The organism is Saccharothrix sp. NPDC042600 (assembly GCF_040647305.1).
GTDB classification, from domain to species: Bacteria; Actinomycetota; Actinomycetes; order Mycobacteriales; family Pseudonocardiaceae; genus Actinosynnema; species Actinosynnema mutabilis.
Map to the genome: position 1 here is coordinate 1 of NZ_JBEZBW010000020.1, position 57,407 is coordinate 57,407.

At 72.5% G+C, this 57,407-nt stretch carries 50 protein-coding genes and 1 riboswitch; of the genes, 24 read left to right on the forward strand and 26 right to left on the reverse strand.

Translation table 11 applies throughout. From position 1 onward, the window contains the following. The first annotated feature begins 451 nt into the window (after positions 1-451). The 4 genes from AB0A74_RS15575 (at position 452) to AB0A74_RS15590 (ending at position 5,435) form a co-directional block, all read left to right on the forward strand. Positions 452-1,729, forward strand: a complete 1,278-nt coding sequence (locus AB0A74_RS15575) for a haloacid dehalogenase-like hydrolase (protein WP_358249842.1) — start codon at positions 452-454, stop codon at positions 1,727-1,729. Positions 1,730-1,770: 41 nt separating this feature from the next. After that, the gene (locus tag AB0A74_RS15580) at positions 1,771-3,825 is read left to right on the forward strand and encodes a phosphocholine-specific phospholipase C (RefSeq protein WP_358249844.1); all 2,055 of its coding nucleotides are present in this window, start codon (positions 1,771-1,773) and stop codon (positions 3,823-3,825) included. Between the two features lie 94 nt (positions 3,826-3,919). Further along, positions 3,920-4,132 (forward strand): hypothetical protein, encoded by a 213-nt coding sequence (locus AB0A74_RS15585; protein WP_358249845.1) that lies wholly within the window; start codon positions 3,920-3,922, stop codon positions 4,130-4,132. 124 nt (positions 4,133-4,256) lie between these two features. Then, entirely contained in the window at positions 4,257-5,435 is a 1,179-nt protein-coding gene (locus AB0A74_RS15590) for a PHB depolymerase family esterase (protein ID WP_358249847.1), read from the forward strand. 38 nt (positions 5,436-5,473) lie between these two features. Here the strand turns inward: AB0A74_RS15590 and AB0A74_RS15595 are convergent, their stop codons facing one another. The 4 genes from AB0A74_RS15595 to AB0A74_RS15610 form a co-directional block, all read right to left on the reverse strand. After that, positions 5,474-7,360: a hypothetical protein gene (locus AB0A74_RS15595; protein WP_358249849.1), complete on the reverse strand. Its 1,887-nt coding sequence runs from the start codon at positions 7,358-7,360 to the stop codon at positions 5,474-5,476. Continuing rightward, positions 7,357-8,643 (reverse strand): hypothetical protein, encoded by a 1,287-nt coding sequence (locus tag AB0A74_RS15600; protein WP_358249851.1) that lies wholly within the window; start codon positions 8,641-8,643, stop codon positions 7,357-7,359. Before AB0A74_RS15600 ends, AB0A74_RS15595 begins: the two co-directional genes overlap by 4 nt. 982 nt (positions 8,644-9,625) lie before the next feature. After that, entirely contained in the window at positions 9,626-11,140 is a 1,515-nt protein-coding gene (locus AB0A74_RS15605; protein WP_358249853.1) for a hypothetical protein, read from the reverse strand. Continuing rightward, entirely contained in the window at positions 11,137-12,093 is a 957-nt protein-coding gene (locus tag AB0A74_RS15610) for an alpha/beta hydrolase-fold protein (RefSeq protein WP_358249855.1), read from the reverse strand. Before AB0A74_RS15610 ends, AB0A74_RS15605 begins: the two co-directional genes overlap by 4 nt. Positions 12,094-12,186: 93 nt before the next feature. On the opposite strand from AB0A74_RS15610, the gene AB0A74_RS15615 reads away from it, so the two are divergent. The 3 genes from AB0A74_RS15615 to AB0A74_RS15625 are packed head-to-tail and all read left to right on the forward strand — an operon-like array spanning position 12,187 to position 16,221. Then, positions 12,187-14,487 (forward strand): tetratricopeptide repeat protein, encoded by a 2,301-nt coding sequence (locus tag AB0A74_RS15615; RefSeq protein ID WP_358249857.1) that lies wholly within the window; start codon positions 12,187-12,189, stop codon positions 14,485-14,487. Positions 14,488-14,497: 10 nt separating this feature from the next. Then, on the forward strand, positions 14,498-15,250 hold the full coding sequence (locus AB0A74_RS15620) for a class I SAM-dependent methyltransferase (protein ID WP_358249859.1): 753 nt from the start codon (positions 14,498-14,500) through the stop codon (positions 15,248-15,250). Then, positions 15,247-16,221 (forward strand): SMP-30/gluconolactonase/LRE family protein, encoded by a 975-nt coding sequence (locus AB0A74_RS15625; protein WP_358249861.1) that lies wholly within the window; start codon positions 15,247-15,249, stop codon positions 16,219-16,221. Before AB0A74_RS15620 ends, AB0A74_RS15625 begins: the two co-directional genes overlap by 4 nt. An 18-nt stretch (positions 16,222-16,239) precedes the next feature. Here AB0A74_RS15625 and AB0A74_RS15630 read toward each other — a convergent pair whose 3' ends face one another. From AB0A74_RS15630 to AB0A74_RS15660, 7 genes are all read right to left on the reverse strand, one after another. Then, entirely contained in the window at positions 16,240-18,522 is a 2,283-nt protein-coding gene (locus AB0A74_RS15630) for a SpoIIE family protein phosphatase (protein WP_358249863.1), read from the reverse strand. After that, positions 18,519-23,090: a HAMP domain-containing protein gene (locus AB0A74_RS15635; RefSeq protein ID WP_358249865.1), complete on the reverse strand. Its 4,572-nt coding sequence runs from the start codon at positions 23,088-23,090 to the stop codon at positions 18,519-18,521. Before AB0A74_RS15635 ends, AB0A74_RS15630 begins: the two co-directional genes overlap by 4 nt. 384 nt (positions 23,091-23,474) lie before the next feature. After that, positions 23,475-23,849 (reverse strand): hypothetical protein, encoded by a 375-nt coding sequence (locus AB0A74_RS15640; RefSeq protein WP_358249866.1) that lies wholly within the window; start codon positions 23,847-23,849, stop codon positions 23,475-23,477. 216 nt (positions 23,850-24,065) lie between these two features. Then, on the reverse strand, positions 24,066-24,476 hold the full coding sequence (locus AB0A74_RS15645) for a hypothetical protein (RefSeq protein WP_358249868.1): 411 nt from the start codon (positions 24,474-24,476) through the stop codon (positions 24,066-24,068). A gap of 20 nt (positions 24,477-24,496) precedes the next feature. Beyond that, positions 24,497-25,021, reverse strand: coding sequence for a phosphatase PAP2 family protein (locus tag AB0A74_RS15650; RefSeq protein WP_358249870.1), 525 nt, complete (start codon positions 25,019-25,021; stop codon positions 24,497-24,499). Between the two features lie 17 nt (positions 25,022-25,038). Then, positions 25,039-25,950, reverse strand: coding sequence for a serine hydrolase (locus AB0A74_RS15655; RefSeq protein WP_358249872.1), 912 nt, complete (start codon positions 25,948-25,950; stop codon positions 25,039-25,041). Beyond that, positions 25,947-26,813: a LysR family transcriptional regulator gene (locus AB0A74_RS15660; RefSeq protein WP_358249873.1), complete on the reverse strand. Its 867-nt coding sequence runs from the start codon at positions 26,811-26,813 to the stop codon at positions 25,947-25,949. The genes AB0A74_RS15655 and AB0A74_RS15660 overlap by 4 nt, the downstream gene beginning before the upstream one ends. 82 nt (positions 26,814-26,895) lie before the next feature. Between AB0A74_RS15660 and bla the strand changes: the two genes are divergently transcribed. Then, a complete protein-coding gene (bla, locus tag AB0A74_RS15665; RefSeq protein WP_358249875.1) occupies positions 26,896-27,837 on the forward strand; it encodes a class A beta-lactamase in 942 nt (313 codons plus the stop codon). After that, positions 27,834-28,406 carry a D-alanyl-D-alanine carboxypeptidase family protein gene (locus tag AB0A74_RS15670; protein WP_358249877.1) on the forward strand — a complete coding sequence of 191 codons (573 nt, stop codon included), beginning with the start codon at positions 27,834-27,836 and terminating at the stop codon, positions 28,404-28,406. Before bla ends, AB0A74_RS15670 begins: the two co-directional genes overlap by 4 nt. A gap of 969 nt (positions 28,407-29,375) precedes the next feature. Here AB0A74_RS15670 and AB0A74_RS15675 read toward each other — a convergent pair. Then, the gene (locus AB0A74_RS15675; RefSeq protein ID WP_358249878.1) at positions 29,376-29,678 is read right to left on the reverse strand and encodes a DUF1905 domain-containing protein; all 303 of its coding nucleotides are present in this window, start codon (positions 29,676-29,678) and stop codon (positions 29,376-29,378) included. Between the two features lie 109 nt (positions 29,679-29,787). Here AB0A74_RS15675 and AB0A74_RS15680 point away from each other — a divergent pair, with 109 nt between their 5' ends. Then, positions 29,788-30,534 (forward strand): hypothetical protein, encoded by a 747-nt coding sequence (locus AB0A74_RS15680; protein WP_358249880.1) that lies wholly within the window; start codon positions 29,788-29,790, stop codon positions 30,532-30,534. Here the strand turns inward: AB0A74_RS15680 and AB0A74_RS15685 are convergent. Then, the gene (locus tag AB0A74_RS15685) at positions 30,531-31,088 is read right to left on the reverse strand and encodes a TetR/AcrR family transcriptional regulator (RefSeq protein WP_358249882.1); all 558 of its coding nucleotides are present in this window, start codon (positions 31,086-31,088) and stop codon (positions 30,531-30,533) included. The genes AB0A74_RS15680 and AB0A74_RS15685 overlap by 4 nt on opposite strands. A 120-nt stretch (positions 31,089-31,208) precedes the next feature. Between AB0A74_RS15685 and AB0A74_RS15690 the strand changes: the two genes are divergently transcribed. After that, positions 31,209-32,051 carry an alpha/beta hydrolase gene (locus AB0A74_RS15690; protein ID WP_358249883.1) on the forward strand — a complete coding sequence of 281 codons (843 nt, stop codon included), beginning with the start codon at positions 31,209-31,211 and terminating at the stop codon, positions 32,049-32,051. A gap of 54 nt (positions 32,052-32,105) precedes the next feature. Here the strand turns inward: AB0A74_RS15690 and AB0A74_RS15695 are convergent, their stop codons facing one another. Further along, the gene (locus tag AB0A74_RS15695) at positions 32,106-33,263 is read right to left on the reverse strand and encodes an aminotransferase class I/II-fold pyridoxal phosphate-dependent enzyme (RefSeq protein WP_358249885.1); all 1,158 of its coding nucleotides are present in this window, start codon (positions 33,261-33,263) and stop codon (positions 32,106-32,108) included. 73 nt (positions 33,264-33,336) lie between these two features. Between AB0A74_RS15695 and AB0A74_RS15700 the strand changes: the two genes are divergently transcribed. The 3 genes from AB0A74_RS15700 to AB0A74_RS15710 all read left to right on the forward strand — a co-directional run bounded on the left by AB0A74_RS15700 (position 33,337) and on the right by AB0A74_RS15710 (position 35,868). Further along, complete coding sequence (locus AB0A74_RS15700) at positions 33,337-34,725, forward strand: PLP-dependent aminotransferase family protein (RefSeq protein ID WP_358249887.1); 1,389 nt, start codon at positions 33,337-33,339, stop codon at positions 34,723-34,725. 115 nt (positions 34,726-34,840) lie between these two features. After that, the gene (msrA, locus tag AB0A74_RS15705; protein WP_358249889.1) at positions 34,841-35,344 is read left to right on the forward strand and encodes a peptide-methionine (S)-S-oxide reductase MsrA; all 504 of its coding nucleotides are present in this window, start codon (positions 34,841-34,843) and stop codon (positions 35,342-35,344) included. Between the two features lie 20 nt (positions 35,345-35,364). Then, positions 35,365-35,868 (forward strand): molybdenum cofactor biosysynthesis protein, encoded by a 504-nt coding sequence (locus AB0A74_RS15710; protein WP_358249890.1) that lies wholly within the window; start codon positions 35,365-35,367, stop codon positions 35,866-35,868. On the opposite strand, the gene AB0A74_RS15715 is transcribed toward AB0A74_RS15710, so the two are convergent. Beyond that, positions 35,865-36,671: an alpha/beta fold hydrolase gene (locus AB0A74_RS15715; protein WP_358249892.1), complete on the reverse strand. Its 807-nt coding sequence runs from the start codon at positions 36,669-36,671 to the stop codon at positions 35,865-35,867. The genes AB0A74_RS15710 and AB0A74_RS15715 overlap by 4 nt on opposite strands. A gap of 86 nt (positions 36,672-36,757) precedes the next feature. Between AB0A74_RS15715 and AB0A74_RS15720 the strand changes: the two genes are divergently transcribed. Next, a complete protein-coding gene (locus AB0A74_RS15720; RefSeq protein WP_358249893.1) occupies positions 36,758-38,101 on the forward strand; it encodes a hypothetical protein in 1,344 nt (447 codons plus the stop codon). Positions 38,102-38,148: 47 nt separating this feature from the next. On the opposite strand, the gene metH is transcribed toward AB0A74_RS15720, so the two are convergent. The 6 genes from metH to AB0A74_RS15750 all read right to left on the reverse strand — a co-directional run bounded on the left by metH (position 38,149) and on the right by AB0A74_RS15750 (position 47,026). Next, positions 38,149-41,763 carry a methionine synthase gene (gene metH, locus AB0A74_RS15725; protein ID WP_358249895.1) on the reverse strand — a complete coding sequence of 1,205 codons (3,615 nt, stop codon included), beginning with the start codon at positions 41,761-41,763 and terminating at the stop codon, positions 38,149-38,151. A 23-nt stretch (positions 41,764-41,786) separates the two neighbouring features. Then, positions 41,787-41,865, reverse strand: a riboswitch (S-adenosyl-L-homocysteine riboswitch). A 304-nt stretch (positions 41,866-42,169) separates the two neighbouring features. Then, entirely contained in the window at positions 42,170-43,342 is a 1,173-nt protein-coding gene (locus tag AB0A74_RS15730) for a Gfo/Idh/MocA family oxidoreductase (protein WP_358249896.1), read from the reverse strand. Positions 43,343-43,346: 4 nt separating this feature from the next. Continuing rightward, complete coding sequence (locus AB0A74_RS15735; RefSeq protein ID WP_358249898.1) at positions 43,347-44,174, reverse strand: carbohydrate ABC transporter permease; 828 nt, start codon at positions 44,172-44,174, stop codon at positions 43,347-43,349. Then, complete coding sequence (locus AB0A74_RS15740) at positions 44,167-45,129, reverse strand: sugar ABC transporter permease (RefSeq protein WP_358249900.1); 963 nt, start codon at positions 45,127-45,129, stop codon at positions 44,167-44,169. Before AB0A74_RS15740 ends, AB0A74_RS15735 begins: the two co-directional genes overlap by 8 nt. Then, complete coding sequence (locus tag AB0A74_RS15745; protein WP_358249901.1) at positions 45,126-46,385, reverse strand: sugar ABC transporter substrate-binding protein; 1,260 nt, start codon at positions 46,383-46,385, stop codon at positions 45,126-45,128. The genes AB0A74_RS15740 and AB0A74_RS15745 overlap by 4 nt, the downstream gene beginning before the upstream one ends. Before the next feature lie 290 nt (positions 46,386-46,675). Continuing rightward, on the reverse strand, positions 46,676-47,026 hold the full coding sequence (locus AB0A74_RS15750; protein ID WP_358249903.1) for a hypothetical protein: 351 nt from the start codon (positions 47,024-47,026) through the stop codon (positions 46,676-46,678). 98 nt (positions 47,027-47,124) lie between these two features. Here AB0A74_RS15750 and AB0A74_RS15755 point away from each other — a divergent pair, with 98 nt between their 5' ends. Both AB0A74_RS15755 and AB0A74_RS15760 read left to right on the forward strand, forming a co-directional pair. Next, positions 47,125-47,331 carry a hypothetical protein gene (locus AB0A74_RS15755; RefSeq protein WP_358249905.1) on the forward strand — a complete coding sequence of 69 codons (207 nt, stop codon included), beginning with the start codon at positions 47,125-47,127 and terminating at the stop codon, positions 47,329-47,331. Positions 47,332-47,356: 25 nt separating this feature from the next. Next, positions 47,357-48,451, forward strand: coding sequence for a helix-turn-helix transcriptional regulator (locus tag AB0A74_RS15760; protein ID WP_358249907.1), 1,095 nt, complete (start codon positions 47,357-47,359; stop codon positions 48,449-48,451). Between the two features lie 34 nt (positions 48,452-48,485). Here AB0A74_RS15760 and def read toward each other — a convergent pair whose 3' ends face one another. Both def and AB0A74_RS15770 read right to left on the reverse strand, forming a co-directional pair. Then, complete coding sequence (def, locus tag AB0A74_RS15765; RefSeq protein WP_358249908.1) at positions 48,486-49,013, reverse strand: peptide deformylase; 528 nt, start codon at positions 49,011-49,013, stop codon at positions 48,486-48,488. Further along, complete coding sequence (locus AB0A74_RS15770) at positions 49,010-49,522, reverse strand: helix-turn-helix domain-containing protein (protein WP_358249910.1); 513 nt, start codon at positions 49,520-49,522, stop codon at positions 49,010-49,012. The genes def and AB0A74_RS15770 overlap by 4 nt, the downstream gene beginning before the upstream one ends. A gap of 71 nt (positions 49,523-49,593) precedes the next feature. On the opposite strand from AB0A74_RS15770, the gene AB0A74_RS15775 reads away from it, so the two are divergent. Beyond that, positions 49,594-50,745 carry an MFS transporter gene (locus tag AB0A74_RS15775; RefSeq protein ID WP_358249911.1) on the forward strand — a complete coding sequence of 384 codons (1,152 nt, stop codon included), beginning with the start codon at positions 49,594-49,596 and terminating at the stop codon, positions 50,743-50,745. On the opposite strand, the gene AB0A74_RS15780 is transcribed toward AB0A74_RS15775, so the two are convergent. Then, positions 50,702-51,235, reverse strand: coding sequence for a CGNR zinc finger domain-containing protein (locus tag AB0A74_RS15780; RefSeq protein WP_358249913.1), 534 nt, complete (start codon positions 51,233-51,235; stop codon positions 50,702-50,704). The genes AB0A74_RS15775 and AB0A74_RS15780 overlap by 44 nt on opposite strands. Before the next feature lie 104 nt (positions 51,236-51,339). On the opposite strand from AB0A74_RS15780, the gene AB0A74_RS15785 reads away from it, so the two are divergent. Next, entirely contained in the window at positions 51,340-52,197 is an 858-nt protein-coding gene (locus AB0A74_RS15785; RefSeq protein ID WP_358249915.1) for an alpha/beta hydrolase, read from the forward strand. Positions 52,198-52,218: 21 nt separating this feature from the next. On the opposite strand, the gene AB0A74_RS15790 is transcribed toward AB0A74_RS15785, so the two are convergent. Continuing rightward, complete coding sequence (locus AB0A74_RS15790) at positions 52,219-53,028, reverse strand: TIGR03619 family F420-dependent LLM class oxidoreductase (protein WP_358249917.1); 810 nt, start codon at positions 53,026-53,028, stop codon at positions 52,219-52,221. 96 nt (positions 53,029-53,124) lie between these two features. Here AB0A74_RS15790 and AB0A74_RS15795 point away from each other — a divergent pair, with 96 nt between their 5' ends. Then, positions 53,125-53,463: a MerR family transcriptional regulator gene (locus tag AB0A74_RS15795; RefSeq protein ID WP_343936439.1), complete on the forward strand. Its 339-nt coding sequence runs from the start codon at positions 53,125-53,127 to the stop codon at positions 53,461-53,463. Between the two features lies 1 nt (position 53,464). Here AB0A74_RS15795 and AB0A74_RS15800 read toward each other — a convergent pair whose 3' ends face one another. Further along, on the reverse strand, positions 53,465-54,445 hold the full coding sequence (locus AB0A74_RS15800; RefSeq protein WP_358249918.1) for a hypothetical protein: 981 nt from the start codon (positions 54,443-54,445) through the stop codon (positions 53,465-53,467). Positions 54,446-54,539: 94 nt separating this feature from the next. Here AB0A74_RS15800 and AB0A74_RS15805 point away from each other — a divergent pair, with 94 nt between their 5' ends. The 4 genes from AB0A74_RS15805 (at position 54,540) to AB0A74_RS15820 (ending at position 57,372) form a co-directional block, all read left to right on the forward strand. After that, complete coding sequence (locus tag AB0A74_RS15805; protein WP_358249920.1) at positions 54,540-55,439, forward strand: aminoglycoside phosphotransferase family protein; 900 nt, start codon at positions 54,540-54,542, stop codon at positions 55,437-55,439. Positions 55,440-55,448: 9 nt separating this feature from the next. After that, positions 55,449-56,138 carry an MOSC N-terminal beta barrel domain-containing protein gene (locus AB0A74_RS15810; RefSeq protein ID WP_358249922.1) on the forward strand — a complete coding sequence of 230 codons (690 nt, stop codon included), beginning with the start codon at positions 55,449-55,451 and terminating at the stop codon, positions 56,136-56,138. Further along, complete coding sequence (locus AB0A74_RS15815) at positions 56,129-56,866, forward strand: MBL fold metallo-hydrolase (RefSeq protein WP_358249924.1); 738 nt, start codon at positions 56,129-56,131, stop codon at positions 56,864-56,866. Before AB0A74_RS15810 ends, AB0A74_RS15815 begins: the two co-directional genes overlap by 10 nt. Positions 56,867-57,009: 143 nt before the next feature. After that, a complete protein-coding gene (locus tag AB0A74_RS15820; protein ID WP_358249925.1) occupies positions 57,010-57,372 on the forward strand; it encodes a hypothetical protein in 363 nt (120 codons plus the stop codon). The last annotated feature ends 35 nt before the right edge of the window (positions 57,373-57,407 follow it).

The window sequence follows — 57,407 nt, forward strand, 5'->3', positions numbered from 1 at the left end:
CTCTACGAGTGGTCCGTCACCGACCTGGAGGCGTTCTGGGGCGCTCTCGCCGAGTTCTTCGAGGCGGACGGCGGCCGGCGCGGGCTGGGCCTCGGCGGGCCGGGTCGCGATGGGCACGGTGTCGCGGTCCGGTGGCGGCACGCGGATCGGTTCCGTGGACATGTCCGCACGCTAGCCGAGCGCCGGCGGCCCGCCTGCTCCGAACGGAGTGCGATTTCTGCCCACCGCGCCTGCGGCCCCCCGTGAGCCGCGGCCGGTGCGGCACCGCGCCGCACCGGCCCACCATGCCCGCCGCCCGCCCGAAAGGTCAACCACCCCAACGGAAAACGAACACAAGCGACCATCCGAAAACTACCGGGAGGTATCCGGAACCGACCCATTGACCCGCACCGAGTCCGCGCTCTAGCCTTCACCGCCAATGGGTCACGTTCAGACCTTTACGGAGATGGCCATGCGCACTCTGGGTCGTGCAGGCGTTCTCGGCTTCGCCCTTTGCCTGGGCCTGACCGTGGCACCCCTGCCCGCTGCACCAGCAACACCGGCACCGGCAACACCGGCGCCCGCCGGCTGCCCCACCCTCGACCGCACACTGCCCTGGCACGGCGAGAACCGCGAATCCCTGCAAGCATTGCTCGACGCGCACTGCGGGCGCAAGCCCGGCCGACGCCCGGTCGCCGCGTTCGACTGGGACCACAGCGTCATCCGCAACGACGTCGGCGACGCCACCGTGTTCTGGTTGCTGCGCAACAACAAAGTCCTCCAGCCGCCGGGCCGGGACTGGCGCGCGACCAGCGCCTACCTGACCGACGCCGGCGCGACCGCCCTGCGCGCCGCGTGCGGCGCGGCCGAGCCGGGCACGCCGCTGGTCACCTCCGGCCCGGACACCCGGTGCGCCGACGAGGTGCTGAGCGTGTACGCGCAAGCCAGGACCACGAGCGGCGCGACCGCCTTCGCCGGGGCCGACCTGCGCCGAACCGAGCCGGGCTACGCGTGGGCCGCGCAGCTGCTCGCGGGCCGCACCGACGCGGAGGTCGCCGCGTTCGCCGCCGCCGCGCGCGCCGAGAACCTGGCCGCGCCGGTCGGAGCCACCCAACGGGTCGGCAGCAGGCAGGTCACCGGCTGGGTGCGCTACTACGACCAGCAACGCGACCTGATCGACGCCCTGCGCCGGACCGGGTTCGACGTGTGGGTGGTGTCGGCGTCACCCGAACCCGTCGTGCGCGTGTGGGCCGCCGGCGTCGGCATCCCCGCCGACCGCGTGATCGGCATCCGCAACGTCCACAAGGGACACCGGCTCACCTACGCGTTCGAGGGCTGCGGTGGAGTCCCGGACGGGCCGACCGCGCCCATCACCTACATCGACGGCAAGCGGTGCTGGCTCAACAAGGTGGTCTTCCACGTGCCCGACCGGCGCGCGTTCGAACGCCAACCCGCCGCCCGCCGCCCGGTGTTCGCCGCCGGCGACTCCACCACAGACCTGACCTTCGTCGCCGACGCCACCGCGCTGCGCCTGGTCGTCAACCGCAACAAGGCCGAGCTGATGTGCCACGCCTACGACAACAGCGACGGCCGCTGGCTGGTCAACCCGATGTTCCTGCAACCCCTCCCCCAGCGCGCCACCCCCTACCCGTGCAGCACGACCGCCCACACCGCGTCCGACGGCACCCCGGGACCGGTCCGGCGCGCGGACGGCACCGTGATCCCCGACCAGCTCGACACCGCGTTCTGAACCGCCCTCCGCGATCTCCCTGCGATCCTTGGAGTCCCCCGATGGACCGACGAAGCTTCCTGGCCGCCGCCCTGGCCGCCGGGACCTACTCGATGCTGCCCCCGAGCCTCGTCCGCGCGCTGGCCCAACCCGCACCGACCGGCGGTCTGGAGATGGTCGAGCACGTGGTCGTCTTCATGCAGGAGAACCGCAGTTTCGACCACTACTTCGGTTCGCTGCGCGGTGTGCGCGGTTACGGCGATCGCAACGCGATCACGTTGCGCGCCAACGGGAAGTCGGTGTTCCACCAGCCCGACGGCACCGGTTACGTCCTGCCCTACGGCACCGACAGCCACCAGCTCGCGGGCACCCCGCACTACTGGACCGACGGCCACGACGCGTGGAACAAGGGCAAGTACGACCGGTGGGTCCCGGCCAAGGGCAAGCACACCATGTGCTTCTACGACCGCGCGGACCTGCCGTTCTACTACCAGCTCGCCGACGCGTTCACCGTCTGCGACGCCTACCACTGCTCGGTGATGGGCTCCACCAGCCCCAACCGCAGCTACCACGTCACCGGCATGATCGGCAACGAGCCGGACGGGTCGCGTGCCATCGGCAACGCCGCCTACGCCGAGGACACCCACGCCGGCTACACGTGGAAGACCTACTCCGAGCGCCTGGAGGCCGCGGGCGTGTCGTGGAAGGTGTTCCAGGAGTGGGACAACTACCAGAACAACAACATCGAGTTCTTCCAGATCTTCAAAGCGGTCGCGCGCAAGGCCCTGCAACCGTTGGGGCTCAAGAGCATGCACACCTTCTACGGCAGGGTCCGCGCCGCGTCCGCGACCGAACGCGCGAACCTGCTCGCCAAGCTGGACCAGGGTGTCGCGACCCTGACGACCGCCGAGCGCAGCCTGTTCGAGCGCGGGTTGCGGCGGGTGCCGACCGGGGACCTGACCGCGTCCTTCCGCGCCGCCGTCGCCGCCGACGCCCTGCCCGCGGTGTCGTGGATCCTCGCCTCGGAGGACCAGTGCGAACACCCGTCCTCGGACGGCCCGAGCACCGGGTCCGAACTGGTGTGGCAGGTGCTCGACGCGTTGGCGTCCAACCAGGCCGTGTGGAACAAGACCGTGTTCCTGCTCAACTACGACGAGAACGACGGCTACTTCGACCACGTGCCGCCGCCCGTGCCGCCGACGACCGAGACCTCCGAGTGGGTCAACGGCGCGCCGATCGGCCTCGGGCCGCGCGTGCCGCTGCTGGTCGTGTCGCCGTGGAGCCGGGGCGGGAACGTGTGCTCGGAACTGTTCGACCACACGTCCGTGCTGCGGTTCCTCGAAGCCGTGACCGGCGTGCGGGAGACCAACATCAGCGCGTGGCGGCGCAACCTGTGCGGCGACCTGACCGCCACGCTCGACACCGCCGCCGCGGGCCCCTACCCCGGCTTCACCCGCCCGGTGCCCACCGCCGGGTCCGGTCCGTCCACGCCCGCGCCGCCCAGCCCGCAGGTCATGCCGACCCAGGAGCCGGGCACCAAGCCCGCCCGCAAGCTGCCCTACAACCCGCAGGTCGGCACGCGGCAGACCAAGTCGTCCGGGCGGGTCTGGTTCGACCTGACCAACAACGGCACCCGGCACACCCATTTCTCCGTCTACGCCAACGCGCACCGCAGCGACGGCCCGTGGCGCTACGACGTCGCGCCGGGCGCGACCACGTCGGACTACTTCAGCGTCCAGACCTACGGTGGCGGGAAGTACGACCTGTCCTGCTACGGCCCCAACGGGTTCTGCCGCCGCAGCACGGGCGACCTGAACGCGCCCGGCGCGGGCGTGGAGGTCACCGCGACCACCAGCACCGCCGAGGACGGACTGGTCACCCTCACGTTCACCAACACCGGCACCACCGAGGTCACGTTCACCGTGAAGGCCAACGCCTACCGCACCGGCTCGTGGACCTACGTCGTGCCGGCCGGCGCGACGCGCACCGACACCTGGCACGCCGGGTGGTACGGCAACCGGTGGTACGACATGACCGCCACCGTCAACACCGACGCGTCCTTCTCCCGCCTGTTCCGCGGCCACGTCGAGACCGGCGCGCACGGCGTCACCGGCTGAGACCCCGCTGTGGTGGGGCCACACACCGTCCGGGCCCAGGACAGTGGCCCCACCACATGGTTCTCGCGCGCCCTGGTGCCTAGATTTCGGTGCTATGCACCTGACCCGCGAGCGCTCGACCTGGCTGGACGACCACGAGACGGCGGCCGAGTACGCGGCCCGGCGGCTCGCGGACGACTGCGGCATCGACCCCGGTGCGTTCGGTGTCGTGTGGGCGAACATGCGCAAGGGGCACCGGTTCGGCGAGCTGCGCGTGCTGCCCGGGTTGGCGGAGGCCTTCGAGGACTGGGTGGCCGAGCACCGCTGACGTGGGCGACCACCACACCGCCGCCGGCGAAAATGGTGATGTCCACCAACGACCGGCGGCTCCGGCGTTCCTAGCATCGGCGTAACGCATGTGACTGCGATCACCTCAACGTGGAGGAAGCGTCATGCCGATCCGTCCCCCTGCCCGCGGCCCCGCCGCGGTGCTGCTCGCCGCCGCGACCGCCCTGGCCGCGGCCACCCTGGTCGCCACCCCCGCCTCGGCCGCCACCCTGCGCGAGGTCACCGGGTTCGGCACCAACCCCGGGAACCTCCAGATGTTCCGGTACGTGCCCGACCGCCTGCCGACGGGCCGCCCGGTCGTGCTGGCCTTGCACGGCTGCACCCAGAACGCCTCGTCCTACGCCACCGGCACCGGCTGGCTGAAACTGGCCGACCAGCACCGGTTCACCGTCGTGTTCCCGCAGCAGCGCTCGGCGAACAACGCGAACTCGTGCTTCAACTGGTTCGAGCCCGGCGACACCCGGCGCGGGTCGGGCGAGGCGCTGTCGATCAAGCAGATGGTCGACCGCACCCGCCAGGACGTCGGCGCGACCGCCGCCTACGTCAGCGGCCTGTCCGCGGGCGGCGGGATGACCTCGGTCATGCTCGCCACCTACCCGGACGTGTTCTCCGGCGGCGGTGTGGTCGCCGGCCTGCCCTACGGCTGCGCGACCTCGGTCTCGACGGCGTTCACCTGCATGAACCCGGGCGTGAACCTGTCCCCCGCGCAGTGGGGAGACCGCGTCCGGTCGGCGTTCTCCCACTCGGGCCCGCGCCCGAAGGTGTCGATCTGGCACGGCACCTCCGACACGACCGTGCGGCCCATGAACGCCGTCGAGCTGGTCGAGCAGTGGACCAACGTCAACGGCACCGACCAGACCCCGGACACGACGGACACCATCGGCGGCTACCCGCACCGGGTGTACGGCGGCACGGTCGAGCACTTCGAGATCACCGGCATGGGCCACGGCCACCCCGTGGACCCCGGCACCGGGTCCGCCCAGTGCGGCACGGCCGGCGCGTACGTCCTCGACGTGAACATCTGCGCGGCCCACCACCTGGTCCGGTTCTGGGGCATCGCCGACTCCGCGCCGCCGACCACCACCACCACCACCACGACCTCGCCCGCCACCCCGCCGTACACCGACACGGCACTGGGGACGCCGACGGACCACTACGTCGCCGGCCGCGTGGACGTGACCGAGTACAACACCCTGGGCGCCCGCTACGGCTACTCGACGCCGATCACCCTCTACCGCTGCGCGACCGACTGGACCGACAAGCCCGACTGCTCCCCGATCTGACCGCTCGGCGGCACCGGGCGCCCGCCCGGTGCCGCCCTTCACCGCAGCACAGGCCCGCCGACCGACGCCCACTCCGACCAGTGGCCGCTGGGCACCACCTGGTACCGGCCGCCGACGGGCCGCACCGGCGACCCCGCCAGCACCTCCAGCCGGCCGTCCGGGTTGGTCCCGACGTCCAGCGCGGACGTGCCCGGCCCGAACGACTCCCAGGCCGACCAGCCCGCCCCGTTCTCCCAGCGGTGCCACGTCGTGGAGCCGTCGCCGGCGAACACCTCCAGCCGGCCGTCACCGTTGCGCCCGATGTGGACCTTCGCGTGCGCCGGCCCGCCGAAGCCGGACCACGACCAGGTCCCGCCCGGCCCGTCCTGCGCCGCCCGCGCCAGCCCGCCGGCGCCGGAGGCGACCAGTTCCAGCGCACCGTCCGGCCGCCGCCCGACGGCGAGGTCACCGGCGCCGCCGACCCGTCCCAGTTCCGCGAACCCGGCCTCCCACCCGGCCGGCCCCTGGCCGCGCCGCCGCACCACCCCGTCGGCGAGGGCGAACACCTGGAGCCCGCCCAGCGCGTCACGCCCCGTGGCCAGGGTGGCGTCCGCCGGCCCGCCGAAGGCCGTCCACCCGGACCAGTCACCGCCGGGCGAGGTCTGCCACCGGTGGTAGACCCCCACCGGCCCGGACGCGAACACCTCCAGCCGACCGTCGGCGTTCTGCCCCACCGTCATGCTTCGCGCGGCAGTCCCGAAGGACTCCCACCCACCCCACCGGTTGGGCGAGGACTGAGCCCTCCGATCCACCCGCCCCTCCCCCGCCGCCAACACTTCCAGCCGCCCGTCGAGGTTGCGCGCCACCGACAACACGGCCGAACGCGGCCCGCCGAACGGGTACCACTCCGACCACGACCCGCCCGGCGTCACCTGGTAGCGCCCCCACACCTGGTCCGCGCCGCCGACGAACACCTCCTGCCGACCGTCCACACCGGACACCACGGCGACCCGGTCCGACGACGCCGACGACGCCTCCACCGAGTACTGCCGACTACCGTCGCGGAAGTCCAATCCCGCCAACCACACGCCGCGCTGCCCCCACCCCGCGTGGCTGACCCACCACCGCCCGCCGTCCGCCACGACCTCGGCCGCGTGCGCGTAGACGTGCCCGCTCAACCCGTCGGCCGTGAACCGGAACGGATCGGCGCTGGTGAAGACGTCGGTGCCGACGTACCCGCCCCGCGGCCCGAGGAACAACCGCCAAGCCCCCTCGGCGAAGACCACGAACGGCGACTCGGTGTTGCCGCCGCCGACCCCCGACGACGGGTCGCGGAACGCGATCCCCCGCTCGCCCCAGTGCACCAGGTCCGTGCTGGTCCGGTAGGCGACCACGTGGTTGCCGCCACTCGCGGGCTCGGTGGCGGTGTAGTACATGACCCACCGATCCCCCACCCGCACCACGTGCGGGTCACGCGCCACCGCCCCGTCCCGGAACAGCGGCCCGCCGGCCAACCGCGTCCACGTCTCCAGGTCCCTCGACGTGGCCAGGTTGATCGCGTGCCGGCTCGGGTCCACGCCACCGCCCGCGTAGAACATGTAGTACAGGTCGCCGTGCTTGATCACGTGCGGCGCCCACAGGTGCGTTTCGCCGTACGACGGGTCGGTGTGCAGCGCGGGCGGCCGGGTGGTCCAGGGTCCGCGCAGGTCCGGTGCGGTGGCGTGGGCGAAGGTGTCCTCGTCCTCGTCGTCGGCCGGTTCGGTGTGCGTGATGCCGAACAGGTGCCAGGTGCCCGCGTCGTCGCGGATCAGGGTGTGGTCGTTGATGTACCGGGCTTGGGTCGTGCTCGGGTCGTAGACCCGCACGAACGGCGCGGCCCCGACGTCGGCGACGGCCGTGGCGGGCGCCACCAGGGCGGCGACCACCACGGCCACGAGCAGCCTCACGACACACCCGGGCCGGCGGACCCGTTGAGCCAGGCCCACTCCGACCAGGTGGAGAACCCGGTCTGCCACTTGTGGAACACACCGGCGCGACTGGTGCCGAACACCTCGATCCGCCCGTCGGCGTTGTTCGCGGTCGCGACCTCCGCCCCACCGGTGCCGAACGTCTCCCAGCCCGAGTAGGGTGCATTGGGCCGCTGCTGCCAGCTGTGCGCCGCGGTGTCGCCGTTGATGGCGAACACCTCGACCCGCCCGTCCACGGACCGCCCGGTAGCCAACTCGGCGTCCGCTATCCCGCCCGTGCCCTCCCAGCCGGACCACGACGTGGCACTGGTCTGCCACTTGTGGAACACCCCGGCGTGACTGGACGCGAACACCTCAAGCCGCCCGTCCTGGTTGTGGCTCACCGCGACGTCCCGGCCACCCCCACCGAAGTCCTCCCACGCCGACCAGCCGGCGTTGGGCGAGGTCTGGTACAGGTGCTGGAACGTGCTGTCGGACAGGGCGAACACCTCAAGCCGCCCATCCGGCGCGGCCTCCATCGCCAACCGCGACAGGGAAGGCCCACCCAACCCCTCCCAGGCCGACCACCCGGCCCCCGTCTGCCACCGGTGGAACACCCCGCCGGCATTGGACGCGAAGACCTCCACCCGCCCGTCGGCGTTGGCCCCCACCGCGACCCGGTACCCACCACCCCCGAAGTTCGCCCACCCGGACCAGGTCCCACTCGGCGCGGACTGCCACATGTGGTCAAAAGTGCTGTCGGACAAGGCGAACAACTCCAACCGCCCGTCCCCGTTGGCCGCGATCCCCAACTGGGCACCCCGCGGCCCACCCACGAACCGCCACTCCGACCAACCACCGTTCACCGCGGTCTGCCACGCGTGGTACACCCCGTCCGCCCCGGCCGCGAACGCCTCCAACCGCCCATCGGCCGACCGAGCGGACACCACCCGCCCACTGGCATACGGATGCACCCGCCGCCCCATCCCACTCCACAACGCGTCCGCGATCACGACCGCGTCGCCGGCTTCCACCCCGTACCGGTACCGGTACTGCGACGCGGGCCGCTGAACGTCGGCGGCGACGTCCCCGATCGAGGCGTTGTTCCAGGACCCGTTGGGATACTCGCGCTCCATGCCGTTCAGGAAGGAGTTGGTGGCGAACACGGGATCAATGCACTGCGCCGGCTGACACCACCCAGCCGAGGGCCGTTGCTGGAAGAGCCCGAGCGAATCGTGGTCAACGGCCTCGGAGTAGTTCATGATGCCGGTCTCCACGATCACGGTGGAAATGGCGATGGCAGCGGCATGGCGGTTCAACCCTCGCGCACGCACGGTATCGACGACGACCCGAGCACAGGACATCCGGTAGGCGGTGAGGTGCCCGGCCATCTTGGTCGCCAACTGCGGGTTCAACTGAGCGGCAAGATTGCCATCCATGGCCGACGGCCCGTTGGCGTCACAGGGAGCGGTAGCGATAGCAGCCCGCACGTCCTGCGGCCAAATCTCATCGGGATCAACGGGCTGCGCACCAGCAACCGGCACCCAAACACCCATCAAACAAAGCACAAGAACAAACACACGTCTCAACAACACAACTCCCCCTCAACGAAACACGAATCAGCGCGCGCAGCGCGCCCGTAGGGCCTGGTGAGGTCACACCCCAACCCGGGCTTCTTGCTTGTGTCATCTCCGTATGGCCTGCCCGAAGGGCTACCACACTTTCCCGGGGTTGGGCCAAAAAGTTTTGCGAGGAACGAGCAAAAGTTTTTCGACCAGCCCCGGGAAAGTGTGGTTGGCTCCGCCAGGCCATACGGAGATGACACAAGCAAGAAGCCCCCGCCTTTTCTTTTGCTTTTGTGTCATCTTTGGCGGCCTGCCCGCCGGCGAGGCTCTTTTCTCTTTGAACCAACGCTGACGCTCTCATGCCCACGCTTCGCGGGTCTGAACGCAACGCGCTCCGCGCTTTCAAGCTCGGACGCGCTTCGCGCTTGAACGCGCGAAGCGCTCGAAAGATAAAAGCGCCTCGCCGGCGGGCAGGCCCCCGGGGGTGGAAGGGCGTCGGTTCGTTCCCCGTACGGCCTGCCGGAGGCAACCACCCTTTGGTCTTCTGTGCAACCGGTAAAGCGTGGTTGCACAGAAGACCAAAGCGCGGTAGGGCTGCGCCCAGGCCGTACGGGGAACGAACCGAGGCCCTTCCTTGGCTTGGCAGCCCTTCAAAAGCCGCGCGCCTGCGGCGCGGAGCCCGCGGCTCGCCGTCGCCGGCTTAGGTGATCGGTGGTCCGGAGGAAGCGTTCAGCCACGACCACTCGGACCAAGTGGCGAAGCCCGTCTGCCACTTGTGGTACACGCCCGCGTGGCTGGTGCCGAACACCTCGATCCGCCCGTCCGCGTTGTTCACCGCCGCCACCTCAGCGCCACCCGTGCCGAACGTCTCCCACCCCGAATAGGGCGCGTTGGGTCCGGTCTGCCACATGTGCGCTGCGGCGTCCGTGTTGATCGCCACCACCTCGACCCGGCCGTCCACCGTTCGGGCGCTGGTCAGCTGTGAGTTCGCCGGGCCACCGACGCCCTCCCAGCCGGACCACGACGTGGCGTTGGTCTGCCACCGGTGGAACACGCCCGCCGGGCCCGAGGCGAAGACTTCCAGCCGGCCGTCCGTGTTGTGGTTGACCGTCAGGTCGTGGCCGCCCCCGCCGAACGCCTCCCACGCCGACCAGCCGCCGTTCGGCGCAGCCTGGTAGACGTGCTCGAACACGCTGTCCGACAAGGCGAACACCTCAAGCCGCCCGTCCGGAGCGGCCTCCATCGCCAATCGTGACGACGGCGGTCCGCCCAAACCCTCCCAAGCCGACCAGTCGGCCGGTCCCGTCTGCCACCGGTGGAAGACGCCGTTGGCGTTGGACGCGAAGACCTCCACCCGCCCGTCGGCGTTGGCGCCCACCGCGACCCGGTACCCACCGCCGCCGAAGTTCGACCAACCCGACCACTCACCGCTGGGGCCCGTCTGCCACATGTGGTCAAAAGTGCTTCCGGACAAGGCGAACAGCTCCAGACGGCCGTCGCCGTTGGCCGCGATCCCCAGCTGGGCGCCGCGCGGCCCGCCCACGAACCGCCAGTCCGACCAGCCGCCGTTCACGGCCGTCTGCCACGCGTGGTGGACACCGTCGGCCCCGGCCGCGAACGCCTCCAACCGCCCGTCGGCCGAGCGCGCCGACACCACCCGCCCACTGCCGTACGGGTGGGGACGGACCGCCGAGTCCTCGATGATCTTCCGGTACCGCAGTGCCTTGTAGTCGCCGTTGGGGTGACTGTCGAGGTACCGGTCGTTGATGTTCGCGCGCAGGTGGGAGACCGGGGTGGAGCCGAAGGAGTAGTAGGCGAAGCCGCCCCGGTCGTCGGTCCACTCGTGGAAGATCAGGACGTGGTCCCGGTGCGAGTTGAGGATGTCGCCCGCCCGCAGGTCCGCGCGTGGGATCTCCTGCGAGTAGTCCGGCAGGGTCCCGGTCCACGGGTTGGCGTCCAGGTGCCACGCCATCGCCACGTACCCCGAGCAGTCCCGGCGGTACCGGTAGTCCCCACCCGGACCCCACGCGTAGCCCTGCTGGTCGTACGGGCCGGGCTGGTGGTCCACCCAGTACTGGGCCCGCCAGATCACCTCGCTGCGGGTGATGGGACCGCCGCGCACGGAGTCGGCGCGGGCCGGGGTGGTCGTGAGGAGTCCGCTCGACACGGCGGCGAGGACCGCGGGCAGCGCGAGGACGGTTCTTCGTCTCATCACGGGTGCCACAGGACGTCCATCATCACCGGCAGCTCGCGGCCGATGCCGTTGCGGGCCACGCACTCGATCCAGTGGCCGCAGTCGTACTCGACCATCCAGCTGTTGCCGATGCCGCTGGCCAACAGGTGCTGGTGGAACTCGTAGGTGAGCCGGTGCGCCTGCGCCTCCAACAGGTCGTCGTGCCGCGTGCCCGCGTACAGCACGGTGTGCACGCCGCTCAACCCGCTGACCCGGTGCCACGGGTTGTTGAATCCCCACGACCCGTCCCACGGCGCGCCGAACGGGCCGTCCAGCGGCAGGCCCTTCTCCGGCAGGGGCGCGGTGACGGCGGTGCGCATGCGCTGGTCTTCCAGGTTGTAGCCGCCGGACATGCCGATGGCCATGCGGAACAGCCACGGCCGGTGGGTGGCGTGCCGGATCGCCGTGTAGCCGCCCATCGAGAACCCGGCGACCGCGCGGCCCTCGCGGGCGCGGATGGTGTTGAGGTTGTCGTCCACCCACGGGATCAACTCGTCGAGGTGGAACCGGTCCCACTGCTGGACGCCGGCGGACTGGTTGACCCAGTTGGTGCCCCACCCGGCCCAGCCGGCCTCGGCGGCGACGGTGATGATCGGGTACCCGTGGGTGACGGCCTCGATGTTGGCCTCGTTGTGCCACGCGCCGGGGCTCTGCGCCCGCCCGTGGTACAGGTACAGGACCGGGTAGGCGACGTTGGGGTTGTAGTTGCTGGGCAAGGTGATGATCACGTCGTGGTAGGTCCACGCCAGCGCGCGGGTGTCCACGGAGTTGGTGTGGATGTTGACCACGTACGTGCGCGGCGTGGTCTGCATGACGTTGCGGACCTCGATGCCGTGGCCGTTGTGGAACTGCGGCGCGGCGCTCGCCGGCGTGGCGCCACCCAGCAGGCCGCCGAGCAGCACGAAGGTGAGCAGGATGACTTTGAGGCGTTTCACGTGCGGGTTCCTCCCCGAGACGAGCCGCGAGAGGTGAGTGGTCCCCTACCACCCGGTAGCTCTCGCTGCGCCCGGTAGCGCATCATGTGCGGAGTGTCAGGAGGTCCTTCGCTGGAGAACGCCGGAAATTCTGGAAACCCGGACGACGTGGCCGCGTTCGCCCGGGAGCTGAAGCGCTGGACCCGGCGCGGGCCGCGCGGGCCGGTGAAGGTGGCGGCGCTGGCGAAGCGGCTCGCGGTGTCGCAGAGCACCCTGTACGCCTACCTGGCGGGCACCACCCTGCCGTCCAGCGAGGCCCTGGACGACCTGCTCACCGCGCTGGAGGTGCCCGCCGACGAGCACCGGCGGCTGGCCACCGAGCGCGACCGCCTGCACCGGCCGCGCGGGTCGGCCCGGCCGGACCGGCCCGCCGAGCTGCCCGCCGACCCGGCCGGGTTCACCGGTCGCGCGGCGGAACTGGCGGCGCTGGACCGGGCGCTGGCCGAGGGTCCGCCGATCGTCGTGGTCGCCGGGCCGGCCGGGGTGGGCAAGACCGCGTTGGCGGTGCGCTGGGGGCACCGGGCGCGGTTCCCCGACGGGTGCCTGTACGCCGACCTGCACGGCTACTCGCCGGGCGAGCCGCGCGAGCCGGGCGCGGTCCTCGCGGGCCTGCTGCGCAGCCTGGGCGTGGACGACATCCCCGACGACCCGGCGGAGCGGGCGGCCCGGTTCCGCAGCGCCCTGGCCCGCAGGCGGCTGCTGCTGGTGCTGGACAACGCCCTGGACGTCAACCAGGTCCGGCCGCTGCTGCCCGGCGGGCCGCCCGCGTTCACCGTGATCACCTCGCGCACCGACCTCGCCGGGTTGCAGGTCCGGCCGGGGGCGCTGCGCGTGGACCTGCGGCCGTTCGACCCCGACGACGGCGTGGAGCTGCTGCGCGCGCAGGTCGGGCCGCGCGTGGACCGGTCCGCGCCGGCCGCGTTGCGCCTGGCCGAGCGCTGCGGCGGGCTGCCGCTGGCGTTGCGGATCGTGGCCGCGCGCGCCCAGGGCGGGCAGTCGCTGGAGGAACTCGCCGACGGGTTGGGCCCGGGCCTGGACGGGTTCGACGTCGGCGACCCGGACACCGCCGTGCGCACGGTGTTCTCGTGGTCGCTGCGCCACCTCGACGCGCAGGCCGACCGCGACTTCCGCCTGCTCGGCGCGCACCCCGCGCACACCATCGCCGCGCCGGCCGCCGCGGCGCTGCTGGGCACGACCGCCCAGGACGCCGCGAAACGGCTGGACGTGCTGGTCCGGGCGCACCTGGTGCAGCACTCGGCGGGCCGGTACGGCATGCACGACCTGGTCCGGGCGTACTCGCGGGAACAGCCGGTGGAGGGCCTGGACGCCGCGCTGGACCGGTTCTTCGACCACTACACCGACACCCTGTCGGCGGTCATGGACGTCCTGCACCCCACCGCGGACACGACGCCGAAGCTGCCCGTGCGCACCGCCCGCGACTGGCTGGACGCCGAGTGGGACACCCTGCTCACCCTGGTCCGCGCCGGCGCCGCCGCCAGCCTGGGCACCGAACTGCAACGCCACCTCGACCAGGGCGGCCGGCACAGCGACGCGCTGGTGGTCCTGGAGCACGTCCGGTCGGCGGCCCGCGACGCCGGCGACCGGACCGCGGAAGGCGCGGCGCTCTACCACCTGGGCGTCGCCTACCTGCGCCTGGGCCGCCACCGGGAGGCGATGGAACACCACCGCCGGGCCCTGGCGATCTGCCGCGAGGTCGGCGACCGCGAGGGCGAGGCGGGGGCGTTGAACAACCTGGGCAACCTCCACGAGCGCCTGGGCCACTACCCCGAGGCCCTGGCCCACTACCGGCAGGCCCTGGCGCTGGTCGAGGGCTTCCGCAAGGGCCGCGCGGTGCTGCTGGTCAACATCGGCGTCGTCCACGTCCGGCTGGGCGACCACGAGGCGGCGGTGCGGGCCTACGAGAAGGCCCTGGCGACGTTCACCGACCTGGGCGACCAGGGCGGCATGGCCCGCGCGGTGGGCAACCTGGCCGAGGTCCACCACCTGGCGGGCCGCCACGAGCAGGCGTTCACGTTGTTCGCGCGCGCCTTGGACCTGGCGCGGGAGATGGGCGCGCGGGGCATCGAGACCGAGGTGCTGAACAACCTGGGCGCGGCGCACGCGGCCACCGGCCACACCGACCTGGCCGCGGGCACCTACGCCGACGCCCTGGCGGTGGCGCGGGAGGTCGGCGACCGGTACGAGGAGGCGCGGGCGCTGGAAGGCCTGGGCACGGTGACCGGCGAGGTCGAGCGCCGGCGCGAGGCCCTGGCCATCTACCGCCAACTCGACCTGCCCGAAGCCGCCCGCGTGGCGGACCTCCTCGACGGTGGAACCCCGCCCGCCGGCCCCTAGGGTCGGGGGTGTGGATGCGAAGATCGACACCTCGATGACCGCGTGGCGCCAGTGGCAGGACAGCCCTTGGGGACGGTTGCGGTACACGCTGGCCGAGCACAACCTGGCCCGCCACCTCGGCGACGCGCCGCTGCGGGTGCTCGACCTGGCCGGCGGGGACGGGTCCGACGCGGTGCGGCTGGCCGTGCGGGGCCACGACGTGACGGTGCTCGACAACTCCCCCGCGATGCTCGCCGCAGCCGCCGAACGCGCCGCCGCCGCCGGGGTCGCGATCACTCGCATCGAGGCGGACATCGCCGACCTGCCCGACGCGGCCTACGACGTGGTGCTGTGCCACAACATCATCCAGTACCGCGACGACGCGCTCGCCCTGGCTCTCGACGCGTTGCGGCCCGGTGGCCTGCTGTCGGTCATGGCGATCAACCGGCACGCCGCTCCCCTGGTCACCGCCGTGCGCCGGCTAGACCCGGCCGCCGCCCTGGCCGCCCTCGACACCGATCAGGCGCGCACGGCCACGTTCGACACGACGATCACCCTCTACACCGCCGAAGACCTCAGCCGGCTGATGCGCGTTTCCGGGTGCCGGGTCCTCGCGCACTACGGCATCCGCGCGGTGTGCGACTACATCGCCGACGACGAGCGCAAGCACGACCCGGCCTTCTACGCCGACCTGGAACGCCTCGAACTCGCCCTCACCGACCGGGAGCCCCACAAGCACACCGCCCGGCTCTTCCAACTGGTCGGCCGCAAGGACGTTCCGTGACCCGCCGCCTCATCAGGCCCCGCCGCTGGCGTCCCCCGGCGGTCGAGGACACCGGTCGCACGGCACCGCTGACCGTCCTCCGCCGGATCGCCACGGGCGGGCACGGACCGGAGGACGTGCTGTTCGACGCGCAGGGCCGGGTCGTCACCGGGCTGGCGGACGGCACTGTGCTGGCGATCGACCCGGAGTCCGGCGAGCGGACCGTCCTGGCGCGCACCGGCGGGCGGCCGTTGGGCGTGGAGGTGTGCGCGGACGGCAGCCTCCTGGTGTGCGACCACGATCGCGGGCTCCTGCGGGTCGGCAGCGAGGTGGAGGTCCTGGTCGACGAGGTGGACGGGCAGCCGCTGAGGTTCGCCAGCAACGTCGTGCAGGGCCCCGATGGCACGATCTGGTTCACCACCTCCTCCAGCCGTTGGCACCTCGACGACTACGAGGGCGACATGGTGGAGCATTCGTGCACCGGGCGGCTCGTGCGCCGCGACCCGGACGGCACGGTGACCACGCTCCTGGACGGGCTGGCGTTCGCCAACGGCCTGGTGCTCACCCCGACGCACCTCCTGTACGCCGAGACGGGCCGCTACCGGATCTCCCGCCACTGGCTCGCCACCGGCCGCACCGACACCTTCGCCGACAACCTGCCGGGCTTCCCGGACAACATGAGCCTCGGCGGCGACGGCCTGCTCTGGGTCGCGATCGCCGCGCCGCGCAACGCCTTGCTGGACAAGCTGTTGCCGCTGCCGGGGTTCCTGCGCGTGCTGGTGTGGAACCTGCCCGACGCGATCCGCCCGAAGGCCGCTCCGCTGGCGTGGGTGATGGCGTTCGACCTCGACGGCACCCGCGTGCACGACCTCCGGTCCGGCACCGGCTACGGGTTCGTGACCTCGGTGGCCGAGCGCGCCGGGACGGTGGTCGTCGGCAGCCTGCACGAGGACGACCTGGCCGTCGTGGCGAAACCCGAGCCGCCCGGGTAGGCCCGGGACCACGGCCGCTCAGGTCACCTGCAGGCCCACCACGCACGTGTCGTCGTCGGTGTTGGAGTCGCTGCCGTCGAGCAGGTCGTCCAGCCGGTCCTCCAGCGTCCCCTCGAAGCGGGCCGACACCGCCAGCAGCCGTTCCAGGCACTCGTCCAGCGGCACGTCCCGCCGTTCGATCAACCCGTCCGTGTAGAGCAGCAGGGTGTCCCCCACCTCCAGCTGCACCTCGTCCTGCTCGTAGGTCCCCTCCGCCAGGGCGCCCAGCAGCACACCGCTCAACAGCGGCAACGCCGTCGCCTTGCCGCCCCGCACCAGCACCGGCGCGGGGTGGCCGGCCCGCGCCCACCGCAGCACCCGCGTCTCCGGGTCGTACACCCCGCACACGGCCGTCGCCAGGATGTGGTCGGTCAGGTGGTGCGCGACCAGGTTCAGCCAGGTCAGCATCTGCCCCGGCCCGGCGCCGGTGGCCGCCAAGCCCCGCAACGCGTTGCGCAGCACGACCATCCCGGTCGCGGCCTTGATGCCGTGCCCGGTGATGTCGCCGACCGACAGCAGGACCTGCTTGGACGGCAGCACGACCGCGTCGTACCAGTCGCCGCCCACCACGTGGTCGCCGCCGCTGGGCCGGTAGCGCACCGCGATCCGCAGCCCGAACGCCTCGATCGACGGCTCCGCCGCGGGCATGATCGCGTGCTGCAGCTGCACGGTCAGCCGTTGCTGCTCGGCCACGTGCTGCTCGGTGTCGGCCAGCCGGTCCCGCGTGGCCGACAGGGCGACCTCGGTCCAGTGCTGCGCCGAGATGTCCTGGAACGCCCCGCGCACCGCCAGCAGGTGCCCGCTCGGGTCCAGCACGGGTTCGGCGACCACCCGGATGTGCCGGGCCACGCCGTCGGGCCGCAGCAGCCGGAACGCCGCCGACCCGGCCCGCCGGTAGCGCAGGACGGTCCGCAGGAACCGGTCGATGGCGGGCACGTCGTCCTCGTGCGCGTGGGCGGTCAGCTGGGCCAGCGGCACCGGGTCGGCCGCCGGTTCCAGGCCCCACAGCGAGTAGAGCTGGCTGCTCCACGTGATCTCGCCCAGCGCGGTGTTCTCCTCGAACCCGCCGACCCGGCCCAGCCGCTGGGCGTGCTGCAGCAGCGTCGCCAGCCGCGCGACCTCGTCCTCCACCCGCCACACCACCAGCACCGCGTCGCCGTGGCGGGTGATGCTGATCGCGGCCACCACGGTCAGCGGGACCTGGTCGACCAGCTCGGTGAAGGTCATCCGGTCGGTCCGGAACGACTCGCCGGTGGCGTAGACGTGCTCGACCTTGTCGAACAGCTGCCCCGCGCCGGCCATCGGGTAGGCCTCCAGCAGCAGCGCCCCGGACACCAGGCCGCGCGGCCGGCCGGTCAGGTCCACGAACGCCGGGTTGAGGTGCGCGATGCGGAAGTCCGCCAACGCGCCCGTGTCGTCCAGGTGCGGCCGGAGCACGAGGGCCGAGTCGAACAACCCGTCGGCCAACGCCTCCAGCTCCGACACGTCCGGGGTGGCGGCCGCGGCGGCGTCGGCGTCCAGCGCGTGCCCGCACAGCTCTGCCAGCGCGTCCAGCTGCCGGTGCACGGGCTGGGGCTGCGGCTCCAGCGGGCGCGGCCAGCACACCTCCAGCACGCCCAGCAGCCGCCCGCCGGTCACCGTGGGCAGCACGGCCCGCCCACCGGAGGGCCCCACCGACGGCAGGCCGGCCGTGGCCAGGTCCTCGATCCACACCGGCTCGCGGTCGGTCAGCGCCCGCCGCGCCGGGGTGGCCACGCCCGGCGGGACGTACCGCCAGCGGCTCGCCTCGCCGGGGGTGATGCCCGCGAACCCGGCGAGGGTCAGCGAGGAGTCGGTGGCCGCCGACCAGATCGCCACCGCCGTCGCGCCCAACGGCCGCGCCGCGTGCGCCAGCACCGACTCGGCGACCCGTTGCGTGTCGCCGCCGGACAGCACCGCGCTCTCGGTCGTGCGCAGCCGCACCGCCGCCGACAGCTCGTCGCTCGCCCGGACCAGGAACTCGCCGACCGCCTCGGTGACCCGGTCCTGCGCGGCCTGGTTGACCAGGTCGGCCGCCAGCTCCAGCGGGGTCACCGACGCCTGCTCGGCCAGCGTCTCCAGCTGGCGGGTGGCCTGCGCGGGACCGCAGCGCAGCCGTTCCACCAGCACGCCCTTGGCCAGCTCGATCAGGGCGCGGCCGTCGGCGGCGGCGTTGGCCTCCTGGATCTCGCGGCGCAGCCGTTCGACGGTCGCGGCCAGCCTGCTGACCGGTGTCGCGCTCACGCGCCCAGCCAGCGCTTGACGCAGCCCACCAGGGCGTCGGCGTCCACCGGCTTGGTGACGTAGTCGTTCGCGCCCGACGCCAGGCTCTTCTCCCGGTCGCCCAGCATCGCCTTGGCGGTGACCGCGATGATCGGCAGGTCGGCGTGGTCGGGCATGTCCCGGATCGCCGCCGTGGCCGCGTAGCCGTCCATCTCGGGCATCATCACGTCCATCAGCACCAGGTCGATCTCGGGGTGGCCGCGCAGGGTGTCGATGCCCTCGCGGCCGTTCTCGGCGTGCAGCACGTGCACGCCGTGCAGCTCCAGGATGCTGCTCAGCGCGAACAGGTTGCGGGCGTCGTCGTCCACGATGAGCACGGTCCGGCCGGCCAGGCTGCCGTCCACCGGCCGGGGCTCGGGGGTGGTCGGGTCCTCGCGGCGCACCAGCGGCAGCACGTCGCCGGGCGCCTCCGCGCTCAGGTGCAGGGCGATCCGCTCGCGCAGCTCGTCCAGGCTGGACAGCAGCTCCAGCGGCTGCGGGCCGGTGCGGGACTGCAACGCCCGTTCCTGCTGCGGGTCCAGCCGCCGGTTGTTGTGCGCGAGCACCGGCACGGTGCGCAGGGCCGCGTCGCCGTCCATGGTCTCCAGCAACCGCAGCGCGGCCCCGCCGGGCATGTCCAGCTCCAGCACGACGCAGTGGAACGCCTCGGCGGCCAGCGCGGCGGCGGCCTCCTCCGCGCCGATCGCGGTCACCACCTGCACCGGGCCGCGCTGGTCGTGGCTGTCGGTGAGGTCGGCGACGGCGCTGCCGGCCACCAGGGACAACAGGCCCTGCGGCCGTTCCTCGACCACGAGCAGCCGCCGCTGGTGGGTCTGCGGCGACGGCGCGGGCTCGACGTCCTGGGGGGCGGTGTCGGTGTGCTGGGTGGTCGCGGTCTCGGCGAAGTCCGGCCGCGCCACCGGCAGGTACAGGGTGAACGTGCTGCCCTGGCCCGGGGTGCTCTCGGCGGTGATCGCGCCGCCGAGCAGGTAGGCGATCTCGCGGCTGATCGACAGCCCCAGGCCGGTGCCGCCGTACTTGCGGCTGGTGGTGCCGTCGGCTTGCTGGAACGCGCCGAAGATCGACTCCAGTTGCTGCTCGGCGATGCCGATGCCGGTGTCGATCACCCGGAACGCCAGCGCCGCGCCGTGCCGGCGCACGGTCGTGGGCGGCTCGTCCGGGGCGGCCGGCTCGATGCGCAGCTCGACGCTGCCGGTCTCGGTGAACTTCACCGCGTTGGACAGCAGGTTGCGCAGCACCTGGCGCAGCCGCGAGTCGTCGGTGAGCAGGTCGGCCGGGACGCCCGGCGCGGTGGTGACCCGGAACCCGAGGCTCTTCTGCGTGGTCATCGGGCGGAAGGTGACCTCGACGTAGTCCAGCAGCCGGCGCAGCGGCACCCGCTCCGGGCTGACGTCCATCTTGCCCGCCTCCACCTTGGACAGGTCGAGGATGTCGTTGATCAGCTGCAACAGGTCCGAGCCCGCCGAGTGGATGATGCCCGCGTACTCGACCTGCTTGGGCGTGAGGTTGCGGGTCGGGTTCTGCGCGAGCAACTGGGCCAGGATGAGCAGGCTGTTGAGCGGGGTGCGCAGCTCGTGGCTCATGTTGGCCAGGAACTCCGACTTGTACTTCGACGCGAGCGCGAGTTGCTGGGCGCGGGCCTCCAGCTCCTGGCTGGCCAGCTCGATCTCCAGGTTCTTGGCCTCGATGTCGCGGTTCTGGCTGGCCAGCAGCGCGGCCTTGTCCTCCAGCTCGGCGTTGGAGGCCTGCAGCTCCTCCTGCCGGGCCTGGAGCTCCTCCGAGCGGGCCTGGAGCTCCTCGGCCAGGCGCTGGGACTCGGTGAGCAGCTCGTCGGTGCGGGAGTTGGCGATGATGGTGTTGACGTTGACGCCGACGGTCTCCATGAGCTGGTCGAGGAAGTCGCGGTGGATGCGGGTGAACCGGTGCACCGAGGCCAGCTCGATCACGCCCAGCACCTGGTCCTCCACCACGATCGGCAGCACCAGGATGTTCACCGGCGAGGTCTGGCCCAGGCCGGAGGTGATGGTCAGGTAGTCGCCGGGGACGTCGTCCACGGTGATCGGGCGGCGGCTGCGGGCGGCCTGGCCGACCAGGGACTGGCCGAAGGTGAACCGGGACGGGCGGCCCGGCTCGTCGGGGCCGCCGTAGGAGCCGATCAACCGCAGCTCGGCCGTGTCGGTGGTGTCATCGGCGAGGTAGAACGCGCCGTACTGGGCCGAGACGAGCGGGGTCAGCTCGTCCATCACCAGCTCGGCGACGACCTCCAGGTCCCGGCGGCCCTGCATGAGGCTGGAGATGCGGGCCAGGTTGGTCTTGAGCCAGTCCTGGTCGCGGTTGGCCCGGGTGGTCTCGCGCAGCGACTCCACCATCGAGTTGATGTTGTCCTTGAGCTCGGCGACCTCGCCGGAGGCCTCGACCGTGATGGACCGGGTCAGGTCGCCCTCGGCGACCGCGCTGGTGACCTCGGCGATCGCGCGCACCTGGCGGGTGAGGTTGCCGGCCAGCTCGTTGACGTTCTCGGTGAGCCGCTTCCAGGTGCCCGAGACGCCCTCGACCTCGGCCTGGCCGCCCAGCCGGCCCTCGCTGCCCACCTCGCGGGCCACGCGGGTGACCTCCGCGGCGAACGCGGAGAGCTGGTCCACCATGGTGTTGATGGTGGTCTTGAGCTCCAGGATCTCGCCGCGGGCGTCCACGTCGATCTTGCGGGTCAGGTCGCCCTGCGCGACGGCGGTGGTGACCTGGGCGATGTTGCGGACCTGGTTGGTCAGGTTGTTCGCCATGAAGTTGACGTTGTCGGTCAGGTCCTTCCACGTGCCCGCCACGTTCGGCACGCGCGCCTGACCACCGAGGATGCCCTCCGTGCCGACCTCGCGGGCCACGCGGGTGACCTCGTCGGCGAACGCGGAGAGCGTGTCCACCATCGTGTTGATCACGCCGGCCAGCGCGGCGACCTCGCCCTTGGCCTCGACGGTGATCTTCTGGGACAGGTCACCGCGGGCCACCGCCGTCGCGACCTGGGCGATCGAGCGCACCTGGCCGGTCAGGTTGGAGGCCATGACGTTGACGTTGTCGGTCAGGTCCTTCCAGGTGCCCGACACGCCCCGCACGGTGGCCTGGCCGCCCAGGTTGCCCTCGGTGCCGACCTCGCGGGAGACGCGGGTGACCTCGTCGGCGAACGCCGAGAGCTGGTCGACCATCGTGTTGATGGTCTCCTTCAGCTCCAGGATCTCGCCGCGGGCGTCCACGCGGATCTTCTGGGACAGGTCGCCGCGCGCGACGGCCGTGGTGACCTGGGCGATGCTGCGGACCTGGGCGGTGAGGTTGTCGGCCATGACGTTGACCGACTCGGTGAGGTCCTTCCAGGTGCCGGACACGCCCTTGACGTCCGCTTGGCCGCCCAGCCGCCCTTCGGTGCCGACCTCGCGGGCCACGCGGGTGACCTCGTCGGCGAACGCGGAGAGCTGGTCCACCATCGTGTTGATGGTGTTCTTCAGTTCGAGGATCTCGCCTCGCGCGTTGACCGTGATCTTCTGGGAGAGGTCGCCGCGCGCGACGGCGCTGGAGACCTGAGCGATGGAGCGGACCTGCGCGGTGAGGTTGCCCGCCATGAAGTTCACCGAGTCGGTGAGGTCCCGCCAGGTGCCCGAGACGCCCTTGACGTCCGCCTGGCCGCCCAGCGCGCCTTCGGTGCCCACTTCGCGGGCCACACGCGTGACTTCGTCTGCGAACGCGGACAGCTGGTCGACCATGGTGTTGATGGTGTTCTTCAGCTCCAGGATCTCGCCCCGGGCGTTCACCGTGATCTTCTGGCTCAGGTCACCGCGGGCCACGGCCGTCGCGACCTGCGCGATGTCGCGGACCTGGTCGGTGAGGTTGCCCGCCATGAAGTTCACCGAGTCGGTGAGGTCGCGCCAGGTGCCGGCGACGCCGGGGACCTGCGCCTGACCGCCCAGCCGGCCCTCGCTGCCGACCTCGCGGGCGACGCGGGTCACCTCGTCGGCGAAGCTGGAGAGCTGGTCGACCATCGTGTTGACGGTCTCCTTCAGCTCCAGGATCTCGCCGCGGGCGTCCACGTCGATCTTCTGGGACAGGTCGCCGCGCGCGACCGCCGTGGCGACCTGCGCGATGTCGCGGACCTGGCTGGTGAGGTTGCCCGCCATGGCGTTGACGGAGTCGGTGAGGTCGGCCCACGTGCCCGAGACGCCCGGGACCTGCGCCTGACCGCCCAGGACGCCGTCGGTACCGACCTCGCGGGCCACACGGGTGACCTCGGAGGTGAACAGCGAGAGCTGGTCGACCATGCCGTTGAAGACGGTCGCGATCTCGCCGAGCAGGCCGTCGGCCTCCTCCGGGAGCCGGGTCCGGAAGTCGCCGTCGCGCACGGCGGTGAGGCCCGCCAGGAGCTGGCGCAGCTCCACCTGGTCGCCCCCGCCCCGGGCGCCGTCGCCGCCCTGAGCCCTGCCCCGGGCGGTGTCGCCTTGGCCCCTGCCCCGGGCAGCGCGCACGGAACCCGCAGCCGCGTCTGTCATCTCCACCCTCGTTCCGTCCGCAAGCCGGCGGACCGGCTCGGGAGTCGGCCGGGGGGCGGAGAACGCGGACATGGGTGGTCAGCGCACGCGCCCGCCGCACGGCGGCCGACCGTCTCGAAGCCGGTCACACGGGATGCTGCGCTGTTGAACATCCACTTCGGGCGAACTCTACGGCACCCGCGCCCGGCGGTCACCGGCGCGGTCGGCCGCGCGTTGTCCACAGTGGACTTGAAGGGGGAAGGCGAGCGGCACTCGCCGGAGGGGGCGAACGGTCCGTCCGCCGCGATCCCGGCTGGGGGATCGCCGCGGACGGACCGCATCGACCGGTTTTCTGGTACTGCCCAGTGCTTGCCCTGCCTATCCGCGGATCATCGCCGCCTGCGGTCAATCGCTGTCGGCGTAGGAGAAGGTCTCCTGGTAGTAGGCCCCGTCGTCACTCGCGTAGGCCTCTTCGTTGTGGTAGCCCGCGCTCGAACCGTCGTCGTAGCCGTCGCCATCGCCGTAACCGCCGTCGTGGGTCCACGAGGTGGTACTGAACGAGCCCGCGCCTTCCGGACCCGCCGCTGCGGCGTGCTCGTGGAAGTACGTGTTGCCCTCGCCGTCGGCGAAGGCGACCACGGTGTGCGTCCACGCGCCGCCGGGACCCGCCACGGCGGTCTGCTGACCGTACGCAGCGTCAGCGGAAGCCAGGCCCGCGCCGGCGACGAGCAGGGGCGCGGCCAGGGCGCCCGCGGCGATCAGGCGGTGGAGAGTACGCATCGGAAAACCTCCATCTGTAAGGGACTTGCGTTCCCATGATGGACACCGGCGCATCGACACGCCGCGCAGTTACCCCATTGTGTAAAGTCGTCCCTCGGTGACTGTGGGTAACAGGCGCTGGCGTGACAGAGGGTGACGTTTAGCGGTGTGCTCCAGGCCACGTCCAGGGGAATAACGGCCTCGCGCGCCGTTCGTGCGTGATCGGGGGCCGGCGGCTCAGTTCCCGGCGGTGAAGGTCGGCAACGGGTGGAACAGCCACCGGCCGCGCGCTTCGACGGCGGCGAACCGCGCGCGCGGTCCGCGATCGTCCGCGAGCACCAGCCGGTCGCCGGCCACGGACACCCGCCACGGGCCTTCGTGCGGGCCGGCCGCCTGGTCGGCGAGGTGCCGGGCGACGTCGGTGTCGCCGGCCACCGGGTCGCCGAGCAGGAGCGCCAGGGTGGCGGTGTCGCGCGCGTTCAGGGCGGCCGCCACGGCGTCGGCCAGGGCTTCGCGGGAGGGAGCGCCGGGCTCGGGTTGGCGGGCCAGCGCGACGGTCAGGAACACCAGCCACCCGGACAGCGCGGCGAACAGCACGAAGCGCAACACGCGGGTGCTCGGGTGGCTGGGCGGGCGCTGGACGGCCATGTCCGCATTCTCCTCGGCGATCACGTCCGCCGGCGGACCGCCCAGGCCACGGCCGCGCCGAGCACCAGCCCGCCGACCACGTCCGACGGCCAGTGCACGCGGGTGCGCACGCGGCTGTAGGCGATCACCGCGACCAGCGGCGCGACGGCCGCGCCCGCCCGCGGGCTCTCCACGCCCACCGCCGTGCCGAACGCCGCCGCCGTCATCGCGTGCTTGGACGGGAACGACGACGAGTCGGGCCGCTCCGGCAACGCCCGCCGTGCCGGCAGCCGGGACGCCGGCGGTCGCCGCCGGAACACCGCCCGGCTCAGCAGGTGCCCCAGCGGCAGCGCCACGCCTGCCGCGATGAGGCCGCGCACCGCCGCCCGCCGCTCCCCCACCCCCGCGAGGACCGCCGCGACCGGCACCCAGACCACGCCGCCCCGGGCCACCAGGCTCGCCGCCACCACCCACGCGGGCGGCCGGGAGGTCGGCATGGCGTCGCTGTCGCGCAGCGACTCCCGGTCGAGCTCGGCCACCTCGTCCAGGGGATCACGTGTCGGCATCTCCTCGTCTTACCCGGTCACGGCGAATTTGAATACATCCGCAACCGGTCCCGCAGCGTCCGCGCCACCTGCGCCATCAACGCCTCGGCGCCCGGCTGCACGACGGCGGGCACCCGGGACTGCGTCAACGCCGCCACCGCGTAGGTCTGGCCGTCGGCGTGCTCGACCACGCCCACCTCGTGCCGCATGTTGAGCACCGTGCCGGTCTTGGACGCCCACCGGGTCGCGTCGGACATGAAGTCCGGGGCCAGCCGGTGCCGCAGCACGTTGTCCCGCATCAGCTCCCGCACCCGGGCGGCGACCGCCGGCGTGATGGTCGTGGGCCGCCACAGGCCCTGCAACAGGTCCACGAACGCGCGCGCCGACCCGGCGTTGGCCCGGCTGATGTCCAGCTGCGGCACGGGGTGGCCGCGTCCCTCGGTGGCGGCCGTGATCGCCAGCGAGTGGGCCAGGTGGACGTCGGCGGGCGCGAACCGCTCGGCCGGCGTCTCGACCAGGTCCTGCACCAGGTGGCGGACCGCGATGCCGTCGTAGCCCAGCCGGCGCAGCTCGGCGGTGACGGCCGCGGGCGGGGTGAGGGCGAACAGGGCGTCGGCGGCGACGCTGTCGCTGATGGACGTGCTCAGGTAGAGCAGGTCCTCCAGCGCGATGGTGGCCGGGTGGCGGAACTTGCTGACGCCGGTCGGGCCGGGGGTCGCGCTGCGGCCGGGGGCGAGCGCGACGGGCGTGGCCGGGTCGAGTTCGCCGCGCGCGACGCGTTCCAGCGTGGCCACCGCCAGCGGCACCTTGACCAGCGACGCGACCGGGAACTCCACCTCGGGGTCGATGCCCAGCTCGTCGCCGGTGTCCAGGTCGCGGACCAGGAACGAGCCGCGCAGGCCGCCGTCGTCCAGCGCCGCGCGCAGGTCGCGCAGCACGCCGGTGGTCACGACGCCCCCAGGCACGGGCCGACCAGCGGGAGCGCGCGGACGCGGTGGGCGTCGTCGCGGGACCGGGCCGTGACGTCGTAGCCGCGCGCGACCCGCACCTCGCCGATCGGGCGCCAGTGCAGTCCGAGGTCGTCGGCCTGGGCGGGCGAGCACAGCAGGAGGTCGGCGGAGGCGAGGACCTCGGCGGTGGCCGCGACCAGCGAGGACGTGACGACCACCTGCGCGGGTCGCAGCCCGACGGCGTCGCCGAGGCGGGTGATCCGGTCGCGGACGTGCGGCACGTCGTCCTCGGCCTCGACCCAGATCCGGCGGCGCGGGCCCCGGTCGGCGCGGCCGGCGCGCAGCGTCTCGACGTAGACGGCGGTGGCCGGTCCGGGGTCGTCGCGGCCGGCGAGCCCGAGCGGCACCCGCCACACGCCGTCGTCCGGCGGCACCGCGACCAGCGCGGCCCGCACCTCCAGGGTCCGGGCGAGTTCGGCGCGCCGGGCCGGCGGCGCGGGGTGCGGGTCCAGGGTCAGGTCGTGCCGGCGGGCGTCGGCGACCAGCCGGGCCAACGGCCGCGCGGCGGTGACCAGCGGCACCGCCAGCCGGAACGGTCGCAGCCGGGCCCGCTCGGCGTCGTGCTCCAACGCCTCGGCCAGCTCCACCAGCCGCCGCGCGGAGGGCAGCAGCTCCCGTCCGAACGGGGTGAGCGAAACGCTGCGCGAGGACCGCGTGAGCAGCCGCTCGCCGAGGTGCTTCTCCAGCGCCGCGATCCGCCGGCTGGCCACCGACTGCGGGATGCGCGCGGCGGCGGCCCCGGCCGTGAAGCTCCCGCACCCGCTGACGGAGACGAACGCCTTGCACGCCGCGACCACGTCCACACGCTCACTATATGCCGGATCGGCATCGATCGGATCGATCCCGTCTTGGACGGCATAGCCGGGCGCTGGAACCCTGGCTGTCGTGACTGGACGCACGGTGCCCGCCCGACTGACCCGCCGCACGCTGCTCGGCGCGGCCCTCCTGCCCCTGGCCGCCTGCACGACCCCGCCGCCCGCCCCGCAGTCCACCTCGCCGGCCGCTTCGACCACGACGGCTGCCCCGCCCACCACCACGTGGGCGGTCGAGCACCACTCGCGTTTGTTCGAGTTGGAGAGCAACTTCGCGGCGCGCCTGGGCGTCTACGCAGTGGACACCGGTTCCGGCGCGACCATCGCCCACCGCGCCGACGAGCGCTTCGCGTTCTGCTCGACGTTCAAGGGCCTGGCCGCGGCGGCCGTCCTGCACCGCCACCCGCTGTCCCACCTGGACACGCTGGTGACCTATTCGGAAACGGACCTGATGAGGAGCTCCACCATCACCAGGCAGCACGTCGCCACCGGCATGTCCCTGCGCGACCTGTGCGACGCGGCCGTCCGCCACAGCGACGGCACCGCCGGCAACCTCCTCCTGCGCGAGGTGGGCGGCCCGGCGGGCTTCACCGGGTTCGTCCGGGGGATCGGCGACCAGGTCACCCGCCTGGACCGGTGGGAACCGGACCTGACCAGCGCGATCCCGGGCGACCCCCGCGACACCACCACGCCCCGGGCGATCGGGACCACCTACCGCGAGGTCGTCCTGGGTGACGCCCTGCCGCCGGAGAAGCGCGACTTCCTCCGGGACCTCCTCGAACGCAGCACCACCGGCACCCGCCGCATCCGCGCCGGGCTGCCCCCGGGCTGGCGGGCGGCCGACAAGACCGGCACCGGCGACCACGGCACGATGAACGACATCGCCTTCGCCTGGCCGCCCGGTGCGCAACCGCTGGTCATCGCGATCATGTCCGACAAGCCCGAGCCCGACGCGAAGTACGACGAAGCCCTCCTGGCCCAGGCCGCGGCCTACGTGGCGGAAACCCTGACATGAGCCTGCGCACCACCGTCCTGACCCTGGTCGTCGTCCTCCTGCTCGCCACCGGCGCGGTGGTCTACCTCGGCCTCGACCACCGGTTGCCCGTCTACGACCCGCAGCCGGGACGTCCGCTGGCGATCCTCGAAGAGGTCCCGGGCCCGCCGACCGGCTCGGTGTGCGACCTGGACAACCGGTACGTCAACGAGAACCCCGAGGGCCTGCACCCGGACGTCCTGGCCGCATGGCACCGCCTGACCGCGGCGGCGGCCGCCCAGAACGTCCGCCTGTGCCTCAACGACGGCAAGCGCAGCAACGCCCAACAGCGGGCGGAGTTCGAGGACGCCGTGCGCAAGTTCGGCACGGAGGAACTGGCCGCGAAGTACGTGCTGCCACCGGAGCGCTCCCAACACGTCAAGGGACGCGCGGTGGACATCCAGCCGCACTCGTCGGCACTGTGGGTAGAACGCAACGCGGCCACACTGGGCTGGTGCCGCCGCTACGACAACGAGTACTGGCACTTCGAATACGACCCGACCTACACGACAACCGGCTGCCCACCCCTACTGCCCAGCGCGACCGGCTAGCTGATCCTCGTAGGTCGCTCAACGTGACCGAGCTGTCGGGCAAGCTCTGAAGCAGGTGGGCGGCTCGGCTGAGCATCGCCGCGGTGTCCAGGTTGATGATGGAGCCGCTGCGACGGGCTTCCTCCACCTCGTCTCGCAGCTCCCGCATGAGGCGGGCCGCTTCCTCGTCACCGGAGATTGAGCCCGAAGACGCTGCTGTCCCTCGGTCTCCCGCTCGGTCTTCCACTCGCGCAACAGCGCGACCGGGTAAGCCGAACCGTCTCCCTCGTCAACGATGCGGTGGTGCAACCGGCAGAGGCAGATCAGGGTCGGGAAGTCATTGCGTTGCTGGTCGGACATCGCGGGGTTGTAGCGCGGGCCGGCCGGGTTCAGCGCGCAGATGTGAGCGATGTCGAGCCCGATCCAGTACTTGCCCTTCTCCCAGCGAAGGAGCTGTTCACCGCACCCTGGCCAGTAGCGGGTACCAGCACTGAATGCGGCGAGTGTCGCCCGGGCGTCAGGCTTGTAGTACCGCGTGGCCATGGGCGCTCTCTAGGTGCGGTTGAGTGCAGGGGGAGGCCCACCTACGTCTCACTCAACCGACTCGGTCCGGCGACCACCCCGCAGTCATGCGGCGTCGTTGGAGATCACCCGAACGAACACCGCTTTGGCTGCCCGCGACCCCACGGTTGGACTATTTCCCGCGCCCGACCTCCTCGACGACTGGCCGGCCACGCCGCCGATCGTTAGAGGCATGCCTCCCCCGGCATGGCAGGGGTGCCTGTAGGACTGCCGCGACGGTGTCCGCCAGGAGCTACTGCTTGAGCAGTTGCGGAACCCCCACGGCTGCAGAGCTACCGAGGGCGACCGGACTGACGGCAAGACCCCCGCGCCGGCGACGGCGGCACATTGCGCGTAGCGGGCCGCCCCTTCGCCGCCGGCGTCGGAGTGCGCACCGACGGTCACGCCGGCGTCCAGCGCGGTCAGCGGTCAGAGGTCGAGCAGTTCCACGGTCACCGTCGCCACGTCGCCCACCTCCAACGACTCCGCCTTGCGCACCGCCCGCTTGACCGGCAGCACGTAACACCCCCGGGCGCTGTCCGGGAAGATCGACGTGGACCACGACGTGCCGCCCACCGTGACCCGCACGCGCACCGAACCGAACCCGCGGCGCGCGCCGCCGGCCAGCTCGCGGATGTCCTCCGAGGACTCCGCGGGCAGGCTCACGAACACCCAGCTGTCGTCGCGGCGGGCGTCCCAGATCCACAGTTCGGCGTCGAAGTCGATGACCACAGCGCGAGGATCGCACGGACCACCGACAATTCCGCCGACGGGCGGGACGCCCCGGCAGCGCTTACGGTGACTGTCCACGCTGGACGATGCATCGGGAAGCGGGTGACCGGTGGACGCCTCACGCTGGGTACGGGTCGTGGCCGTGGTGTCGGCGCTCGCGCTGGCCGGGTGCGGCGGCGGTGAGGAGAGCACCGCCCCGTCGGTCACCGGCGACCCGCCGCGGCCGACGACGTCCGCGGCGCCCACCGCCGACCCCGCGACCACCGCCCTGGCCCAGGCCGCCGTGCTCACCCCGAACGACCTCGGCGGGCCGTGGGCGGTCTTCCGGCCCGAGACGGCGGCCGAGGCGCTGACCGAGGGCGACTGCGGCTACGACACGCAGTACGCCAAGCTGCCGCTGTCCGCCCGCCACGTCGGCCCGCAGCTGCAGCGCGGCGACGCGAAGTGGTACGTCTCCTCGACCTCCGCCGTGTTCCCCGACGAGAGCGGGGCGAAGGAGTGGGTGGAGACGCGCAAGTCCGGCGCGTACGTCGAGTGCCGCCGCGCGGCGCTGGAGAAGGAGCAGAAGGACGCCGGTGACCAGCGGTTGTCGATGAAGACCGCCGAGACCTCCGGGCCGGGCCTCGGGGAGAACGGCTACGAGGGGTACGTCCGCTACCAGCTGCACGCCGACACCGGCGACGGGCCGCAACCGGCCAACGGCTCGTTCAGCCGCCACACCTACCGCGTCGGGCGGACCGTGATCTCCGTGTCGGTGGACGTCGTGAGCAGCGAGAACGACCCGCCGGACCTGCCCGACAAGGTCGCCGAGGAGGTCAAGAAGGGCTTGGCCGCCGCCTTCGCGCGGGTCCGCTAGCCCAGCAGCAGTTCGGGCAGCCGGGCCAGGGCGCGGCGGAACGGGGCGCCGTCGTCGAACAGCCGCCCGTAGACCAGGCCGCCCTCGGCCCAGGCGAAGGCGTCCTCGGCCGCCGCGCGCGCGTCCTCGGGTGACCGGCCGCCCCGGCGGGCCACGTCGGCCATCGCGGAGATCCACACCTCGGCGACCTGCGCCGCACGCCGCCGCACGCCCTCGGGTGCGCCGCTGAGCGGCAGGGTGTCCAGCACGCACGACAGCAGCCCGCCGCCGTAGAACGCGCTGATCCGCTCCGCCGTGCGCATGATGCCCGTGCGCGGGTCGGGGTCGGTGCGCATCGGTTCCAGCAGCTCGTGGAACAGCCGCTCCACGCGCCCCATCACGGCCTCGGCCATCTGCGCCTTGCCGTCGGGGAACCGGTGGTAGAGCGACGCGCGCTTGAGCCCGGTGGACTCGGCGAGCGCGCCCAAGGATGCGCCCTCGTAGCCGGTCGTGCGGAACACCTCCGCGAGCCGGTCGTACAACTCGTCGTCCTGCACCGACGGTGGACGCGCCATACCACATGTTTACCGAACGAACGGTCAAGACGCAAGGTAGCCTTGCCCACATTGCTTTACCGATCGTTCGGTAATAACTTCGACCACGTCACCGAGCAAGCCCCGAGGAAGGAACCGGACATGCCGTACATCAAGGTCGGGCAGGAGAACACCGCCGACATCAACCTCCACTACACCGACCGCGGCGCCGGGCAGCCGGTCGTGCTGATCCACGGCTACCCGTTGTCCGGCGCGTCCTGGGAGAAGCAGGAGCAGGCCCTGCTGGAGGCCGGCCACCGCGTCATCACCTACGACCGCCGCGGCTTCGGCCAGTCCAGCCAGCCCAGCACCGGCTACGACTACGACACCTTCGCCGACGACCTGCACCAGGTCCTGACCACGCTGGAGCTGACCGACGTCGTCCTGGTCGGCTTCTCCATGGGCACCGGCGAGGTCGGCCGCTACCTGGCCCGCCACGGCTCGGCGCGGGTGGCCAAGGCCGCGTTCCTGGCGTCCCTGGAGCCCTACCTGCTCAAGACCGACGACAACCCGACCGGGGTGGACGGCTCGGTGTTCGCGGGCATCGAGGCCGCCGCCAAGTCCGACCGCTACGCCTGGTTCGACCAGTTCTACGCCGACTTCTACAACCTCGACGAGAACCTGGGCACGCGGATCAGCGAGGCGGCCGTGCGCACCAGCTACGCGATCGCGGCCGGCGCGGGCGCGAAGGCGTCGTGGGCCGTGGTGCAGTCCTGGCTGACCGACTTCCGGGCCGACATCCCGAAGATCGAGGAGAGCGGCGTGCCGACGCTGATCGTCCACGGCACCGGCGACCGCATCCTCCCGGTCGACGCCTCCGGCCGCGAGTTCGCCAAGCGGCTGCCGAACGCGCAGTACATCGAGATCGAGGGCGCGCCGCACGGCTTCCTGTGGACCCACGGCGACGAGATCGCCCAGATCCTGGTGAAGTTCCTGGCCGCCTGAGCCGGACCCCACGCGCTCCGCACGGGTGCCTCCCGGGCGGAGCGCGGGGCCGTCCTACGCGGTGAGGGCCCGGGCGATGTCGTCCCACAGGTCGTCGGGGTCCTCGATGCCGACCGAGAGCCGGATCGTCCCGCCGGAGATGCCCGCCGCGTTCAACTCCTCCTCGGTGAGCTGGCGGTGGGACGTGCTGGCCGGGTGCAGCACGAGCGTCTCCGTGCCGCCCAGCGACGGGGCCAGGTGCACCAGGTCGAGCGCCTTGACGAACCGCCGGCCCGCCTCCGCGTCGGCCAGGTCGAACGAGAACGCGCTGCCGAACCCGTCCAGCAGCTTGGCCGCCACGTCGTGGCCGGGGTGAGTGGGCAGGCCCGGCCAGTGGACGGCCCGCACGGACGGGTGCCCGACCAGGCGGTGGGCCAGGACCGCGGCGTTCTCCTCGTGCCGGCGCATCCGCAGCGCCAGGGTGCGCAGGCCGCGCAGCGTGAGCCAGGCCGCGAACGGGTCCGGGGTCACGCCCAGCTCGACGCCGTGCTGCCAGACGTGGCGGTGGCGCTCGGCGTCGGCGAACACCGCCACGCCCCCGGTGACGTCGCTGTGGCCGCCCAGGTACTTCGTGGTCGAGTGCACGACGACGTCCGCACCGTGCTCGATCGGCCGGCACAGCAGCGGCGTGGCGAAGGTGTTGTCCACGACCACCAGCGCGTCGCCGGACGCCGCCGACAGCGCCGCCAGGTCGCTGACGTGGCCGGTCGGGTTGGAGATCGTCTCCAGGTAGAGGGCCCGGGTCGTGGGGCGCAGCGCGGCGCGGACCTCGGCGGGGTCGTGGCCGCCGACGAAGGTCAGCTCGATCCCCCAGCGGGCCGCCAGGTCGTGCAGGAGGGCGTGGGTGCCGCCGTAGAGGGAGCGCTGGGCGATCACGTGGTCGCCGGCGGAGAGGGTGGCGAGCAGGACCGCGTTGATCGCGCCCATGCCGGAGGACGTGGCCAGCGCGGCGGCGCCGCCTTCCAGGTCGGCCAGGGCGTTCTCCAGGGTGCGGACGGTCGGGTTGCCCAGGCGGGTGTAGACGAAGGCCCCGTCCGGGCGGTTCATCGCGTCGGCGAAGGTGTCCGGGTCGCTGAACGCGAAGCCGGAGGTCTGGTGCAGCGGCACGGCCAGCGGGCGGCTGCCGGTCAGGTCGGGGACGGCCGGGTGGACGAGTCGGGTGTCTGGGCGCATGGGATCGATCTTGGGCGCGGGATTGGTCCGTGCCGAGAGCCAATTCGACTAGATTGGTCTGCTTGTGAGGCCAATGGCGGTGGACGAGCTGGTCGGCGCGCTCGGACGGTGGTCCGCCGGGCGCGGGTCGCTGTACCTGTTGCTGGCGTCGAGGTTGCGCGAGCTGATCGACGAGGGCCGGGTGCCCGGCGGCACGCTGCTCCCGCCGGACCGGGTGCTGGCCGCCGGGCTGGCGGTCGGGCGCACCACCGTCGTGGCCGCGTACGACCTGTTGCGCCAGGAGGGTCGGCTGGTCCGGCGGCGCGGCAGCGGGACGTGGGTGCCGCAGGCCGGGCCGTCGCCCGCGCGGGCGGAGACGGCGAACCCGATGTTCCTGAACCTGCTGGAGCCGCCCGACGGTGTCCTCCAGTTCGCGTGCGCCGGGCCGTTGAGCCCGCCGGCGTCGGTCGTCGAGGCGCACCGGCGAGCGCTGTCCCGCCTGCCCGACGACATGGGCTACCACCCGTTGGGCCTGCCGGCGCTGCGAGCGGCTCTGGCCGCGCACTACACCTCATCGGGTACACCCACTTCACCCGATGAGGTGCTGGTGACCACCGGTGGTCAGCAGGCATTGGCGTTGATCACCCGGGCGTTGGTCGCGCCGGGCGACGAGGTGCTGGTGGAGGCGCCGACGTACCCCGGTGCCCTGGACCTGTTCCGCGAGGCCGCCGCCGTGCTCCGGCACGCGCCGCCCGGCGGGTTGGCCGACGCGCTGGCGGGGGTGCGCCCGGCGTTGGTGTACGCGGTGCCGACGTGCCACAACCCGACCGGGTCGTCGCTGAGCCCGTTGGGGCGGCGGCGGTTGGTGCGGGTGGCCGGTGAGGTGCCGTTGGTGTTCGACGACGCGTTGGCGCACCTGGATTTCACCGCGCCCGCTCCCCCGGCGGCGCCGTCGGTGATCACGGTGGGGTCGTTGAGCAAGATCGTGTGGGGCGGGATGCGGGTGGGGTGGGTGCGGGCCCCGCGGGCGGTGGTGGCGCGGTTGGCGCGGTTCAAGGCCGTGCACGACCTGGGCAGCGCGGTGGTGGAGCAGCTCGCGGCGGTCGAGTTGATGCGTGATTTCGAGGCCGTGCGGGGCGAGCGGGTGGCGTTCCTGCGGGCGAGCCACGATCACCTATGCGGGTTGCTGCGCTCGGAGTTGCCGGAGTGGGAGTTCACGGCGGCGACGGGCGGGCAGACGTTGTGGGTGCGGTTGCCGGGCGCCGATGCCGCCGCTTACGCGCAGGTCGCGTTGCGGCACGGGGTGGCGGTGCTGCCGGGAGGCGCGCTGGACCCGTCCGGCGGGAGCACGGACCGGCTGCGCCTGCCGTTCGTCGCCCAGCCGGAGGTGATCACGCGGGCGGTGACCGGGTTGGCGGCGGCGTGGCGTCGCTTCGCGACCGAACCGGCGGGTCCGCCGGTCGTGCCGACCATCGCCGTGTGATCGGTGGCGGCGGCGGCGCACCCGCGCGGGTGAGATCACAGCGGTGTCGGGATTGGTGGGGGACGTGAGAGCGTTCACCTGGACAGGTATCGGATTCGAGGAGCGGAGCGACCACATGGCCACTGTCACCGAGAAGGCCGTCCTCGCGGGCGGGTGCTTCTGGGGCATGCAAGACCTGTTCCGCCGCCACCCCGGCGTCTTGTCCACCCGGGTGGGCTACACCGGCGGGGACGTCCCCAACGCCACCTACCGCAACCACGGCACGCACGCCGAGGCGATCGAGATCGTCTACGACCCCGCGCAGCTGAGCTACCGGCAGATCCTGGAGTTCTTCTTCCAGATCCACGACCCGACGACCCGCAACCGCCAGGGCAACGACATCGGCACCAGCTACCGCTCGGCCGTCTTCTACGACGGCGACGAGCAGAAGCGGGTGGCCGAGGCGACCATCGCCGACGTCGACGCCTCCGGGAAGTGGCCCGGCAAGGTCGTCACCGAGGTCGCCCAGCTGGGCGACTTCTGGGAGGCCGAGCCCGAGCACCAGGACTACCTGGAGCGCTACCCGAACGGGTACACCTGCCACTACGTGCGCCCGGACTGGCAGCTCGGCGAGCGGTGAGCACGCCGGTCGAGCGAGCGGTGAGCACGCCGGTCGAGGTGGTGGCGCTGCACGTGTCGAGCGTGCACGCCTACGAGGGCAGGCCCGCCGACGGCCCCCGCCCGGACCCCGCGCCCGTCGCCCGCGACCACGTCGTGGTCCGGGCGGGCCTGGGCCTGCTCGGCGACCGGTACTTCAACCACCCCGCCCACCGCGACGCGGCCGTCACGGTCTTCGCGGTCGAGGCCCTGGACGCGCTCGGCGACGGCCTGGACCCGCTGCTGGTCCGCCGCAACGTCGTCCTGCGCGGCTTCGACGTCAACGGCCTCGCCCGGGGCGCGGAGTTCAGCCTCGACTCGGGCGACGGCCCGGTCCGCTTCCGGACCCACCGGCCGGCCAACCCGTGCGGGTGGCTGGACGCGGTCCTGGGCGCGGGCACGATGAAGGGCCTGCGCGGCAAGGGCGGCATGCGGTGCGTGCCGCTGGACGACGGCGTGCTCCGGCTGGGTCCGGCGACCCTGACGGTCCGGCTCGACAACGGCTAGTCCCGCAACGGTTGGTCCCGCAACGGGTGGCGGGCCAGGAAGTCGAGGACGGCCGGGGTCGCCCGGTCGCGGAACTCCTCGAAGTAGGCGTGCCGGGCACCCTCGAAGATCACCAGTTCCGCCCCCGGGATGCGCGTGGCCAGGCGTTTCGCGTTGTCCACGGGGGTGAACAGGTCGTCCGACCCGTGCAGCACCAGGGTCGGCGCGGTGATCCCCGCCAGCTCGTCCCACGCGTCGTGCGCGTCACTGGCCCGCTTGTGGCCGCGCCGCGCCGCCAGGGACATCCCGGGGTCGCCGAGCACGTGGTACGGCCCGGTGTGCCGCCGCACGTACTCCGGCGTGAACATCAGCCCCAGCAACGCCTCCCGCGCCTGCCGCTTGGACAGCGCCAGCGGGCGCACCACCTCCGGGTCCGCGAGCAGCGCGCCGGCGCCGCCCGGCGACGTGCAGCCGATCACCAGCGCCCCCACCCGGTCGGGGTGGTCCAGGGCCAGCCGTTGCGCGACCCGCCCGCCCATCGACGTGCCGTAGACGTGCGCGCGGGCGATCCCGAGCTCGTCCAGCACGGCGACGACGTCCGCGGCGAACCGGTCGACGGCGTACCGGCCGTCGGCGGGCTCGTCGCTCTCCCCCGTGCCCACGGTGTCCGGCGCGACCGTGCGGTGGACGGCGGCGAAGTCGGCGCGGACCGGGTCCCACCAGTGCCGCGAGTTCGCCTGCCCGGCCAGCAGCCCCAGGGGCTCGCCCGAACCCGCCACGTCGAACCCGATGGCGGTGCCGTCCGCGGCGGCGGTGTGCGGCATGTCCCTCTCCCCGGTCGGCCACGTAGGTTGATCAAGACTACTGGGGTGTCCGGCTCGCGCCGGACTGGTTCATGGGAGAGGTCTCCTTGCGTAAAGCGCACTCGGGCGCGGCGGTCGTCGCCGTCGCGCTCCTCCCGCTGGTGGCCGCGCCGGTCCAGGCGGCCGAGGCCAACGTGGTCGTCGACTTCGGATCGGTCGTCCGACCGGTGCCGCGGGACGCCTTCAGCGCCGACATCACCGGGTACGGCTACGGCCGGTACATCACCAACGACCAGCAGCACCGGGACATGCTCGCCGGGCGGTTCGGGTCGTTGCGCATGGAACTGCGCTACACCACGCCCGGTGACCCGCGCAGCGCGATCGTCGCCGGCGGCGCGGGCGCGGAGACCGCGGTGACCGGGGACGCCTGGGTGTCGGCGATCAAGTCGCTCGGGGCCGAGCCGGTGGTGATCGTGCCGGAGGACGCCGTGGACGCCGCCAACCTGGTGCGGCACTTCAACCTCGGCGGGAACCGCGTCGGGCGGTGGATCGTCGGCAACGAGCCCAACACCAAGCCCGACGGGTCCGCCGCCGCGTACGGGGCGCGTTTCAACGCCGCGTACGACGCCATGAAGGCGGTCGATCCGGCCATCAGCGTCGGCGGGCCGGCCGTGGGCGACCCGAACATGGCCTACCTCCGGGACTTCCTCGCCGTCAGCGGCACGCGCACGGACTTCGTCGACTTCCACAAGTACGGCGCGGGCGAGAAAGCCGTGTGCGACAGCCAGTTGCTCGCCGACACCGTGCAGTGGACCACCGACGTGGAGGCGGTCCGGGCGATCATCGCCGAGGTCGTGCCGGCGCGGGCCGGGGCGATCGGCATCCAGGTCGGCGAGACCAACTCCGACTGGGGCGTGCACCCCGACCCGGCCGGGTGCCAGAACATCGGCGCGGAGGCCGTGCAGTACCGCAACGCGGCGATCTGGTGGAGCGCCAGCGTGTTCGGCCGGCTCGCGGCGGCGGGGGCCCGGGGGTACGCCTACGGCGACAAGAACGGCGCGTTGGGCCTGCTCTACGACCAGCCCAACGCCAACGGCGCGGGCGTGAACGAGCGGATGCCGCTCTACCAGGGCATCGGGTTCTTCACCGGCCAGCAGGGCACGCAGCTCGCGCACTTCGGCGCGAACCTGGTCCGCTCCTCGACCACGCTGGACGGGGTCGAGGTGTTCGCCTCCGCCGACCCGAAGGTCGTGGTGCTGGTCAACAAGGGGATGGTGGCGCGCGACGCGGTGATCTCCGTCGGCGCGGGCGCCTCCGCCCGCGTGCACCAGAAGGACGGCGGCACGGTCAGCTACGCCAAGCCCACCGACCTCGGGTCGCGGCCCGTGGTGGGCGGCGCGGTCGCCGTGACGCTGCCCGGACCGTCGGTCACGCAGGTGGTCGTGGGCTGAGGCCCGGCGGGTGGTGGGGCGTCCGGGAGCCCCACCACCCCGGCGGGTCACTCCACGTCGTAGGCGAGGTTGGGGCGCAGCCAGCGCTCCACCTCGGCCACCGGCACGCCGCTGCGGGCCGCGTAGTCCTGCACCTGGTCGCGGCCGATGCGCCCGACGGTGAAGTAGCGGGCGGCCGGGTTGGCGAAGATCAGGCCGCTGACCGCCGCCGCCGGGGTCATCGCGAACGACCCGGTCAGGCCCAGGCCGACCGACTCGGCGTCGAGCAGGGCGAACAGGGCCTGCTTCTGGCTGTGGTCCGGGCACGCCGGGTACCCCATCGCGGGCCGGATGCCGCGGAACTTCTCGGCGTGCAGGTCCTCCAGCACCGGCGTCGAACCGGGCTCGAACCACGCCTGCCGCGCCTTGAGGTGGATGTGCTCGGCGAACGCCTCGGCCAGGCGGTCGGCCAGCGTCTTGACCATGATGGCCCGGTAGTCGTCGTGCTCGGCCTCGTAGCGGGCGGCCAGGTCCTCGGCGCCGTGGATGGCCACGGCGAACGCGCCCAGGTGGTCGCCTTCGGGCGCGACGTAGTCGGCCAGGCTGCGGTTGGGGCGGCTGTCGGGCTTCGCGGTCTGCTGGCGCAGCATCGGGAAGCGCACCTCGCCGCCGTCGGTGGACAGCACCAGGTCGTCGCCGGTGGACGCGGCCGGCCAGAAGCCCAGCACGCCGCGGGCCTGGAACGACCCGTTCGCCACGATCTCGTCGAGCAGGGCGTTGGCGTCGGCGAACAGGTCGCGGGCCACCGGGTTGTCCAGGACGGCCGGGTACTTGCCCTTGACCTCCCAGGCCAGGAAGAAGAACTGCCAGTCGATCATCTCGCGCAGCTCGGCCAGCGTCGGCTCGACCACCCGCAGGCCGGTGAACTCCGGGGTGGGCAGGTCCTCGAACGGCACCTGCTCGCGGTTGGCCCGCGCCTGCTCCAGGGTCAGCAGGGCGACCCGCTTGCGGTCCTCGTGCTGCCGCCGCAGCCGTTCCTGCTCGGCGCGGTTGCGCTCGTCCAGGCCCTCGACGCGGTCGGGGTCGAGCAGCTCGGACACCACGCCCACCACGCGCGAGGCGTCGGCGACGTGCACGGTGGTGCCCTCGAACGCGGGCGCGATGCGCACGGCCGTGTGCTGGCGGGAGGTGGTCGCGCCGCCGATGAGCAGCGGCAGCTTCACGCCCCGGCGCTGCATGTCCGAGGCGACCGTGACCATCTCGTCCAGCGACGGCGTGATCAGGCCGGACAGGCCGATCGCGGACGCGCCCTCGGCGATCGCGGTGTCGATGATGACCGAGGACGGGACCATCACGCCCAAGTCGATCACCTCGTAGTTGTTGCAGCCCAGCACGACGCCGACGATGTTCTTGCCGATGTCGTGGACGTCGCCCTTCACCGTGGCCAGCACGATCTTGCCGGGGCCGCCGGAGGTGTCGACGCGGCCCTCGGCGCGGGCCTTCTCCTTCTCCGCCTCCATGAACGGCTCCAGGTAGGCCACCGAGCGCTTCATCACGCGGGCGCTCTTGACCACCTGCGGCAGGAACATCTTGCCCGAGCCGAACAGGTCGCCGACGATCTTCATGCCGTCCATCAGCGGACCCTCGATGACCTCCAGGGGCCGCTTGGCCTGCTGCCGGGCCTCCTCGGTGTCCTCCTCGATGAAGTCCACGATGCCGTGCACGAGCGCGTGCGCGAGCCGCTCGGCGACGGGGGCCTCGCGCCAGGACAGGTCGGCGACCCGCTTCGTGCCGCTGCCCTTGACCGTCTCGGCGTGCGCGACCAGCCGGTCGGTGGCGTCGGGGCGGCGGTTGAACAGCACGTCCTCGACCAGTTCGAGCAGGTCGGCCGGGATGTCCTCGTAGACGGCGAGCTGACCGGCGTTGACGATGCCCATGTCCAGGCCGGCGCGCACCGCGTGGAACAGGAACGCCGAGTGCATCGCCTCGCGGATGACGTCGTTGCCGCGGAAGGAGAACGACAGGTTCGAGATGCCGCCGCTGGTGCGGGCGCCCGGGCAGCGCTGCTTGATCAGCGGCAGGGCGTCGATGAACGCCTTGGCGTACTCGTCGTGCTCGGCGATGCCGGTCGCGACGGCCAGCACGTTCGGGTCGAAGATGATGTCCTGCGGCGGGAACCCGACCTCGTTGACGAGCAGGTCGTAGGCCCGGCCGCAGATCTCGACCTTGCGGGCGGCGGTGTCGGCCTGGCCCAGCTCGTCGAACGCCATCACGACCACGCCCGCGCCGTAGGCCCGGATCGCGCGCGCCTGCTCCAGGAACGGGCCTTCGCCCTCCTTGAGGCTGATGGAGTTGACCACGCCCTTGCCCTGCACGCACTTCAGGCCGGCTTCGAGCACGCTCCACCGCGAGCTGTCCACCATGATCGGCACGCGCGCGATCTCCGGCTCGGTGGCGATGAGGTTGAGGAAGGTGGTCATCGCCTCCTCGGAGTCGAGGAGGTCGGCGTCCATGTTGACGTCGAGCAGGTTCGCGCCGCCGCGCACCTGCTCCAGCGCCACGTCCACCGCGCCCTGGTGGTCGCCGGACTCGATCAGCCGGCGGAACTTCTTGGAACCGGTGACGTTCGTGCGCTCGCCGATCATGACGAACCCGGTGTCCGCGCCGATCGCGAATGGCTCCAGGCCGCTGAACGCGGTGAGCGGCGCGTCGGTGACCGGCTTGCGGCCGGGGCGCAGGTCCCTGACCGACTCGGCGATGCGCGCGATGTGGGCGGGGGTGGTGCCGCAACAGCCGCCGACCAGGTTCACGATGCCGGAGCCGGCGAACTCCCGCAGCAGGCTCGCGGTCTGGTCCGGGGTCTCGTCGTAGCCGCCGAACGCGTTGGGCAGACCCGCGTTGGGGTGCGCCGCGGTGTACGCGCCGGCGATCCGGGACAGCTCGGCGACGTGCGGACGCATCTCCGCCGCGCCCAGCGAGCAGTTGACGCCCACCACCAGCGGCTCGGCGTGCTCGACCGACCGCCAGAACGCCTCGACGGTCTGGCCGGACAGCGTGCGGCCGGACAGGTCCACGATGGTGACCGAGATCCACAGCGGTAGCTGCGGCGCGACCTCGCGGGCGGCGGCGATGGCGGCCTTGGCGTTGAGCGTGTCGAAGATCGTCTCGACCAGCAGCAGGTCCACGCCGCCTTCGGCCAGCGCCGCGATCTGCTCCGCGTAGGAGGCCTTGACCTGGTCGAACGTGACGGCGCGGTAGGCGGGGTCCTCGACGCGGGGCGAGAGGGAGAGGGTGACGTTGAGCGGGCCGACCGAGCCGGCGACGAACTTGCCGCCCGCCTCGTCGGCGGCCTGGCGGGCCAGGCGCGCGCCCTGGACGTTCATCTCGCGGACCAGGTGCTCCAGGCCGTAGTCGGCCTGGCCGATGCCGGTGGCGGTGAAGGTGTTGGTGGTGGTGATGTCCGCGCCGGCCGCGAGGTACTGGCGGTGGACGTCGAGGATGACGTCCGGGCGGGTGAGGTTGAGCAGGTCGGGGTCGCCGGTGACGTCCTTGGGGTGGGCGTCCGCGATGAGGTCGCCCCGGTAGTCGGCCGGCCCGAGCCCGGCGGCCTGGAGCATGGTGCCCCACGCGCCGTCCAGCACCGCGACCTTCCGGTCCAGCAGCTCCCGCAGTGCCTCGGACATCCGCACTCCTCCCATGGTGTGTCACATGGAAGGCGCCCTTGCGGTGGTCGGACCTGGCCGAGCGTGGCGGACGTGGCGTCCGTTGCAGCGCCTCTCGGCCAGTGGTCGCGAGCTTAGCAAAAGATCACCCGTGAGCGGTGCTCACCACCCGTCGTTCCAGGTGGATGCGAGGCTCCTACCAGCGGGAACACGGCGAGGTGACACACTGTTGGGGATCTCACGATGTGGACGGCTGGTGGGCGCGCGGTGGGGCGACGGTTCCACTGGCTGGTCGACGCGGGCGGTCGTCGCGGAGTTGGTGGCGATCGGTCAAGGGCGGCGGCGCGCGGTGGAGGTCCGGCCGATCGGGGGACGGTCGGCCGGACCCGGTGGTTCGGGCCTGCCGCCGACAGGCCAGAACCGGGTCTCAGGAGCGTTGCCCGGCGTCGTAGTAGGCCACCAGGTCCGCCGGCAGGGCGGGGACGTCGATCGGCACGCCGCCCGAGCGCAGGGACTCCGTGGCCGCGTACCCGGTCGCCACCGCCTCCCGCGCCGCCACCGGGGACGTCAGCGTGGTCCCTCCCGAACGGACGAAGGCCAGGAACTCCGCCACGATCCGGGGGTCCGCCCCGCCGTGCCCGCCCTCGGCCTCCGGGATGCGGACCGTCACGTCCGGCTCCCCGTGGCCGCGGTGGCGGCGGTTCCAGACGTGGATCTTCGCGCCCGGCGTGTCGCCGATGTTCTCCAGCCTGCCCTCGGTGCCGATCACCGTGTAGTTCCGCCAGTAGTCCGGCGCGAAGTGGCACTGTTGGTAGGTCGCCAGCACCCCGTTGTCCAGGGCCATGTTGACCATCGACAGGTCCTCCACGTCCACCACCGGGTTCAGGCCGGTCTGCGCCAGCGGCGGCCAGTTCGTGCGGTACTCCTCCCAGTCGTGGCCGGTCTTGTACTCCGGGGTGGTCAGGCGGTCCGCCACCCGGCCGTACACCGAGAGCGCGCCCATCGCGTTGACGCGCCTGGTGTAGCCGCCCGCCAGCCAGTGGATCACGTCCAGGTCGTGCGCGCCCTTCTGCAGCAGCAGGCCGGTGCCCTTGGCGCGTTCCGCGTGCCAGTCCTTGAAGTAGTAGTCACCGCCGTGGCCCACGAAGTGGCGGCACCAGACCGCCCGCACCTCGCCGATCGCCCCGTCCAGCACCAGGTTCCGCATGGTCTGGACGACGGCCATGTGGCGCATGTTGTGTCCGATGTAGACCTTCACGCCGGAGGCGCGGGCGCGGGACAGGATCAGGTCGGCGTCCGCGATCGTGATCGCCAGGGGTTTTTCCAGGTAGACCGGCACGCCCGCCTCGAACGCCGCCAACGCGTGCTCCACGTGCAGGTGGTCGGGGCTGAGCACGAACACCGCGTCCAGGTCCGCCTTCAGCAACTCCCCGGCGTCCGGGGTGGTGGACGCGCCGAAAGCCGACGCCGCCAGCTCGCGCCGCTCCGGGCGGGGGTCGGCCACCGCGACCACGGCGCTCCCCCGCCCCGGGCGGTGGGCGTGGGTGGTCAGAGGGGCGCGCAGGCCGTAGCCGATGACGCCGATCCGCAGGTCCGTCAACGCCTCATCCCTTCGAACCGGTGAACGCGATGCCCTCCAGCACGCGCCTCTGCATGACGATGAACACCACGATGACGGGCAGCGTCGCCAGCAGCGACCCGGCCATCAGCACCGGGTAGTCGGTGAAGTGCTCGCCCTTCAACGTGGCCAGGCCCGCCGACAACGTCATCTGCTCCGGGTCGTTGTTCACCACCAACGGCCACATCAGGTCGTTCCACGACCACAGCACCGTCAGGATGCCCAGCGCCACCAGGCCCGGCCGCGCCAGCGGCAGCATGATGTGCCAGTAGATCCGCAACGGGTTCGCCCCGTCCAGGCCCGCCGCCTCCTCCAGGTCCTTGGGCAGGGACAGGAAGAACTGGCGCAGCAGGAACGTCCCGAACGCGCTGAACACGCCCGGCACGATCAGCGCCTGCAACGAGTTCAGCCACCCCAGCTCCTGCATGATCTGGTACTGCGGGATCAGGAACAGCTGGCTGGGCACCATCAGCACCGACAGGAACAGCATGAAGATCGCGTCGCGCCCGGGGAACGCCAGCCGCGCGAACGCGTAGGCCGCCATCGAGCACAGCAGCAGCTGACCGGCCGTGCGCCCGGCGGTCATCAGCACCGTGTTCAGCAGTTGCTCGCCGAACGGGACGCTGTGGAACACCTTGGTGTAGTTCGACCAGTCCCACGTCTCCGGCAGGATCGTCGGCGGCACCCGCACGGACTCGCCGAACGACTTCACCGACGTCAGGAACTCCCACACCAGCGGCGCGACCATGACCAGCGCCCCGGCCACCAGCACCGCGTGCACCGGCCACGTCCGCCGCGCCACCCGCTCAGGCATAGTGCACCCACCTCTTCTGCGCCCGGAACTGCACGATCGTCAGCAGCAGGATCACCAGCAGCAGCACGAACGCGATGGCCGCCGCGTACCCCTTGTCGTTGTCCACGAACGCCCGCTCGAAGAACAGGAACACGATCGTCTGGTTTTCGTCGATGGCCGGGTTGCGCAGCGCGGCGCTGTTGGAGCCCAGCATCAGGTAGATGACGTCGAAGACCTGCAACGCGCCGATCGAGGTCAGCACGGTGACGAAGAACGCCGTGGGGCTGAGCATCGGCAGCGTGATGCTGAAGAACTGCCGCACCGGCCCGGCCCCGTCGAGTTCGGCGGCCTCGTAGAGGTCCTTCGGGATGCCCTTCAGTCCCGCCGCGAAGATCACCATGTTGTAGCCGACGGTCATCCAGATGCCCACGACCGCCGTGGCGTACAGGGCGAACCGGGGGTCGGCGACCCAGTGGTGGCCGTCGATGCCGACCAGCGACAGCAGGTGGTTGACCAGGCCGATGTCACCGTTGTAGAGCCACCGCCACACCATGCCGACCGCCGCCGGCATCGTCACCACGGGCAGGAAGTACAGCACCCGGTACACCGCCGCGCCCCGCAGCCCCGGCGTGTTGATCAGGGCCGCGAGCACCAGCGAGACGGGCACGCCGAGCAGCACCAGCGCCGCGTACAGCAGCGTGTTCTTCAGCGCCTTCAACACTTCCGGGTCGGAGACGAGCTTGACGTAGTTCTCCGCACCGATCCACGTGTGCCCGCCGAACGCGCCCCACTCGGTGAAGCTGTAGTACAGCGTCTGGAACACCGGCCAGATGTAGAACGCCAGCAGGCCCAGGCCGTTGGGCGCGATGAACGCGAAACCCCACAGCCACTCCCGGCGGCGCGGCCGCTTGCGCGCGGGTCGCCCCGCCGCCGCGCGGTGCGGCGCGGCGACGGGGACCTCCTCCAGGGTGGTCACTTCTCCTTGCCCAGTTCCTCGTCCACGGCCTTGGCCAGCTCCCTGGCCGCGTCGGCGACGTCCTTCTCCCCGGTCCACGCCTTGAGGAGCAGGTCCTCGGCGTGCTTGGTCCACGCGGAGGTGTTCTTGGAGCGCGGCAGCGGGACGGAGTCGGGGACCTGGTCGATGAACGCCCGGAGTTGGAACTGCGGGTGCGCCTTGACCCACGTGTCCTGGGTGCCCTGGTAGGCGGAGATCACCGCGCCGGCCTCGGCCTGGATCTGTTGCGCCTGCTTGCCGCTGGCGAACACGGCGAAGTCCGCGGCCTCCCGGGGGTTCTTGGACTTGGCGTAGGCGACGTTGGCCAGGCCGTGGATGACGACCGCCTGCTTCTTGCCCTTGGGCAGCGGGGCGACGTCCACCTTGCCGGTCAGGTCGGCGTTCTTGGCGAACCCGTTGGCCTCCCACGACCCGCCGTAGTACATGGCGACCTTGCCGGAGGAGAACAGCTGGGTCGGCTCGGTGTCCGACATCTGCTGGACGGTCGGCGAGGAGCCGGACTTGATGAGGTCCACCCAGAACTTCAGGCCCTCGACCGCCTCGGGGTCGCCGAAGCCGGACTTCCTGCCGTCGGGGGCGATGACCGTGCCGCCGGCCTGGAAGATCGTGTTGTAGTAGTTGGCCTGGGAGTCGGCGGGGGCGGCGATGCCGTACTGGCCCTTGGCGGGGTCGGTCAGCTTGGCCGCGGCGGCCTTGAGGTCGTCCCAGGTCCAGGTGGCGTCGGGGTGCTTGACGCCGGCGGCGTCGAAGAGCGCCTTGTTGTACCAGAGGCCGATGGTGTCGTAGTCCTTGGGCAGGCCGTACTTCTTGCCCTCGAACGTGTAGAGGTCCACCAGGGACTTCGGGTAGGCGGCGGTGTCCACGCCGGCGGCGGAGATCCGCTCGTCCAGCGGCTGGAGGACGCCCTGCGAGGCGTAGAGGCCGATGCGCGGGCCGTTCATCCAGAACACGTCGGGGGCGCTGCCGCCGGTGACCGCGGTCTGCAGCTTGGTCCAGTACTCCTTGTTGGCGGTGAGCTGGACCTTCACCGTGACGTTGGGGTGGGCCTTGGTGTACTCCTGCGCGATCTTCTCCATCGCGGGCTGCTGGTCCTTGTCCCAGATCGCGTAGGTCAGGGTGACCGGACCGCCGTCCGAACCCGCTCCGCCGCCACCGCAGGCCGCGGCGCTCACCGCGACCGCAGTCGCGGCGAGCACCTTCCACCACCGGTTGATCATGTGCACTCTCCTCGCGCCAAGGGGGGTGCGCGACGCTGTCGCATGTCACACACCACGTTGTGCTTGCGGGGCACACTATGTGCGCATTCTTGCGCAGTCAACGGCCGTTTATTACAACTTCGCTCATCACTGAGCGTGCTTTGCGCAGCTTCGAGCGTGATCGTGCGCAGGGTTCAGCCACGTGGGACCGGTTCAGAACGCGGCCGCGCGCTTCGTCCTCGGGACACCGGCCGACCCACGGGCTGCGGATCGCGCGCCTCGCCCCGCGGGCCCGCCGTCCCGGCCGGTGGTCAGGCCGAGAGGTCGCCGAAGTCGAGGGTGAGTTGGCCGGTCGGGCGCGGTGGGCCGGGGGCGTGGCGGCGGGCGTCGAGGCACAGGCCGCAATCGACCGGGTCGGTGGTCGGGAAGTAGACCTGCCACCACGGGCGGCCGGCGGCGAAATAACCCGCGTGGCAGTCCGGCGCGGGGATCTCCACTCCGCGCTCGTCCACCACGAAGCCCGCCCGGTGCACGGTGCGGTTGCGGCCGATGCGCAGGCCGCGGCCGCGGAACTGCTCGGCCGCCCACGCCTCGCCGGGCGCGCCGGGGTTCGGGTCGAGGTCCGGACCGGGCGCCGGGTCGCCGAACAGCGGGAGGGTCACGCCGACGATCGTGCCGACTTTCTTTCGCGCCCGCCAGGCAACCGGGGTAGAACAGGAACCGGAACCCCCACCGGACACCGATCGAAAGGGGCTCGCACATGGGCGTGGAGGACGAGGTCTTCCGCCAGGCCGACGCCGTGGACCTCCCCGAACGCGACACCGTCGACCAGCGCACCCCGGTCGATCCGGACGCCGAGCCCGACGAGGTGCCACCCCTGGGCGACGCCTGGCTGCAGGCGGACCCCGCCGACGTCGCCGACCAGCACCGCGTCGTGCCGCTGGACGACGAACCCGACCACTTGTAGCGACCGCGGTAGTACGCTCCGCGACATGTCGGCGGCGGCGGAGTTCGGCCGCGGGCTGCGCGCCCTGCGCACGTCCGCCGGCCTGACCCAGGCGGCGCTGGGCCGGCTGCTGGGCTACCACCACTCGCTGATCAGCAAGGTCGAGGCGGGCACCCGCCGACCGCCGCCGGACCTGGCCGGCCGCTGCGCGCGGCTGTTGGGCGACCACAGCCTCCTGCCGCTGTGGTCGGCGCTGGAGGACGAGCGGCGGGCCGGGCCCGGCGACGTCGTGGCCGCGCTGACCGGGGTGCTCGCCGCCTACGAGCGCTTCAACGACGGCTTCGGCGGCGTCCCGCTCATCCCGGCGCTGGAAGGCCAACTCCGCACCGTCACGGCGTGGCTGGCCGCGGACGCCGACCCGGCGCTGCCCGGTCTCGCGGCCGGTCTCGCGTTCCGGTGCGGGTGGGCGCGGGTCGAGAACGGGCAGCACCGCGCCGGGACGACGTGGCTGACCCGCTCGGTCGGGTGGGCCCGCGCCGCCCACGACCGGACCACCGCCGGCACCGCGCTGACCTACCTGGGCGTGGTCGCCCTGGTCGAGGGCCGGCCGGGCCCGGCCGGGAGGCTGGCGGCACGGGCCCGCGCCGAAGCGCCCGGGGACACGACCGTGGACTTCCTGGCCAGCCTGCTGGAGTCGCGCGCGCACGCCGCGAACGACGCCGACACGTCGTGCCGGCGGGCCTTGGACCGGGCCGAACGCCTGTCCACGGACCTGCGCGCGCTGCCGCCCCGGCACGGCCTGATGCTCCTCGACGCCGGCAAAGCCGCGTGCTTCCGCGACCTGGCGGTGCGGCGCGGCGCTCCGGCGCTGGCCCGCCGGGCGGTCGAGCACGCCCGGGAGGCCCTGCGCCGGACACCGGTGGACTCCCGGCCGAGCCGGGCGCTGTTCACCGTGCGGCTGGCCGACGCGTACGCGTGCGCGGCGGAACCGGAGTCGGCCGTGGCCGCCGCCGAACCGACCGTGGACGCCCCCTGGGGCGGCGACCTGGTCCGGCGGGAACTGGCCGGGCTCAAGCGGCGGCTGGTCGCGCGGTGGGGCCGGGTGCGCGAGGTGCGCCGGTTCGCCGACCTGATCCCGTGAAGCCGGGACCGACTCGTGAAGCGGTCCCGGTCGGTCAGACGTGGCGCAGCGGCCGGCCGCGCCAGGGGGCCGCCTCGACGTCGCCCTCCGCCCGCCGGCGGGCCTTGCCGCCCAACCGTTCCAGGTAGACCCTGCCGTCGAGGTGGTCCACCTCGTGCTGGAAGGCCCGCGCCAGGTAGCCCTCGGCGGTGATGTCCAGGGCCGAGCCGTCGAGGTCCCGGCCGGTGCACCGGACGCGCATGGCCCTGGGCGTCGGGTAGGACAGCCCGGGGATGGACAGGCAGCCCTCCTCGCCGTCCTGCAGACCGCCCGGCAGGCGTTCCAGCACCGGGTTCACCACGCAGCCCCTGCCCTCCGGGCCGCAGTCGTAGACGAACACCCGCAGGTCCACGCCGACCTGGTTGGCGGCCAGGCCCGCGCCGGGCGCGGCGGCCATCGTGGTGAACATGGCGTCCACCAAGCGCTTCAGGGCGTCGTCGAACTCGGTCACCGCCCGGGTCGGGGTGTGCAGCACCGGCTGTCCGAACAGGACGATCGGGGGCCGCGGACCCACGTCGATCACGTCGCCACCTCCTCGGGGGAGGCCAGCGGGAACAGCCGGGTCACCACGGCGACCGGCGCGCAGCCCGCGGGACGGGCCGCCGGGTCGTCCTCCCGGTCGAAGTACGGGCTGACCAGGTCGAGGATCTTGCCCGACAGGGCCGCCAACTCCTCCGGCGTCAGGTGCAGGGTGAAGGTGGCGGCTGCCTGGCGACGCCAGTGCGGCGGGTAGGCGTCCCGGTTCGCCCGCCACCGCGCGTAGCGCCGGTCGTCGCGTTCGTCCATGCGGTCCCCCTCGTCGGCCGGGGTCAGCCGCCACGGCCGTTCCTTGTGGTTGCGCCCGTCCACCGGCTCCACCAGGCCGAACCGGGCCAACTGGCGCAGGTGGAACGACGTGGCGCCGCTGTTGACGCCCAGGCGCGCCGCCGCCTGGGACGCGGTCAGCGGCCCTCCCGTCGCGAGCAGGTCGAGCAGGGCCAGGCGCAGCGGGTGGCTGCGGGCGCGGGCTTCGTCGACGACCACATCGGGCATGATCGCAAAGTACACTTTGCAGAGTCTTCTTTGCAATCGCGGCCCCGCCGCGGGCGGCTCACGATGGGCGGGTGGACGAGCGCCTGTTCACCACCGGGTTCGTGCTGCTCACCGCGGCCGACCTCGGCTACTTCACGGCCACCGGCGTGGCCGTCTACGCGCTCCCGCTCCACGTGACCGGGCCGTTGGGCGGGGACGAGGCCGCCGCGGGTCTCGCGTTCGGGGCGTTCGCGGTGTCGGCGCTGGTGCTGCGGCCGTTCGCCGGGGTGCTCACGGATCGGTGGGGGCGTCGGCCGTTGCTGGTCGGCGGTGCGCTGCTGTGCGCGGCGGGGATGGCGTTGACGGCGTTGGCCGGGTCCACGGCCGTCGTGGTGGCGTTGCGACTGCTGCTGGGGGTGGCGGAGGCGGCGTTCTTCGTCGCCGGGTTCGCGGCGTTGGCGGACCTGGCCGCGCCGACCCGGTTGGGCGAGGCGCTGAGCTACAACTCGCTGGGCCTCTACCTCGGGCTGGCGTTCGGGCCGCCGCTGGGCGAGGTGCTGGTCGACCGGGGCGGGTTCACCGCCGCGTGGCTCGGCGCGGCGGGGTTGAGCGTGGCGGCGGCCGTGCTGGCGGCGTCGCTCGGGGAGACCCGCGGGCCGCGCGAGCCCGCCCCGGTGCGCCTGGTGCACCGGGCGGCGATCGCGCCGAGCGTCGGGTTCTGCACGTCGTTGGCGGCGATCGGCGGGTTCCTGACCTTCGCCGCCCTGCACGCCCGGGACGTCGGGCTGGCCAACGCGAGCCTGCCGTTGTTCGTCTACGGGATCGTCGTGGTGATCAGCCGGATCGCGTTCGCCCGCGTGCCCGACCGCCTGCCGTCGCTGCCGCTGGCCGCCGGGGCGCTGGCGTCGATCGCGCTCGGGTTGGGGCTCGCGGCGGCGTGGGTCACTCCCCCGGGCCTGGTCGTGGGGACCGTGCTGCTGGCGCTGGGGGTCACGTTCAGCACGCCGGCGTTCTTCTCGGCCGTGTTCGCCACCGCGCGCCCGCACGAGCGCGGCGCGGCGTCGGGCACCGCCAGCGCGTTCCTCGACCTGGGGCTGGGCGGCGGGCCGATCCTGCTCGGCCTGGTCGCGCGGTCGGCGGGCATCCCGTGGGCGCTGGCCGGGGCGGGGTTGATCGCGCTCCTGGGGTGCGCGTGGACGCTCACGCTTGTGCGCGCTGCCGGTCGTGGTGCCGCCGCGCCTTGAGGCGGTTGCCGCACGCGGTCATCGAGCACCACTGGCGGCGGCCGGTGCGCGAGGTGTCCACGAAGTGCAGGACGCAGTCCGGGTTGGCGCACTTGCGGACGCGGTCGGGGTGCTCGGCGCGCAGGCGCAGGTAGTCGCGCAGGCACACCCAGGCCGCGTGCCAGCGCGGATCGGGCACGTCCGGGTGCTCGGCGTCGACGGTGAGCCGCAGGCGGCCGTGGTCGAGCAGGGCGTTGAGGGCGGGGAGGTCGGTCGCGTCGGCGATCGCGGCGATCACCGCCTCGCGGGTCGTCTTCAGCTCGGCGCGGGGCACGGGGGCGGCGGGCAGGCCGTGGTCGGCGAGCCAGGCGCGGGTCAACTCGTCGTGGTCCAGGACGTCGTACCAGGTCGTGCCGGTGATCCAGCGGGTGTTGAGGAGGTCGAGGCCCAGCGGCTGGTCGACCAGGGGCCGCTCGGGCCAGTCGCGGGCGCGCAGCGCGTCGGTCAGCACGGACTCGTCCTCCTAACCTTTTTCAGACGCTTGACAGGTTAGCACGCGCCGTGCTTGGGTTGATCTAACCGTTCTGAGCGACTTGAACAGTTAGGTGAACCGCCATGACGACCTACCACCACACCGACATCGACGGCCTGAGCGTCTTCCACCGCGAGGCCGGGCACCCCGACGCGCCCGCGATCGTGCTGCTGCACGGCTTCCCGACCAGCTCGCACATGTTCCGCGGCCTGATCCCGGCGCTGGCCGACCGCTACCGCGTGATCGCGCCGGACCACATCGGGTTCGGGCAGAGCCCCGCGCCCTCGGTCGACGATTTCGACTACACCTTCGACCGGCTCACCGAGGTGACCACGAAGCTGCTCGACCGGCTCGGCGTGCGCCGGCACGCGCTCTACATCCAGGACTACGGCGCGCCCATCGGCCTGAAGATCGCGTCGAGGGAACCCGAGCGGGTCAGCGCGATCATCACCCAGTCCGGCAACGCGTACATGGAGGGCTTCACACCGTTCTGGGAGCCGCTGTTCGCCTACGCCACCGCGCCGGGCCCGGACACCGAACCCGCCGTGCGCGCACTGCTCACCGCCGAGGCGACGCGCTGGCAGTACACGCACGGCGTGAAGGACGTGACCCGGATCAGCCCCGACACCTGGTCGCACGACCAGCCGCTGCTCGACCGGCCGGGCAACGCGGAGGTCCAGCTCGCGCTGTTCCGCGACTACAAGAACAACCTCGACGCCTACCCGGCGTTCCAGCGGTACTTCCGCGACAGCCAGGTGCCGCTGCTGGCGGTGTGGGGGCGCAACGACGAGATCTTCGGGCCGGACGGCGCCACCGCCTACCGCCGCGACCTGCCCGACGCGGAGATCCACCTCCTCGACGCCGGGCACTTCGCGCTGGAGGACCAGTTGGACACCGTCGCCGGCTACGCGCGCGGCTTCCTCGGCCGCGTCCTGGGCTGAGGTCGGCGGTCGCCGCGGGGGTCAGCGCACGGCTTCGGCGAACTCCGCCATCCGCTCGGCGAACCCGTCGGCCGGGCTGAACCACACGGCGACCGCCTCCGCCCCGGCGTCGGCGAACGCGTGCGCCCGCTCGACCGCCTCCGCCACGTCCCCGCCGGGGTGGGCGATCCGCACCGTCGGCTTGACCGGCCGGTCCGCGAACGACCGCAGCCGGTCCAGCCGCGCGGCGAACCCGGCGGGGTCCACGCCCACCGCCTGCCACTCGTCGCCGAACCGGGCGGCGCGGCGCAGGGCGGCGTCGCTCATCCCGCCCACCACGATCGGCACCCGCCGCAGGGGACGCGGCTCGAACACCCCGGCCTCGTAGCCGTAGTACCGCCCCTCGAACGGCCCTTCGCCGTGGCACAGGTGCCGCAACAACCGGATCGCCTCGTCCGTGCGCGCGCCCCGGTCGGTGAAGTCCGAGCGCAGGGCGGCGAACTCGGCCCGGTCCCAGCCGACCCCGACGCCCAGCGCGAACCGCTCGCCGGACAGCCGGTCCAGCGTCGCCACCTGCTTGGCCAGCACGAACGGGTCGCGCAACGGCACCACGAGCACCGACGTGCCCAGCTCGATCGTGCTGGTCCGGGCGGCGATGTAGGACAAGGCCACCAGCGGCTCGTACACGCCGCCGTACCGGTCCGGCCCGTAGGCGCCGGGCGGCAGCACGTGGTCGGGCAGGTAGACCCGTTGGTAGCCCAGGGCTTCCGCCCGCACCGCGAGGTCGGCCAGGCGCTGCGGCGGCATGTCCGGCGACTCGTCGGGCAGCACGACTTCCAGCTCGGCGTTCACCGCCGCCCTCCCGTGACGAAATGTTCGACCATGCTCCGACGTTAAGCACTCACATCGGTGTCAAGGTCAACTGCTCGGTGCTCTGGAGTGCGTCACATGCTGATCGGCGAGCTGTCCGAACGGACCGGCGTGAGCCCCCGGCTGCTGCGGTACTACGAGTCGCAGGGCCTGCTGGAGACCTGCCGCGCGGCCAACGGCTACCGCCACTACGACGACACGGCGGTCACCACCGTGCGGCAGATCCGCGCGTTGCTGGCCTCGGGGCTGAGCACGGAGGTGATCCGGTCGGTGCTGCCGTGCACGTACGGCGACGAGGCGCGGGTGGACCTGTGCCCCGAGGTGCGCTCGATCCTGACCCGCGAGCTGGCGGCGCTGGACGAACGCATCGCGGGCCTCCAGCAGTCGCGGGGCGCGCTCGCCGCCTACCTGCCCTGAGCTACTTCGGGAGGTTGGCCCACACCTCGGCGGCGACCTCCTTGACCGCCGCGCACGCCTGGTCCGCCGGGGTGCCCGACGGCAGGCTCACCGAGACCACCGCCAACTCCTGCAACCCGTTCTCGAACGGGATGTGCGTGGTCTCGGCGACGCAGAACGACACCGAGGAGGCCGAGGACTTGTAGATCACGGTCGGGCGTCCGCCGACGTCCTCGCGCACGGAGTCCTTGCCGTCCGGCTCGGACGGCTTGCCCACGGCGTAGGTGAGCCGGGCGCGGGGCGTGGACGCCTCGCCGTCGTTGCTCCACCGGCACTGGTGGCCAGCCGGGTACTCGTAGGCCTTCGGGCTGGTCAGGCCGGGCACCTTGGCCAGGCTCGCCCGGACGGCGTCGCAGGCGACCAGCTTGCCCACGGACTTCGCCCCGAACCGGCGGTGCTCGACCTCCTTGGCCAGCACGCGGTCGGCGACGACCTTCGTGGCGTGGTCGGCGATGCGGCACATCTCGGTCGAGGGCACGGTCTTCTCGCTGTAGTTCTCGACGCTCACCGCCAGCGTGACCAGGTCGGTGAACACCAGCCGCCGGGCGCACCGGACCGACTCGCCGGGCTCCTCGACGATCCGCAGGTCCTCGTAGTCCACCAGCTCGCCCTTGAAGTCGCGCTCGGACCCGACCTGTTCGAGCGTGCCGAACAGGACCTCCAGCTTCGCGCCGCCGGCGACCGTGACGGTGACCAGGCAGAAGTCCAGCGACTCGGGCCGCCCGTCGACCGCCTCGCCGAACTGCTTGAGGTCGCGGGCCTCGACGTACCCGCACGGGTCGACGGTCGGCAGGTCGCCGAGCAGGCTCTCGGCGGTGGTCCGCGCCTTCTGCGGCGTCGGGTTGGGCACCGGCACCGGCGACCCGGTGACCTGGGTGGTGCAGGCGCTCAGCGCGAACGCCAGCCCCACGACGGCGGCGACGCGCCCGGACGGCCTGATCATGCGCGCAGCCTAGGTGACCGCGGGGCCCCGCAGGCGCACAACGGGATCACCGATCCGCATCGACCCGTTCAAGATCGGTAATGTCGAGGGCACGATGACCTCTTTCGACATCCCCGACGCGCTCGTGCGGTCCCACCGCTCCCCGGCCGGCCGCGCCTGGCTCGCCGCGCTGCCCGCCTCGGTCGCCGAACACCTCGAACGCTGGTCGCTGCGCCCCGACGGCGCGGTCCGCAACGGCATGGCCTCGCTCGTGCTGCCGGTCGTGCGGGCCGACGGCACGCCGGCCGTCCTGCGGCTCCAGCCGCCGACCGAGGAGACCGCGGGCGCGCTCACCGGCCTGCGGACGTGGGACGGCGACGGGGTCGTGCGCCTGCTGGACCACGACGACACCGGCGGCGTGATGCTGCTGGAACGCCTCGACGCGACCCGTCCCCTGTCCACCGTCGCCGACGACGACGAGGCGCTGACCGTCCTGGCGGGCCTGCTGGCGCGCCTGACCGCCGTGCCCGCGCCGCCCGACCTGCGCCGGCTGTCCGACATCGCCGCCGCCATGCTCGACCAGGCGCCGTGGGCGGCGGCGCGGCTGGGTCCGGACGACGCGGCGCTGGTGCGGACGTGCGCGGCGGCGGTGGCGGAGGTGCTGCCGGAGTCGGGTGACCGGCTGCTGCACTGGGACCTGCACCACGACAACGTGCTGGCGGCCGACCGGGAGCCGTGGCTCGCGATCGACCCGGAGTCGCTGGCCGGCGACCCGGGTTTCGACCTGCTGCCGGCGTTGGACAACCGGTGGGAGGCGGTGGCCGACGACGTGCCGCGCGGGGTGCGCCGCCGGTTCGACCTGCTGACCGGGACCGCGGGGCTCGACCGCGATCGGGCGAGGGCGTGGACGCTGGGCCGGGTGCTGCAGAACGCGCTGTGGGACGTCGAGGACGGCAAGCCCGCGCTGGAGCCGGTCCAGGTCGCCATCGCCACGACGCTGCTCGCCGCCGGCTAGGGTGACGTGGTGCTGGGAGTGGTCGAGAGCGTGTGGCGGTACCCGGTGAAGTCGACCGGGGGCGAGCCGGTGGACCGGGTCGAGGTCGAGGAGCGCGGGCTGGTCGGCGACCGGCTGTGGGCGGTGCGGGACGCGGACGGCAAGTTCGGGTCGGGCAAGAACAGCCGCCGGTTCCGGCGGATGCCCGGGTTGCTCGCGTTGCGGTCGCGCTGCGCCGGCGACGGTGTCGAGGTGCTGGACCCGGACGGGTCGGCGCTGAGCGAGGACGGCCTGCGGGCCTGGCTCGGGCGCGCCGAGGTGGCCCTGGTGCGCGAGGGCGACGTGTCGCACTTCGACGAGCTGCCGGTGAGCGTGCTGAGCACCGCGACGCTGGAGTGGTTCGGGCAGGCGCTGCCGGGTGTCCCGGTGGACGAGCGCCGGTTCCGGCCCAACGTCGTCGTGCGCACGCCACCGGGCACGCCGCCGTTCGTGGAGGACGCGTGGCTGGGTCGGGAGCTGGCCGTGGGCGGGGTGCGGTTGGCGGTGGTGCGCTCCAGCGAGCGGTGCGTCATGGTCAACGAGGAGCAGCCCGGACTGCCGCGGTCCTCCGACGTGCTGCGCAAGATCGCCGACGCGCACGACAACAAGCTGGGCGTGCTGGCCCGGGTGCTCGTGCCCGGCGGGTTCGCGGTGGGCGACGAGGTGGCGCTGTGCACGTGATCCGCGTGAACGACCGGGTCCACATGGTCACCGGGACCAACGTCAACTGGGCGCTGGTGTCGGACGGGACGGCGCTGACCCTGGTGGACACCGGCTACCTCAACGACTCCGCCGCCCTGCTGGCGTCCATCACCGCGATCGGCCGCCGCCCGGAGGACGTGACGGCGATCCTGCTCACCCACGCGCACCTGGACCACATCGGCGGCGTGCCGGCCATGGTGGACCGGTTCGGCACGCCGGTGCTGACGGGCGCGGAGGAGGCCAGGCACGCGCGGCGGGAGTACCTGGAGCAGATCACGCCGGTGGAGATGCTGCGGCTGTGCGGGCACGCGCCGAGCCGCCGATGGGTGCTCGACACGGTCCGCGCGGTGTTCCCGCGGATCAGGATGTCGTTGCGCGAGGTGGGCGTGGTGCCGCCGAACGTGCCGCTGGACGTGCCGGGCGGTCTGGTGGCGGTGCCGACGCCGGGGCACACCAGCGGGCACACGGCGTACCTGATGCCTTCGACGGGCGTGCTGTTCAGCGGCGACGCCCTGGTGACCGGCCACCCGACTTCCCGCCGCGGCGAGGGCCCGCAACGCCTGCCCGAGGTGTTCAACACCTCCGAACAGGGCGTCACCGAGGCGATCGCCGCCCTGCGCGACGTTCCGGCCGACACCCTGGTCCCGGGCCACGGCGGCCTGGCCCGCGGCCCGCTCAGCGGGATGGTCGACGCGGCCCTGCGGTGAGGCCCGCCCGCGTGGACCGACGGTCACCCGTCACCGGTTCGGGTGAACCCGAAGGGCTCGTCACTCCCACCTGAGCCCTCGTGATCCACCATCGGTCAGAGTGCACGGCGCTCAATGGTCCGCCTGGGCAAAGGAGCAAGGCGATGACTGGAGAGAGAGTCCAGCAGGCCGTCATTGCCGCGATGGAGGCGACGGCCGACAGGGGTCAGGAGATCCAGAAGGCCGCCGTGGCGGGCGCGGCGAGGGGAGCGGCGGAGCCTCCGGCCGGGCCCGGCACCATGTCCAGCCTGTCTTCGGGATTCCGCGGATACGTGTGGGCGGCTTTGGTGACCGCGCTCGCGGCCGTCCTGATCCTCGCCCTGATCGGTCTCATTTGGGTGCGACCGGCCGATGGCGAGAACGAGACGATCGTGACTGTGTTCACCGCGACGCTCACCGGTCTGGTCGGTCTGTTCACCCCGTCCCCGGTGGCCGGCCGGGAGGGTGGCACCGGCAACTCCGGGTGATCTTCCCCGGCCCGGTTGGAGGTCCCCTCGGGGTG

Excerpts from the sequence above, each read along its gene's own strand:
- AB0A74_RS15700 (WP_358249887.1), top strand. The coding sequence starts at position 33,337 with ATGGCGGTGGACGAGCTGGTCGGCGCGCTCGGACGGTGGTCCGCCGGG.
- AB0A74_RS15585 (WP_358249845.1), top strand. The coding sequence starts at position 3,920 with ATGCACCTGACCCGCGAGCGCTCGACCTGGCTGGACGACCACGAGACG.
- AB0A74_RS15640 (WP_358249866.1), bottom strand. The coding sequence starts at position 23,849 with ATGCGTACTCTCCACCGCCTGATCGCCGCGGGCGCCCTGGCCGCGCCC.
- AB0A74_RS15575 (WP_358249842.1), top strand. The coding sequence starts at position 452 with ATGCGCACTCTGGGTCGTGCAGGCGTTCTCGGCTTCGCCCTTTGCCTG.
- AB0A74_RS15820 (WP_358249925.1), top strand. The coding sequence starts at position 57,010 with ATGACTGGAGAGAGAGTCCAGCAGGCCGTCATTGCCGCGATGGAGGCG.
- metH (WP_358249895.1), bottom strand. The coding sequence starts at position 41,763 with ATGTCCGAGGCACTGCGGGAGCTGCTGGACCGGAAGGTCGCGGTGCTG.
- AB0A74_RS15580 (WP_358249844.1), top strand. The coding sequence starts at position 1,771 with ATGGACCGACGAAGCTTCCTGGCCGCCGCCCTGGCCGCCGGGACCTAC.
- AB0A74_RS15670 (WP_358249877.1), top strand. The coding sequence starts at position 27,834 with ATGAGCCTGCGCACCACCGTCCTGACCCTGGTCGTCGTCCTCCTGCTC.
- AB0A74_RS15800 (WP_358249918.1), bottom strand. The coding sequence starts at position 54,445 with ATGATCAGGCCGTCCGGGCGCGTCGCCGCCGTCGTGGGGCTGGCGTTC.
- AB0A74_RS15590 (WP_358249847.1), top strand. The coding sequence starts at position 4,257 with ATGCCGATCCGTCCCCCTGCCCGCGGCCCCGCCGCGGTGCTGCTCGCC.
- msrA (WP_358249889.1), top strand. The coding sequence starts at position 34,841 with ATGGCCACTGTCACCGAGAAGGCCGTCCTCGCGGGCGGGTGCTTCTGG.
- AB0A74_RS15650 (WP_358249870.1), bottom strand. The coding sequence starts at position 25,021 with ATGCCGACACGTGATCCCCTGGACGAGGTGGCCGAGCTCGACCGGGAG.
- AB0A74_RS15785 (WP_358249915.1), top strand. The coding sequence starts at position 51,340 with ATGACGACCTACCACCACACCGACATCGACGGCCTGAGCGTCTTCCAC.
- AB0A74_RS15795 (WP_343936439.1), top strand. The coding sequence starts at position 53,125 with ATGCTGATCGGCGAGCTGTCCGAACGGACCGGCGTGAGCCCCCGGCTG.
- AB0A74_RS15645 (WP_358249868.1), bottom strand. The coding sequence starts at position 24,476 with ATGGCCGTCCAGCGCCCGCCCAGCCACCCGAGCACCCGCGTGTTGCGC.
- AB0A74_RS15805 (WP_358249920.1), top strand. The coding sequence starts at position 54,540 with ATGACCTCTTTCGACATCCCCGACGCGCTCGTGCGGTCCCACCGCTCC.
- AB0A74_RS15755 (WP_358249905.1), top strand. The coding sequence starts at position 47,125 with ATGGGCGTGGAGGACGAGGTCTTCCGCCAGGCCGACGCCGTGGACCTC.
- AB0A74_RS15745 (WP_358249901.1), bottom strand. The coding sequence starts at position 46,385 with ATGATCAACCGGTGGTGGAAGGTGCTCGCCGCGACTGCGGTCGCGGTG.
- AB0A74_RS15735 (WP_358249898.1), bottom strand. The coding sequence starts at position 44,174 with ATGCCTGAGCGGGTGGCGCGGCGGACGTGGCCGGTGCACGCGGTGCTG.
- AB0A74_RS15635 (WP_358249865.1), bottom strand. The coding sequence starts at position 23,090 with ATGACAGACGCGGCTGCGGGTTCCGTGCGCGCTGCCCGGGGCAGGGGC.
- AB0A74_RS15715 (WP_358249892.1), bottom strand. The coding sequence starts at position 36,671 with ATGCCGCACACCGCCGCCGCGGACGGCACCGCCATCGGGTTCGACGTG.
- AB0A74_RS15685 (WP_358249882.1), bottom strand. The coding sequence starts at position 31,088 with ATGGCGCGTCCACCGTCGGTGCAGGACGACGAGTTGTACGACCGGCTC.
- AB0A74_RS15695 (WP_358249885.1), bottom strand. The coding sequence starts at position 33,263 with ATGCGCCCAGACACCCGACTCGTCCACCCGGCCGTCCCCGACCTGACC.
- AB0A74_RS15770 (WP_358249910.1), bottom strand. The coding sequence starts at position 49,522 with ATGCCCGATGTGGTCGTCGACGAAGCCCGCGCCCGCAGCCACCCGCTG.
- AB0A74_RS15760 (WP_358249907.1), top strand. The coding sequence starts at position 47,357 with ATGTCGGCGGCGGCGGAGTTCGGCCGCGGGCTGCGCGCCCTGCGCACG.
- AB0A74_RS15690 (WP_358249883.1), top strand. The coding sequence starts at position 31,209 with ATGCCGTACATCAAGGTCGGGCAGGAGAACACCGCCGACATCAACCTC.